Below are 57,671 nucleotides of genomic sequence, written 5' to 3'. Positions count from 1 at the left end.
CTTCAATAATGATACGAGTTTGACTTAAACCAACACCCGCTTGAGCAACAAATGAAAATGTTAATAAGATAAAAAGTAGAGATTTTAATTTTTGCATTTTCTTTTCTCTTATATCGCAGGCAGTAATTAATTACTGCCTGCATTGCTAGCTAAACTAACGGGTGACTGTTATTAGTCGTAAGCAACACTGAAGGTTACTGGCACGTTTAAGTTTTGAGCTACTGCATCAGTTGCTGTCGCATAAAGACCTGCAACCATTGGGATGATGTAGTCGCTTTGACCGGTAACTTTCAAGTCTGCAATTTCAGTTGTTGTGTTAGGTTTAACTGCAGTTTTATCTTTACCAGCTGCTAACTTAACACCGATTTGTGATGCTTGAGCATCCGCAAACATGTCTGAATGACCTGTTAATGCTTCACCTGTTGCTAAGATAGAAACAGAAGTTGCATTTGCAGCTTCGTTATCGCTACCAACATCACCGTTATAAACTTTAGTACAGTTATTTAAAACTAAGTTAAAGTTTGCTTCTGATAATGCTTTAGTAGTATCAAGTTTCTCGTTTGAGTGTGTTCCTAAGCTGATTAAGTCTTTAGAAGCACTGATATCACAAGTTGCAGCAACTAAACGAGCATTGAAGTTAACTGTTGCATCTTGAGCAGCAAAAGCTTGAGAAGAAAGAGTTGCAACAGTGAATGCGCCAATCAGAGCAAGTTTATTTAATTTCATAATCATCATTCCTAAGTATGTGGGAAAAGTTTAATTTGGTTTTTAAATTAATATATATTTAAAGTTTCATATTTCAGATTAAGTTTTTATTCTATTAATAAAAATCAATAACCCGAGCATTATTATTTAAATATCCATTAATAAAATTAATTTACTAATTTTAGATATTTAATAAATAATCAGCTTCTTCGTAAAAACTTAATTTTAAATGTCTTAGTCTTTATTTGGTGAATACTGTCTCACCGGAGTACGTGGATAATATTAATTATACTCATATAAGTTGTCAAACTAGCGAAAAATGCATTTCTCTGTTTTTCCAATAGATTTCAAATTGTTATTTCTCATTAGTTTCATGCAGTTACATGGATTTTTTCTATCTGAGCTAATATTTGCCCCCTCAATTCAGTTCAATCAACTAGAAATACCTCAAAAACAGAATAGATTAAGTGTAAAATGCTGAAATTAATATTTGTACATAATTTGTCGCTAAACTTAACACCACGAATGCTCAAAAAAGGAAAATGTTACGAACAACTACGAGGTGTTATAAAAATACTGACTAAGTAGATTTTATTAATACTTAAATTAACCTTGATCATTTTTTTAATCTATAGACATATTCCCCCTGAATAGTCTTCTATTTAACTCATAAGAATATTCTGATGCATTCGTTCTTAAATAATAGTCACAACCAACAAAGAAACATCGGCTCAGCCAGAGCAATTCGAACATAAATGGAAGTTAGGTGAATAGAAAAGATAAACAAGAAAGCATCATCTTTGTAGGTATTGTGAAATACGAGAAGAAGGGAATAAAGGGAATAGAAGGAAGAATAACATGATAAGCAAGTAAACAGCACCCATAGACGGTACTGTTTACTTTGCAAATAATCATTTAAATTTGAGTTGCTTCACAGCCTCATCGATATCAATTTCGTCTTCCGAAAATGTTAACGATGTCCCGTGTAATGTACTAATTTCTAATTTTTTTAATGAGCGCATTTGGCCCACTTTATCTGATTTTGGTTTGATACTATTCATCAATGCACCAATTGATAAAACGGTATTCTCTTTATCAATACGCGTATCTGCTGGCACCTCCACCGAATAAACACGGTAAGATTTGATTGATGCAATCTTAATCCGCTCACCAGCAATATAAATGTATTTGCTTTCTGGTATGATCTTGACCGCAAATGCGGACAACCCTTTATTGTTTGTCGTTGGTTCGAAAGTCACTACAGCATTTTTTTTAATCAACTCAGGGTTGGCAACCTTAACCACATGAAAATAACGGTTATCGCCATTCTCATCTTTGATAAATCCAAAACCTTTATCTTCGAACCACGTTGTGATCGTTCCATTCATCGCCATTACCACCTAATTAATCTTATATTGACTCAGCTTTTACAACGCGCAGTATAGAGCACAATGCATGTGCAAACCACGGCTTTGATTTTAGCTTGAACAATAAATTTCCCGGTACTAGTGGCAAGTGTTCGCCAGCCGACAAAAAATTGGTTATTATCAGCGCCCATTGTTGCTGGAAAAGCTAATGACTGAAATCATCGACACCTTTATTGCCCCACCCTGTCACGATAAGATAGAAATTATCTATCAAGATGAGTACCTCGTTCTTATTAACAAGCCAAGTGGCCTACTCAGCCTTTCTGGAAAAAATCCTCAAAACGTAGATTCCGTCCATCACCGATTAGTACAAATATTCCCTGAATGTACTCTTGTTCACCGCCTCGATTTTGGCACATCTGGATTGATGGTAGTGGCTCGTAATAAAGCAATCAATGCCGCGCTGAGCCAACAATTTAGCCAGCGCACTGTCATTAAAATATATCAAGCCCTACTTTGTGGTCATTTAACAGATGATGAGGGCATCATTGATGCGGCAATAGCAAGAGACCCAGCGTTGTTTCCTCGCATGTCTCTTTGCGAAATTAATGGCAAACCTGCCCGCTCCCACTACCAAGTGATTGAGCGTCTGCATCACCCATTAGATAATGGCACATTGCTCCCAGTAACCCGAGTCCAATTAATGCCTGAAACAGGGCGTACCCACCAGCTACGCATCCATTGCCAAAAATTAGGTTACCCTATATTAGGCTGTGACTTATATGGGGGCCAAATACCAGAGCATGTATCTCGCCTCATGTTACATGCCAGCGAACTACATTTTGTTCATCCCATTAGCCAAGAAAGAGTTAATACTCGCTGTGCGAGCCCGTTTTAACGCCAAAGCTACGACTTAAAATTTGCCGAGTATTACCACATCAGGTCGTCAGGGATCTTAAAGTCCGCGTACGGGTCATCTTCATCTTGTTCTTCTTGGCTGAGCGCATTATTGAGTACGATACTATCCGCATCCCTTTGGGTTATTTTATCCGCTACACTTGCAGGGATAATCACATACTCATTAACATCACTGTTATCAATCGATAAACGCGCAATCGCCAGGCGCCCACTGATCAACTGTGTTTGCGTTATCTTGTCCACTACCACTTGCTTGATCACATTATTATCGGTGAAATTAAAACTAATATCTCCCTTTGAAATATCAACTTTATTCATCTCAATAAGTTGTTTAACTTGCGCTTTAAACTCTTTGGATTGCACTATTTGTTTATGTTGCTCACTCAATTGTTTGTCTCGCTCAAGTTGCGCTTTTTTATTCTCTTCTACGGCTTCTCTTGCTTCACGCGCTTGAACCCGTGATTTTTTAGCCGTTCTTTGCACTTTCGCCATTTTCTTACTAGTGACTAATCCTGCTTTTAGCATTTGCTCTTGTAAGGTGAGTTTTGCCATCTTCGCCTCTAAATCTATCAGATAATTATGTGATTATACCTGTAGCCACTGAGGCCGGATAGGCCTTCATCCACATAAAAGCCTTTCAATGCCAATGGCCATAAAACTAAACTGGTCTTCTATCGATCTATTTAGCGGTAGTTTAATTTTCTAAAAAATATAAGTATTCATTTATCTCTACCATAGCCACTGTCTATTTTGGAATGGAAACAGCCATTCATAGGGTAACATCCCTTTACACTCTCTTGTGCAGAATCGTGTATACTTGCCAACAAGAATTTATCCACGGTTAATGAATAATGAAAGAAATCGAAAAAACACAAATTAAACTCCTTAGTGACCGTTTAGACCTTATTCGCCATCAGATGGCAAGTATGCAGCTGACTAATGAAGCAGAAAAGTATGCAGAGCTGGAGAAAGAAAAAGCGGTATTGGAAACTGAGATTGTTCGTCTAAAAGCGTTACGTAACAAAAAACTCAGCAAAGAAGCGCAGAAATTGGAGGACATGCCGTTCAAGCGCCCCATTACGAAAAAAGAACAAGCCGACCTTGGCAAGCTGAAGAAGTCCGTGCGAGGTTTAATAATTGTCCACCCAATGACGGCATTAGGCCGCGAAATGGAATTGGATATTATGACTGGTTTTGCTAAACATGATTTCTAGTTAAAAATTAATCCAATTAAGATCTGTAATATCTAACGAATACTGGAAGGTTCCTAATACACTTTTCGTGATTAAGAACCGCTAGTCAGTCATTTCCTGCTAAAAAGCCCACCTCCGCATTTTGAACACAAACAGTATTCGCTAAACACCACAGTATGAGTCAAACTTTCTAACGGTAAGTAAATAAGACATTCACAGTGTTACTGAACTGCCCTGATTTAATGGCTTCATCATCTTTCTTTGATAACTCGACACTATAAGGGAAATAGCCTGGCTTTTGTTTACTGATACTTCCTTTATAGTAATATTGGTCAAACATAACCTGCTGATTACTAGTTCTATCTGTGATTGTCGCCTGTAGGCCATTGTTAAAGAGCATATATTTTTTATTTACCACACCACTGTTGCTTTGGAACGCGACACTGATTTCTAATGCAGCTTCACATGTTGAATCCGGTACTAAATCTAAAGAAAAATTTTCTTTAACTGTTTTACCATTTTCAAAGCTCTCAACCGTTAATTCTTTAAAATCAACCACTTTATTGCTCATACGAACAATCGGCGTTGGACAGTAGTTCACCAGTTTCCCGATGATCCTAGCCTGATACATATCCCCAAAATTTCTTCTCTGGTAATCACTGTGATAGCCCACATTAAAAACACCAGTATCAAAAGATTTTAATTCACCCGTACCTCGGATAACTCGATATGTATAACCAAACACCACACTTTTAGCACCCGCCTCCCAAGAACCTACTTCTAAAGATGGTGTATTGTCCGCTGTTATTTCAACAGACTTACCATACATACTATCCTGATAAAGCCTGATGCCGCTATTTTTGAGTAAGTTTTTTGTATTCGTCGAGGTTTGGTTGTTAAACCAAATTGTACGCTCTGCTTTTGAGCCTGAAAATACACAAGCCCATACAAACCAACCACTACTCGCAGAGCCCAATAATGTCCCTGGAGCAACCACACCGGGTGTTGTATTCATATCGATATAGACTTCAGGCAGCGGATTCCACGGATTTCCCGTTCCCGGCGTACTGGAGTTTGGTCTACATGTCACTCCTGCATAAGCTGCTGTACCGGACATAAGAAGGAGAAAAAATACCCCTCCTTGCCATAGCTGCTGTTTTATTTTCATCTTAGTAAGATTCAGCTTTTGCATTTTTTATTTCGCCTGTGGCAGTAATTGGCAAGACGGTGCCGCTGCACATTGATATTTATTAAATTTCAATCCACCAAAATCATCAATATAGGCAACTTCAAAACTGTTCCATGCAGGGTTTTTCAATGTCACTGTAGAATCACTAAACGGAGCTACAAGCACTTCAGGAAAATTTTTATCCTTGCTTTGATCGACATTGATATTTGTTATCACAATATTAAACGGTGTTGGGTTTGACAATGTAATACTTCCACCTTGTTTTGTGACTTTTAAATCCCGCTGAAAATCTTTATCTGCTGATATTTTGTAGTCAATGCCTTTTGGACGGTAAAACAGTTTTAAGCGTGATTGGATAGTAAATTGAACTGTATTCGCTTCTTTCCCTTGAGGTGGAATGCCTAATACATTGAAATAAAGCAGGCTTTCTCTATCCGTCGGTAATGTATTTTGCCCATCCATGTACGTAATTTTGATTTGTTTTTTCTGCTTAGGGCCAATTTTTTGCAAGAAAGGCAAAGCCACTAACGAGTTCGTCAGCTTCTCACCTTTTTGGTTCTCTATCCAAGTTTGGGCTAAAAAAGAGGACCCCGCATCTTGGTTTTCAACAACGACACTGGTTCCGCCATCGGCTTCATTAAAAATAATACGGGTTCTATCTAACCCAAGTACTGCATATGCTTGACCCATTACGCTTGACAGTAAAACAACGGAAAGCACTTTTTTAAATAATGTCATTTTTTCACCCATTTAAATCACATTAGTGACTACAAGTCATTGAATCGCTACTTTTAGCAAGCAGACTGTCAGCAAGGAATGTACACGTTTGAGCATCCCCCCAATTGACGCTAAGTTGGTCGCCCATATTCAAGCCGGTTAAGTATACGATGCCAGATTCAGCAATAATGCCTGAAACTTTACCCGTTACGTTATTTTTCACCACTGAGCCTAATGGTGGATATTGGCCATTAGATAATTTAACTCTTGTTATCAATGACTTACCTATATCCGCATCCATTTTAGCATAGCCTATTGCCCCATCCGTGAGTGTAGACGCTAAAACGTTATCATCAATATTCACGGTATCTGGAAGATTATTCACGTCAACCTTATATTCCATATTATAGTAGGTTGGTACATTACTGATAGTCGCTAATCCACGACTGTTTGTTGTTGCACTACCATTTTCAATAATAACGCCTTTAGCATTTGGTACATCAACCACTAATCGAGATTGGTCACGATACGTGAGGCGGTGAGCTGAAATACCGTGTTGTGTCGCAGTGACTGAACCACTCATTGTCATACTGAGTGAGCTCATTGAGTCTGATAATGCGCCTGTCACTTGTACTTGCCCTGCATCAGCGCTGTGTGACACATAAGTGCTGACCATACCTTCCGATAAACCATCTTGGGTTGATGCCGTTAAATTATAATTCGTGTTTTTATCAACATGTCGGCTGTAATTAACGTTATTAGTATAGCGTTTGGTATTGTCGCTATAAGATGCAAAATAAGATATTGATGCATTTTTGTCTTCAGAACTTAATGGCTTACTGACAGACAAATAAATTTGGTTATCCGTTTTATTATTAGAGCCACGAACTTGGTTTAAAGACAGTGATATATTCCCGCCTTTCATGACACCTTCATCAAAGAACTTATTTAAACCTACACTAAAATAGTTATTTTGCTTGCCATTCCAATATGTCTTACGTGATGCCGTGATATTTGCACTTGCATTGATGCCGCGTAATTGCTGAGCGTAAGACAATGAAAAAACATGCTTATCTTTATTTGTATCGATTTCTTGTCTGTCTACAAAGTTTTGCTCAACAAAATTGGATAATGAGTTAAATGTTCTATCTGCGAAACGGTAGCCTGTTAACGTCAGCTGTCCATCAATACTGGGTAAGTCTTTTGCATAGTTAATACGATAGCTTTTTCCTTTCTCACGCCCTAACAAGGTATCTGCGTAAGATTGGGTGATATCCACCGAGAAAGCACCTAAAAAACCGAGGTTTTGACCAATACCTATATTAACGGCTTGATATTTATTCCCTGAAGTCGCTACTAACCCACCAAAAACAGAGGTGTTGTTAAATACCCCAACTGAGCTTTCAACCGTCATGAAATTATCGTCAGCATAGGTTCCATTTTTAGGGGATAACTGGCCTAAATTCATGGTATAGCGAACTTGACCTTTACGAGTCAAAAACGGGATATTGGTTGTTGTAAACTGAAACTTTGTTTCTTTACCGTTATCCTCTGTCACTGTAACATCAATGGTTCCCATGACGGATTGGCTTAAATCCTTAATAACAAAAGGACCTGCGGGGACTTTTACTTGGCTAATAATACGGCCATTTTGTGATAATGTGACTGTTGCATTTGAGGCAGCAATCCCCGTAACTTGAGGTGCGTAACCTCTAAGATTAGGTGGCATCATGCTTTCGTCTGTAAAAATGCTCACGCCCTTGAAACGCACGCTATCAAATAAGTCAGATTTAACAAAGATTTCCCCAGCAAACAGCTTTGCCGATAAACTAGCAATGTCCCTAAAAGCATAGACTTGGTCCCAGTCTAAGCTTTGTTTCTTACCGCTACGCCCATCCTCGCCTACTAACTTGTTTTCATATTGGTAATTTGCACGTAAACGCCATTGCGCTAAGTTTGCTCCCACATTACCGAAAGCATATAACTGGTTACGTGTTGCTTCATTTTTGCGAACTAAATGATTATCACTAATTGTGTAATCTAAAATTAAGCCTGCAATGCCGTAATCGCGCATTTCCGGGCTAACCCACGAAGAATAAGTGGATTCCATATATTTTTGTGGAATAGAAATAACAAGAACTTGTTCACTATCATTAAAATCGATAGCTACATTTTCATCGAGAGATGATAAATTAATACAGTTATCTTCTTGAGACGAAATTAATTTTTCTTTCGCTTCTTTATTTAAAGGAAAACGTTTTATTAACTGTGCTGTAATACACGGCTCAATAATACCGTTATTGCTAATAAATTTAATTTTTTCGCCACGGATAATTTTTTTGTCATTTAAAATAATATCCGATTCATACAGACCTTCATTTAAACTATTTTTCTCAAAATAGCTTAAATCAATATTATCTTCGACAGATAAATTAAGTGCATTAATATTAAAGGTTTCAGCATTAGCATACCCACCACATATAATGAGTGAGATCATATAACCTATATTTTTTTTCTTAAAATACATGTTGGCACTCTTATTATTGTAGTGGGGGAATACAAAGCTTTACGCTAATTAGCGTAAAGCTTTTGGGCTAGACATAATGGCTATCTTATTCGTAGCTTAATACATAGTTTGCAACAGAGCTGATGCTACCTGAAGTTGCTGTACCAGTTGATTCTGCTTGAGCAGATAAAATAATAGTGGTTTCAGATGCTTTCAGTGTTTGTTCTAAAGTATCACCTGGCTTAATTGTTTTACCTGCATTATCAAAGAATGCCACAGCAACGTTATCTGCACTGCCTGAGTTTGACCATAATGTTGCTTTCGCTGTATCAGGTTGACCATTAAATGCAATTTTTACTTTAGAATAAGGTGAGCCTGCAGTACCTGAATCGAGTTGGCAATCTTGTAATTTTAATTCAAATGTATTTAATGGACCTGTTTTACCCGCAGTAGCTAAATTAGCCGCTGAAATACTTCCTAATTGAACTTCTTTATTAACATCAGAAGGAGCAATTGTACAAGCACCGCTATTTACAGTTCCTTTAAATGTAATTTTACCAGAACCAGCATCCGCAGCCATTGCAGAAATAGAAGTCGTAGTTAACGCTAAGCATAATGCGATTAAAGTCTTATTCATTTTGTATACCTTATATATTAAAGAGTAATTAAATTAAAAATTATTTACCTGCTGTGAGGAACGAAATGAATAATATCCGTAAAATGCGTACGCAGATATCGCTAAAGTATGTATTTACCTTGTAGAATGTAACGAAAAATATCAAATTAACTCATTGATATTAAATGAAAATTAAAAACTTAAGATTTATCATTATTTTCATCAATAACCTCTCAGATCATCAAAATTAGAATTTTAATCTTAAAATAATAAATAAGTCAGAACTAAGAATTAACATAACTAACAAAAACAAAAAAAACACACAGAAAGCGTATTTCGTTAGTTAAATATATTTTATGTACTCCGAAATGGAGTTTTTGAGATATTTACTTACAACCATTCACTGATTTGTAATGAGTTTATAACGTTAAAGTAATTTCTTTATGCAAATATTAATCTTAACACCTTGTTTTTATTAGCATAATCTTATTGTGTTAAATAAATTGCGATATACTGTTATATTACGCCTTATTTATAAGATATAATTCATAAAATAAAATACGTAATAAAACAATGCGTTACATGACCACTTATACATAACAAATAATCAGCTCTTCCACCTTATCCCTACCTATGCAAGCAAATACAGTTCTTTGGATCGTTTTAAAATGATTGGTTTACTTGATAGAAAGTTCATAGTCCACAGTCACAATCAATATTTTTTACTCCCGTAAATGTACTCGTGACTCACTCGCCTGAATATTATGGGCGCATCAGCGAGTGAAACTAGTGGGTACATTCCAAAAGAAAGTCGTTTCTCTTTTCCTCCAAAACGATATTTCATTCTCCAAGCCTTCGATCCATTGGTGTTAACCTCGAGATATAACCCCCCTCCATCGGTCATTTTATAGGGGGTTACCATTGGCCTTGAGGCCGCTACCTGACTGGCTTTGAGCTTCATCGTGGGGGCATCCAAAAAATAAGGAAAAATTATGCCCCCAATTTTGCCCCCAAACAGGGGTATAAACCAGTAAACATGGGGAGAATCAGACAGACTTCGAAGTGATTAATCTTGTTGATTTAAAAGGAAAATATAGACTTTGAGAGAAATTCAGAAACTGCGTTTGGCGGAAGATCACAGGAGTCGAACCTGCCCGGGACTGCTGGCAGCCCCAACTGGATTTGAAATCCAGCCGCCTCACCGGAGACGACGATCTTCCTCTATAGATTGGAAAGTGATTATAGACTGAATTCATTATTTTCCAAAGCATTGAAACTACAACTATTGCCTTTATTGATAAAAGCCAATAAAAATCCCATTTATTGATAAGCGTTAATAAGAAAAAACGTTAGATTGATATTGAGGTTTGTACATTTGCCCCCATATACTTTCTTATATTCGCAATGGCGTGCTGGTTCTATCACCCATAATATTGACCATCTTTGGGTCTAAGTTCGCCATTAAACTTTTATTGTCAACACAGTAAGCCTTGGCCTACGAGCGCAAGCCTGCAATCACAGGATGTTTTATGACAAATTCATTATTAGCCGATTCCGCACTACCCCGCTTTTCTACTATAGAGCCCGCGGATATTTTTCCCGCAGTCCAACACGTACTCAATGAATATCGCCAAACAGTAGAAAACCTGCTGAGTGCAACAGATCAATACACTTGGGATAACCTGTGCCAACCTTTAGAAGAAGCTAGTGATAAGCTTTCTCGTGTTTGGTCACCAGTGGGTCATTTACACTCCGTGAAAAACAGCCCTGAATTACGTGAAGCCTACGAACAATGTTTGCCATTACTGTCTGAATTCAGTACTTGGATGGGGCAACATGAGCCTTTATACCAAGCATATAAATCATTAAAAGAAGGGGATGAATTTAATTCCCTTACCCAAGCTCAACGTAAATCTATCGAAAATACTTTACGTGATTTTGAATTATCCGGCATTGGCTTACCTGCTGAAAAACAGCAACGTTATGGTGAAATTGTTGCACGTTTGTCGGAGATAGCCTCTAAGTTTAGCAATAACGTCCTTGATGCGACCATGGGTTGGAGTAAGCTCATTAAAGACGAAAAAGAATTAGCAGGCATGCCGGAAAGTGCTATTGCCGCAGCAAAAGCCATGGCTGAGTCAAAAGGTGAAGAAGGCTACTTACTTACCCTCGATATGCCAAGCTACTTACCTGTTATGACCTATGCTGACAACGCAGAATTACGACGTGAGATGAGCCATGCATATAGCACCCGTGCGTCTGACCAAGGCCCAAATGCGGGTAAATGGGATAACAGCGAATTAATTGATGAACTGATGGCTTTACGCCACGAACTAGCGCAATTATTAGGTTTTAAAAACTACGCAGAAAAATCCCTTGCCACCAAAATGGCCGAGTCGCCAGAGCAAGTGCTAAATTTCCTCAATGATTTAGCCGATCGTGCTCATCAACAAGGGGAAAATGAACTAGCTGAACTAACGGCTTTTGCTAAAGAACATTATGGTGTCGATACACTTGAGTCTTGGGATTTAGCTTATTACAGCGAAAAACAAAAACAGCATAAATTCTCATTAAATGATGAACAATTACGTCCATATTTCCCTGAACAACGCGTACTGAATGGGTTGTTCGAAGTTGTTCATCGTATCTATGGTTTAACGGCCAAAGAACGCAATGATGTAGAAACATGGCATAAAGATGTGCGTTTCTTTGAACTCTATGATGAAACCAATACCTTACGCGGCAGCTTCTACCTAGACCTCTATGCTCGCGAACATAAACGAGGCGGAGCTTGGATGGATGACTGTGTTGGCCGCATGGTGCATAAAGACGGCTCATTACAAAATCCTGTAGCCTATTTAACCTGTAACTTCAACAAACCACTTGGCGATAAACCCGCACTGTTTACGCATAATGAAGTCACGACCTTATTCCACGAATTTGGTCACGGCTTGCACCATATGTTAACGCAAATTGATGTGGCCGATGTCGCTGGGATCAATGGTGTACCATGGGATGCTGTCGAACTGCCAAGTCAGTTTATGGAAAATTGGTGCTGGGAGCCTGAAGCCCTCGAATTTATTTCTGGCCATTATGAGACAGGCGAACCATTACCAACAGAAATGCTCAATAGCATGTTAGCGGCGAAGAATTACCAGTCAGCCATGTTTGTTCTGCGCCAGTTGGAATTTGGCCTGTTTGATTTCACCTTACATGCTGAGTATGACCCAGCAAAAGGTGCGCAAGTCATGCCCACGTTATATGCAATTAAAGATAAAGTCGCCGTGGTCCCTTCACCAACATGGTCGCGCTTCCCACATGCTTTTAGCCATATTTTCGCAGGTGGCTATGCAGCAGGCTATTACAGCTACTTATGGGCAGATGTGCTTGCGGCTGATGCATATTCACGTTTCAGTGAAGAAGGTATCTTTAACCGCCAAACGGGTCAGTCTTTCCTCGACAATATCTTAAGTCGTGGTGGTTCAGAAGAACCAATGACGCTGTTTGAACGCTTTCGTGGTCGCAAACCAGAACTCGATGCCATGTTGAAGAGCTATGGTATTCATGGCTAATCGTATTGAGATCCAATTGATCTGCGAAGAGGGTGCCGATCCCGGCACTCTTTCTCAACTTTCTGAAAAATGGCAACTTTCTCACACCCCTGATGCCGTTATGGCGGTTGTACTTACGCCTGAAAACTTACAACTGCGCAAACTAGATGAGCCTAAGTTAGGGGGTATTTTTGTTGATTTCGTCTCGGGCGCGATGGCCCATCGTCGCAAATTTGGTGGAGGTCGCGGTGAAGCTGTTGCCAAAGCCGTCGGGATCAAAAAAGATTATCTTCCCGATGTGATTGATGCCACTGCTGGTTTAGGGCGTGATGCCTTTGTTCTAGCCGCTCTCGGTTGCCATGTCCGCATGTTAGAGCGCCACCCTGTAGTTGCTGCTCTATTGGATGATGGTTTACAACGAGGCTATCAAGATGCAGAAATTGGCCCATGGTTACAAGAGCGAATGTCATTGATTCATGCATCCAGTATTACAGCACTGAGTGAGATAACCCATGCCCCTGATGTTATCTATCTTGACCCAATGTATCCTCATCGGCAAAAAAGTGCTTTGGTGAAAAAAGAAATGCGGGTATTTCAGTCATTGGTGGGAGCAGATAATGACGCAGATTCCTTATTAGCCCCTGCGCTTGCTTTGGCTAAACGTAGAGTGGTTGTTAAGCGCCCTGACTACGCAGAACCCCTAGCGGGACAAAAAGCGCCATCAGCGGTTACCACTAAAAACCATCGGTTTGATATCTATCCATGCATTAAAAGTAACGAATAAACGTAACGGCGAAGGGCGTATGTACAGGTGAATTTATCAGTATGATACAGCCGCCCTTTCGCGTACGTTTTGAGGTCAGAGAATTACAACACACCCTGCCCAAGCATTGCATCAGCGACTTTTACGAAGCCCGCGATATTAGCGCCTTGAACATAGTTTGTTTGTTTCTCTTCACCACCGAATTCCACACAATGCTGGTGGATATCCAACATGATGTGGTGCAGACGAGCGTCAACTTTCTCTGCTTTCCAACCTAGGCGAGCCGCATTCTGTGCCATTTCTAGACCGGAAGTCGCAACACCACCTGCGTTAGCCGCTTTGCCTGGTGCAAACAGCACCCCTGCTTCAAGGAACAGCTCAGTTGCAGGAATAGTTGTTGGCATATTAGCCCCTTCTGCGACCGCTTTAACGCCATTTTTAATTAACACTTTTGCTGCATCAACATCCAGCTCATTTTGTGTTGCACATGGCAGAGCGATATCAACAGGCACATTCCATGGTTGCTGACCCGCTAAGTAAGTTAAGCCAAACTCTTTTGCATATTCTTCAATACGACCATAGTTGTTTTTGATTTCTTCTAAACGAGCTAATTTCTCTGTTGTAAAGCCGGCTTCATCAACAACTGTGCCACTTGAATCAGATGCAGTAACGACTTTCGCGCCCAATTCCATACATTTTTCAATGGTGTACTGCGCAACGTTACCTGAACCGGAAACCGCAACACGCATTCCTTCAAAACCTAGGCCATGGCGTTTTAGCATCGCATTGGTGAAATAAACCAAACCGTAACCGGTTGCTTCTGGACGAATTAAACTGCCACCAAAAGACAATCCTTTACCCGTGAATACACAAGAAGTGTCATTAGACAGTTTTTTCATCATCCCTGTCATAAAGCCCACTTCACGACCACCCACACCAATATCCCCTGCTGGGACGTCAGTATTAGAACCGATATGGCGATACAATTCTGTCATCAATGCTTGGCAAAAACGCATCACTTCACCATGACTTTTACCTTTAGGATCAAAGTCAGAGCCACCTTTACCACCACCCATTGGTAATGTGGTCAAAGCATTTTTCAGTGTTTGTTCGAAGCCTAAGAATTTCAGGATAGATAAATTCACAGATGGATGAAAACGCATACCACCTTTGAATGGGCCGATTGCAGAGCTAAATTGCACACGCCATGCACGATTGACTTGAACTTTACCTTGGTCGTCCACCCAACACACTCGAAATTGAATTACACGCTCAGGTTCAACAAAACGTTCCAGTAAAGCTTGGTCACGATACTTAGCATTTTGCTCTAAAAACGGCCAAAGGGAAGTGAATACTTCACGCACTGCTTGTAGAAATTCAGGTTGAGAAGGGTCTCTTTTTTGGACAGACTCCAAGAACGAAGATAGTGATTGTGTCATCTATGTCTTCCTTTTTAACATTGTAGTTGTTGTGATGTGCCTCACTCTTTCTTTTCATTATTTTTAGGAAATGTGAGGTTGATTTGCGTTTGCCTATTGAATATATCATTAGTTTGTATTCTAAATTCAAGGTTTTTTTTCACTCAATAGCAAAATAAATTGCTTGACCTGCCAATAACTCCCTCAAGATACATATTTTGAAACAAAAAAAACGCCTGCATAAGCAAGCGTTTTTAGTGAATAATATTTCAAATATAGAGATATGGATTATTCTTCATCATCATTCAGTGGAACAATCAACATATCCACATGGACGGTATTGATTAACTGACGAGCAGACGACATCAGCTTGCTCCAGAAATCTTGGTGATGCCCACAGACCACTAAATCCATATTGTATTTTTTAATGGCATCGACCAGTACTTGACCTAGGTCACCGCTGCCACTGAGTGTTTCTTGAATTTCATAACCTGCACCCGCAGACAAGTCCTTCAGAGCATTACGCGTTTCATCAGTAATACGTTGCTGCATGTCTCCAAGATTGACATCAATAAGACCGGTATAGAGGTCTGAATAGTTAACATCAACATGGATCATAGATACTTTGGCCCCGTAAGGTTTTGCCATAGAGACAGCCTTATCCAGTAATACTTTACTTTCAGGTGATAAATCTACCGCAACGAGAATATGTTTGTAAGCCATAAGTAAACTCCTTCGGAATGCTGATTATCTGGTGGTTATGCCTTCACCACATTTTTATGAATACTATACCCGCTAATTGTGATTATTAAGTGTCGCTTTGATCACATCTAAGCAGATTAACCTTAAAATCATCACTGCATATAACATTTTATAAAACAATAACATCATTCATTCAATATTAATATATAGCCCTAAAAAATTCGAGTTATGGGAAATACTTTAGCTTAGAGAAACAACAAGGTTGTACAGCAAACTGTGATATCAAAGTTCAGTAACCCAAGTTTAATTTCTTCAATATAAACAAAAGGTCATCACAAATTTGCGCTAACTGCACTTTTTTTAAACAGTAATTTATCCTACAATAAAATAACTGAGTATAAGTACAATTTTTCTGCTGTATTTCCTTTGCGACAATTGCTGTGAGCTTGAGCTAGGTTCTAAGGAGAGGATTATGTTCAGTATGATTGCATTGTTTTGGGCATTATGCATTTTGTGCATCTTAAATATGATGCGGTATTTTTCTTCCATTCGTGCTTTATTATCTATTCTAAGGGACTCAGACCCTCTGCTTTATCAATCCGTTGATGGTAATGGTTTTTTTACTACACACGGTCAACTGAACAAGCAACTACGGTTAGTTCGATATATAAATAACAAACAATACCTTGAACATTATGACCCTGAGGTTATTTTGCGTTGTGAGCGGATCCGCAAGCAATTCATGATGATAAGCAGGCTCAGCATTCTTGTTGTCGTGAGCTTAGTCTATTTATTGATAACGGGTTAATTGTAATTAGTGACTGACTAATAAAAAAATAGTGATGACCTTACGATCATCACTATTTTGTATATGTAGATTACTGTGTTCATGTAACGGTTAAAGGCCCCATACTTATGCATGAAGCCAAAATTAGTGCGACTAGATAAACAGCAGCGATAGCCAGTACAACCCACCCGATAACACAATGGACACCGGTAAAGTTAATAACCATGCTAACGCGATGCTTTTAATGGTTTTTGTTTGTACGCCACCACCATCGACAACCATTGTCCCCGCAACGGCAGAAGATAAAACCTGCGTTGTTGAAACGGGCATACCAGTATAACTTGCCACGCCGATAGACACCGCTGCAGTCACCTGAGCAGAGACACCTTGCGCATAAGTCATGCCTTTCTTACCAATTTTCTCACCAATGGTCACAGCAACACGCTGCCAACCGAACATGGTGCCTAATGATAATGCTAAAGCAACCGCAATAATGATCCACAGAGGCGCATATTCAACGGTATACAGCAAATCATTACTGAGTTTTTTCAGCAAGCTGGCATCTTTCGAGCTTGTTTCTGGTAATTTCGCAACCGCATTCGCAGTATCAGAGATACACATCAGTAAACGGCGTGCGTGGTTACGTTGGTCTGGCGTCAACTCTTCGTAGCTTTGAATGCCATTTAGCATCGTTTGAGCTTGATTTAAAATAGCGGCAGTACGCGTGCTATCACAATGGAATTCGCCACCTGGTTCATCACTACTTTCTGCAACGGCAGGCGCATTTTCTATTGCATGGTTTAACGCTGGTTTATGTGTTTCATAGTATTGTTGCAGGTGGACAACCGCATCATGCGTTTTTGCGATGTCATAACCGTTAGAATTCATATTCATAACGAAACCTGCTGGGGCAACACCAATTAGCACTAGCATGATAAGACCGATGCCTTTCTGGCCATCGTTCGCACCATGGGAGAAACTTACCCCAACTGCTGACAAAATCAATGCAGTTCGGGTCCAGAATGGTGGCTTACGCTTACCATCTTTTTTCTCACGTTCCGCTGGTGTTAAGTGAATACGTCGACGTTTCTTTGTGCCACTCCAATAACGGCGCAAAAAGAAAATCATCAAACCGGCAATCACAAAACCGATAGCTGGAGACAAAATTAATGACATGAAAATACTGATCATTTTCGGTATATTCAAGGCATCAACGACAGACGAATCAGTCACAATCGCGTTGGTTAAACCCACCCCGATTATCGCGCCAATCAGCGTGTGCGAACTGGAAGCAGGGATACCTAAGTACCAAGTTCCAAGGTTCCAAATAATTGCAGCCAAGAGCAATGAAAAAACCATTGCAAGGCCGTGAGCTGAGCTCACATTGAGTAGGAGGTCTGTTGGTAAGAGGTGGACAATTGCATATGCGACGCTCAACCCTCCCAGCAAGACACCAAAAAAGTTAAAAACCCCTGCCATGACAACTGCGAACTGAGCCCGCATTGCTCTGGTATAAATAACCGTAGCTACCGCGTTAGCGGTGTCATGGAAGCCATTTATAGCCTCATAGACCAGCACAAATAACAGTGCCAGAACTAATAATAGACCTGTATGAAATTCTAAACCTGTAAAAAGATGTAGCATAGACGTTAAGCCATTATATGTTGGACATGAACGCGGCGCATTATCAGTGACAAACGCTGGCGGTGGAAGCAAAATCTAACCTTTTTTTGATTTAACTACTCATCAAAAAAGTACCCCATAGCAATTACCCCATATTTTTCAATAAATTAAAGCAATCAAACTTATTCTGAATTTTTGAAACTTTTTAACGATATTTCCAGAAAATAATCGTTGTTTGCTTTTTTTAGACGAATTTCTCTAATTATAATACGTCCTGTATAGTTTTCATCAGTTCTTCCTCGAAGCTTTACATTACAATCATGATGAGATGACGTAAAATATCCGTGTTGCTAATGTAATTATGCTTAAAATCAAACATATATAGAGACACTTACTGTGAAAAATTTCGACGTTATTATTTTAGGTGCTGGCGCAGCGGGTTTATTTTGTGCCTCACACTCTGGCAAACGCGGTTTAAAGACGCTAGTGGTTGATAACGGAAAAAAATTAGGCAGAAAAATATTGATGTCCGGTGGTGGTCGCTGCAATTTCACTAATATGTACGCAGAGCATAGCAATTACATTTCAACAAACCCGCATTTTTGTAAGTCAGCACTTGCTCGCTATACACAGTGGGATTTTATCGCTTTAGTTGATAAATATAATATTCCATACCATGAAAAAACCCTAGGGCAGCTTTTTTGTGATAATAGCGCACAAGATATCGTCGATATGCTGCAAAATGAGTGTAACTTACCGAATATAACGATAAAACTTCGCAGCGAAGTCACTGGTGTCGAAAAAATACCAGAGGGCTTTCTGGTCACGGTAAATGGGAGTCAAGTAAGTGCTCGCTCACTGGTTGTCGCAACGGGTGGGTTATCGATGCCAGGTCTTGGCGCCACACCATTTGGCTACCGCATCGCAGAACAATTTGGCCACTCGATTATTCCAACTCGTGCTGGCCTTGTGCCATTTACACTGCATAAGCCACTTTTAGAAGCGCTGCAAGTCCTTTCAGGGATCTCAGTCGCAGCAACCGTGACAGCTGCGGATGGGACGTTGTTTAAAGAAAATATTCTCTTTACCCATCGAGGCCTCTCCGGCCCTGCTATCTTGCAGATTTCTAGTTATTGGAACCCCGGAGAGTATGTGAGTATTAACTTACTTCCTAACCTTTCACTGAGCGACTTTTTAGCGGCAGAAAAGCAAGAGCACCCAAATCAATCCTTAAAAAATACCCTTGCAAAATTATTGCCTAAGCGGCTAATTGAAATCATGCAAGCCCAAGGGCAAATCCCTGAGTGCACCCTAAAGCAATTGAACCATCCGCAAATTGAAGTGCTGCATAACACGTTACATGCCTGGCAGGTTCAACCCAACGGGACAGAAGGTTACCGCACCGCAGAGGTGACCCTAGGAGGTGTTGATACCCATGAGATATCATCGAAAACAATGGGTTCACTGAAAACTGAGGGGCTATATTTTATTGGTGAAGTCGTCGATGTCACTGGCTGGTTAGGTGGTTATAACTTCCAATGGGCTTGGAGTTCTGCGGCAGCCTGTGCAGAAAGCCTGCCCATTCCCCCTAATTAATTTAAAGGGAACAATATCCGCGATGCCTTCTTGTTTGCATCCTTTTAACCGAATATATCTTAATCCATTGAAAAATAATGGTTAATATTTAACTCTATAGAAATCATATAATTGCAGTTTTAATTATAAGATATATTATTTTGGTTAAAAATAATGCTTCACAAACGATAGTGATAACTATTATCATTATCATTACTTCCTCGATACGGTTACTTAGTCACCTATTGTAAGAAGTACGACATTGCTCACATTGCTTCCAGTGTTTACTTTAGCCAGCCTTGCGCTGGCTATTTTTTTACCTACATCAATGGCTTAATTGGTTAAAATTCCCACATCATCATTTCCTATCCATTTTCTTCACTTATCTCAAACCTACTTGTTCAAATTTTTTGGATCCTATGGTTAACGGCAGCTACTTTTCTCTTTTCGCAAAATGGTTAAACTGTCATCAATACATTTAGAGCGAGTTCAACCAAGGTTGAAATCCGTACAGGAGAAAACACGATGATCTATTTACGCAAAGCAAACGAACGTGGTCATGCAAACCATGGATGGCTCGACAGTTGGCATACCTTTTCATTCTCTAGCTACTATGATGAGCAATTTATGGGCTTCTCTGCGCTAAGAGTGATTAACGAAGACTTTATTGCGGCTGGCCAAGGGTTTGGAACACATCCCCATAACGATATGGAGATATTGACCTATGTGCTCAATGGGACTGTCGAACATAAAGACAGCATGGGCAATATGGAGCAAATCCCTGCGGGTGAATTCCAAATTATGAGTGCGGGTACGGGTATTCGTCATTCTGAATACAACCCAAGCAATGAAGAAGAGCTACATCTGTACCAAATTTGGATCATTCCTGAAAAAACAGGGATTGAGCCGCGTTATGAGCAAAAACGGTTCGATTCCAAAGATGGCAAGCAATTGGTGCTATCACCGGATGCGCGTGATGGCTCATTAAAAGTTTATCAGGATATGGAACTGTGGCGCTGGGCATTGCCAGCTAATAAAACACACACTCATGCGATCGCAGATAAACGTGTTGTCTGGATCCAAGTCGTTAAAGGGAATGTTGAAGTCAATGGCCAAAAAGCAACCACCAGCGATGGTTTAGCCATTTGGCAGGAAACAGAGCTCACCATCAAAGCGAGTGAAGATAGTGAAATTCTGTTGTTTGACTTACCCGCCGCAGAATAATCATTTTCACAACAAAAAGGCTCTACCTAGGTAGAGCCTTTTTCTATTTATTGACTCACAAAGCCAATTACTGTTTTGGCCCTGCTTTCACCAGTGCAGCACCTGCTGGAGTATCCGTGTACTTATCAAAGTTATTCACGAAACGTTCCGCTAAGTCTTTCGCTTTTTCATCCCACTGCGCTTTGTCTGCATAAGTATTACGTGGGTCTAGGATATTGGTATCCACACCCGGTAATGCTGTTGGGACTTCTAAATCGAATACCGGCAGTTTAATCATGTCTGCTTTTTCGATATCGCCACTTAAAATAGCATCGATAATGGCACGTGTATCTTTGATGGAAATACGTTTACCTGTACCATTCCAACCTGTATTCACTAAGTAAGCTTTCGCGCCTACTGCTTCCATACGCTTAACTAATACTTCAGCGTATTGTGTTGGGTGCAGTGATAAGAATGCAGCACCAAAACATGCAGAGAATGTCGGGGTCGGTTCCGTCACACCACGCTCTGTACCTGCTAGTTTCGCCGTGAAGCCCGACAAGAAGTGGTACTGCGTTTGCTCAGGCGTCAAACGAGAAACCGGCGGTAATACACCAAATGCATCTGCGGTTAAGAAGATAACTTTTGTTGCATGACCTGCTTTAGAAACAGGTTTTACAATGTTTTCAATGTGGTAGATTGGGTAAGAAACACGGGTGTTTTCAGTTTTCGAACCATCATTGAAATCGACTGAACCATCTGCCAATACTACGACGTTTTCTAATAACGCATCACGTTTGATAGCGCCATAGATATCTGGCTCAGCTTCTTTAGACAGGTTGATCGTTTTTGCGTAGCAACCGCCTTCAAAGTTGAATACGCCGTCATCATCCCAACCGTGTTCATCGTCACCAATTAACTTGCGTTTTGGGTCCGTAGAAAGTGTTGTTTTACCTGTTCCAGATAAGCCAAAGAAAATGGCTACATCGCCTTTTTCACCGACGTTAGCGGAACAGTGCATAGATGCAATGCCTTTTAATGGCAACAGGTAGTTCATCATAGAGAACATACCTTTCTTCATTTCGCCACCGTACCAAGAGCCACCGATCAGTTGCATGCGTTCTGTTAAGTTGAACGCAACAAAGTTTTCTGAATTCAAACCTTGTGCTTTCCAATTCGGGTTAGTACATTTCGCACCATTCATAACGATAAAGTCAGGTTCAAAACCGACTAACTCTTCATCTGATGGGCGAATGAACATGTTTTTAACGAAATGCGCCTGCCATGCAACTTCAGTGATAAAGCGTACTTTTAGACGCGTATCAGCGTTCGCACCACAGAATGCATCAACGATAAATAAACGTTTACCTGACAGTTGTTCCGTCACTAAATGTTTGAGATCCGCCCAAACTTCTTGTGACATAGGTTTGTTATCATTTTTACCTTTACCTTGGTCTGCCCACCAAACTGTATCGCGAGTCACATCATCACGTACAATATATTTATCTTTTGGGGAACGGCCAGTAAAGATACCTGTATCAACCGCAACAGCACCTAAAGTAGTTACTGTTCCGCGCTCATAACCTTCAAGTTCTGGCTTAGTTTCTTCCGTGAATAATAGCTCGTAACTTGGGTTATAAACCACTTCAGTTACATCATGAATACCGTACTTTTCAAGTTCCTTCAGGGTAATGCTTTTAGCGCTCATTATATTGCTCCTGGTAAACATAACTAATCTGCGGATGATCATAATTCTTTACGACTAATTAACAGCGATTGCTATCAAAGAATTGAAAATGTATAATTTTTTTTAATTCATAATGAGACTTAGAGCACGTAATAATGCTTTAAAATTATAAAAAAAAGGTGCAGAATTGCACCCTTGTCACATAATTAGGTTGCTAAATCGTATCAGTGAAGTTGCTGATTTAGCTCATTATTTAACCCTTGAAGATCAGATTCAATAAATACATAGTGTGAGCCACAAAATTCACATTCCATATCAATTTTTCCATCTTTGTGCAAAATCTCGATAACATCTTCCTTCGGCAAGGTGGCTAACGTACCTTCACAACGCTCCCTTGAACAAGTACAACGAAACTCGACAGATTGTGGGTCATATAGCGTGACATCTTCTTCATGATAAAGACGATGTAAAATCTCTTTCACATCTAATGTGCTCAGCTCTTGGCCTTTAATTGTGGCCGTCAGTTGCACTAAATGGTCAAAGAAATCATGGCTAGTTTCATTTGCTGCAGGCAAAACTTGCAACAGCATGCCACCTGCACTTGGTTTCCCATCCACTTCACCCACGCGGATGAATAAACGGGTTGGTAATTGCTCGGATTGGCGAAAATAGGCATCAATGCTTTCTTCGATAGAATCCCCTTCGATCGCCACAATCCCTTGATAACGTTCACCTTGATTCGGTGTAATGGTAATCACCATAAAACCGTTACCAACCATCTGTTTCAGGGTGCTACCTGCTACAACGGGACCATCTACACGGGCAACGCCACGCATCTGTTGTAAATTATTGCCGTTGATAACCGCCAAATTGACAGGACCATCGCCTTGGATTTGAACAGTAATATCGCCATCGAACTTCAACGTTGCCGTCAATAAACTGGTTGCAACAAGTAGCTCTCCTAGCAAACCTTTTACCGCAGTTGGGTAGTCATGGTTTTCTAAAATGTGTTCAAAGGTTTCATCCACACTAATCATTTCTCCGCGAACAGAATGTTGTTCAAATAAAAAACGGTGGAGTGAGTCTTGGTTTGCCATAATATCTCTCTATTGCTTTGACTGTTGCTCAGGCCGTCATTAAGACGACTCATGAGAATTTGTTTGTTTAAACTTTAACAGAGTACGCCGTTCTTTCTTATCTGGACGTCGCTCTGGATGTGGCATCGTCAGTGCGTTCATCTTACGCGCTTGTGCCATTTTCTCTCGTTGTTCAATACTTTCTACGGTTTCACAGTACAATAACTGTGCTTCCGGTGCACCTTTGCGCTGGCTGCTGATCTGCATGATTTCAACCGTACGTTCATCATTACCTTGTCGAAGTTTAACGATTCCATGCAGCTCAACAATTTTTCCAGGCTTAGTTCTTTGTCCATTGTAATGGACTTTACCGCCTTCAATCATTTCACGAGCGACTGCACGCGTTTTATAGAATCGCGCAGCCCACAGCCATTTATCAAGGCGAACAGGTTCTATAGTGGATTGATTCATGGGGCCTCCTCGACATAAGTCTGAATCAAACTAAGAAGAGGCTCCCTCGATTTTCGGGATGATACTATCGACGATAGGGAGGGGGATTAGCCTCAAAACACTTATCATAATATTCTGTGATATTACGCAAACGCTTCTTATTATTCAAAACACGTAGCACAATCAACGAACCATTTAACAGTGCACACACCAACAAAAACAGCATAAAAAGCGTACTACATATATACTGAGATACCACTTTTGCATTGGGTTCTTCATGCAACACAATCTGCAGTGTGCCATTGGCATCTACGGATAAATGAGTAATAACCCCTTCAATATTGAACGGTGTATTGATCAGAAGATTTGATAACCGTTGCAACTCTTGCCAGCGCTGTAGTGGCGATTGCTCATTAAAAGAAGTTCCCGGTATCGAATCAACTAAAGGCTTATTTTCATCACTAATTAATAAAACACCACCAGGGGGAGGGCTATTAATTTTACGCACTTCTCTGTCTATTTCTGTACTGATAAAATCATATATGGTGTCTTCCACGATGTTTTCCAAGGCCTCGGCACTACCTGCACGTAATAAAACATGAGCCCCTGTTAATTTTCCCGCAGCCGCTTTTTTTACTAAAGTAGGCCAATCCTCTGTACTTCCTAGATTTGTCAGTGCATTTTTTAATTTTAGGCAATTATCAGAATTATGACACAGCTGCTCTGTTCCCAAAATAATAGCTGAAAAATCAAAGATAATATTCATCCCTGATTTCATAATATCGCGCTGTAGTCTTGGGTTAACACCTACCGAATTTTTATCTGGATGCAACTGGCTTTTGACAGTATCAAGCAATGTTATTGAGCGCTCAACAACTTCTGATTGGGGTTCGGTCAGTAAACTAACATCATTCCAATAAATACCTGAGCAATCAAACGGCACAAATTGCGCTTGGTTTTCTTTATTCAAATTTGGAGGGCGGTAACACATCCCTTTACCTTGGGCAACTAAGGTATCCCCAATTTTTATCTGCCGAGAAACGAGATCATTAGGGTCATCAACCTTAATTTTCTCTGTGCCACCTAGCCAAGCAAAACCAAGTTTTATCGGTAACCCCATCGGTTGATAGGCAAATATCAGCATCATCGTTAATAATGCCCCAACTAACATCAACACATTCTTTTTGAACCGTTTGTATGGATAATAATGTTCTTCTTCATGCAAAGAAAGGTATTTGCCGTGTCTAACCACCTCACCTGTCGTATAAAAATCAATATTAACAGCTTGGTTTTCTTCGTATTTTAAATAATTTGCCCAATGGCTGGGATAGTGCAAGTCAATACCTGCAATAGACGTATTCGTGGAATATTTTTTATCAAGCTCGCCATAAAGTTCCCAGCGCTTTGGTTGACCGCGAATACATTGAATATCTTGATATTTTCGAGGAAACATCCTAGAACGAAAGAGAATAAGTAACCCAACAATAAACGTAATCATGGTAATCACTAACCCCGATTCCTGTAATAACGGAATTGAAACGAGGGTTAAATAACCAAATAAAAAACTCAAGCAAATAGTTGCAGCGCCAAGCCAACCTGTAGAATGGTGTAACCGATACTCTTCAATCGTCTCTTTACGAACTTTCAATCGCTCAATACTATGTTCACCGCGTTCTTGAATTGCTGCATCAGACCATGTTGAGTCACTGGGTACACTGGTTTGCCATTCACCGCTGAAATCCTTCAATGAGTGGCTGTTCATTGAAATGATCAAGGGTAAATGGTCTGTTTCTACAATCTCCATGACATTTTGGCGTTGTAAGAAAGGTTCAAGCTGCGAAGGGAGCTGAACCTCAATAGTATCGATAAAATAGCGCCAGCTATTCCCTTGCTCTTGGCGTAAGTTAAAACGCGTTAATGAATGACAAACCGTGGCAATGATTGAATTTTTTTTGATCTGCCATGGATGCTGAGACGTATTTATTGAGATAGCAGAGCAATAATTTAAATACTGAGAGAGGGTTTGGTAATCTGAATCAATCATTTTTCTAAATGATGGTGACGCGACAGAAGGTATTTGATAGACGCCAGAACGCCGCCCCCGCCTAAAAAATAGGAAGGAAGCCATTATAGTTAGGCTAATAACAATTATAGCCGTTATAATGACATGGTTCAGCATTGTTTCCCCAATGAAAAATGAATAAGAAAAGCATATCAGCCCTCACACTTCCTAAAAATAAGCCGATTCCTATTCTATTTGTAGTTTTTATTTTAAATTACAACATCTTGTAAAAAATGTTTTATTTGTTTACCCATATTATTTGTTTGAGCCAATTATACTAACAGCATTTTATCTACTCGATAATATCTATCATTTTATTTTGATATAGGTCATAGTTGTATGATGATTTCAAAATACAGACCGGGCTAGATAAACTGTGTCCTGTAAATCAATGAAATAGGCTTTTAGCAATAGATTTTACTCATCCTGTTCGGAAATCGTTATGACAGAGTTAAAAAAACCTAAAATCTTGAATATTCAAGATGTTGCTCAATCAAAATTATTCAGCATTCAATCAGTTGACCTCGAATTTAGCAATGGTGAAAAACGAGTCTATGAAAGAATGCGGCCCGCAAAACGCGAAGCAGTTCTTATCGTTCCTATCATGGGTGATGACCTCATTCTCATTCGCGAATACGCTGTCGGGATTGAAAGCTATGAATTAGGCTTTCCCAAAGGTGCTATCGACCCCGGTGAGATCGCCATTGAAGCAGCCCAGCGTGAACTCAAAGAAGAAATTGGTTATGGCGCTAATCATATTATTCAGCTTGCCAAACTGACAATGTCACCCTCATACTTTTCGAGTAAAATGAATATTCTTCTCGCTCAAGATTTATACAGCGAAAAACTCGAAGGAGATGAACCGGAGCCTCTACAACAAGAACGATGGCCAATATCACGAATGATGGAATTACTCGAACACCCAGATTTCAACGAAGCTCGGAATATTAGCGCACTTTTCTATCTAGAACGTTACTTAAAAAGTATTAAGTAAAAATACGTTTTATTGTATCAGCGGAATGTTATTTCCATAACCCATCATGAATGTGGCTATGTAACCCACTGATATATTAGTTTTCTCTATAGAAAACACCCCATGTTTAAAATCAACAACGGGGTGCTAATTGTGAGAATTTAGCCAACAATTACGTTAAAATAACTCTTGGCTCCCCCCTCCTTCCGTAGAAATTGTCGTACCAACCTCTTGTACTGCATGTTCTTTCGGTTCCGTTCCTTCAATAAAATACTCACGGCGGGAAGAACCTAATTGGCCTGTTCGGCTATCAATAGATACAGAAATAACCCCTTTAGGCGGCTTCATTGTTTTGACAGGTACCCCGGCCAAAATTGACTTCATAAAGTCATTCCACATTGGCTGTGCGCTTTTGGCGCCAGCTTCACCGCGGCCTAATGTTCGCCTATTATCATCAAAACCTATCCATGCAGATGCAACAACATCTGGACCATAACCAGAAAACCACGCATCTTTCGAGCTATTCGTTGTTCCTGTTTTCCCACCAATATCACGTCGACCACCTAAGTCTCTCGCTGCACGCCAACCGGTACCAGACCAACCAGGCTCGCCATAGATATTGGTCATCATCGCATCCCTAATTAAGAATGCGAGTGGGGTATTAATCACATGAGGTGCATATTTATCAGCGGAGTTCCCATCTAAGTCAGCTGCCGTTGTTAGCGCCATTGTTGGCTCTTGTATCACCGAATTATCGCCCGATTGTGTCACTTCCTCGGTAGACTCATCATCAATACCTTTACTCGCAATAGTGCGTTCGGTATCCCCATAAATTACCGGAATATCCGTGCAATCAGGGCATGCTATTTTGGGATTGGCTTCGAAAATAACCTCATCATTATGATTTTCGATCTTCGAAATGTAGTATGGATCAATCAAATACCCGCCATTGGCCATGACGGCATACCCACGAACCATTTGCATTGGTGTAAATGACGGCGCACCTAACGCTAACGCCTCAGTACGGTTAATATTTTCCGCTGGAAAACCAAAGCGAGTCAGATAATCAGCCGCATAATCCACCCCCATGGCTCTCATCGCACGAACCATCACAACGTTTTTTGATTGGCCTAAACCTTGACGTAACCGTATAGGGCCATCATATCGAGGTGGGGAGTTTTTAGGGCGCCAATCAGAGCCCGCGCCTGCATCCCAACGGCTAATCGGCACATCATTCAGTAGTGATGACAATGTTAGGCCTTTATCCATTGCCGCTGTATATAGGAAAGGTTTAATATTCGAACCTACTTGGCGTAATGATTGGGTGACTCGGTTAAATTCACTCATATTGAAGTCAAACCCACCAACTAGCGCAATAATCGCCCCATCATTTGGATTTAAAGCAACAAATGCCGCATTCGCATCAGGTATTTGCCCTAACCACCAATTATCTTTAACTTTTCGAACCCAAATTTGCTCACCCACTTGCATGACTGCATTTACAGCTCTTGGCGCAGCACCTTGTTGGGTATCTGAAATAAATTTACGCGCCCAACGCACACCGGTCATTGTAATAGGAATTTGCGAACCATCAGCTAACGTCACTTGCGCTTCTGAAGCAGTCGCAGATGTCACAACTGCAGGCATTAAAGGCCCATAAACCGGCATTTTTTTCAATTTTTCGACAATCTGCTCTGCTGTCCAAGCCGTTTCATTCTGTTTCCATAAAACCTCAGCAGGGCCACGATAACCATGACGCGTATCGTAGTCGATCAAATTATTACGAACTGCCGTTGTGGCAGCTTCTTGATCTTTACGGATCACCGTAGTGTAGACTTTATATCCATCGGTATACGCATCTTCGCCATATTTATCAAATAAGGTTTGGCGCGCCATTTCGGCTAAATACGGCGCAGAAAAATCAATTTTCGGCGCATGATACGAAGCCACTATTTTTTCATTTTTTGCTTGTTCATACTGGTCTTGAGTAATGTATTTTTCCTCAAACATACGAGAAAGAACCACATTACGACGGCTGACCGCACGGTCATATGAATACAACGGGTTAAATGTAGAAGGAGCTTTTGGTAAACCCGCAATCATTGCAATTTCACTGAGGGTCAATTCATCCACTGTCTTACCAAAATAAACGTATGCAGCTGCCCCGACACCATAAGCACGGTTACCTAAATAAATTTTATTCAGGTACAGCTCCATAATTTCATCTTTAGTAAAAAGCTGCTCAATACGAATAGCCAAAAATGCCTCTTTAGCTTTACGCATCAAGGTTTTTTCAGGACTTAAATAAAAGTTTCTCGCGAGCTGCTGGGTGATCGTACTGGCCCCCTGGGAAGCGTGACCGGATGATGCCATGACGGTAACTGCACGGAAAATACCAATGGGGTCAATTCCATGGTGGTCATAAAAACGGCTATCTTCAGTAGCGATAAACGCTTTTATCATTAAAGGAGGAATTTCTGCCAGCGGTAAAGGAATACGACGTTTTTCCCCATATTGGGCAATCAATTCGTTATCTGCGCTGTATACCTGCATTGGAATTTGCAGACGAATGTCTTTCATTGTTGCTACATCAGGTAGCTCACCTTCAACATATTTATACATGCCATAAATCGAGGCGGTTCCCAAAAAAATGCAACAAAAAACAAGAATAAAAAAATATTTTACGAACTTCACCGGAAAATTCCCATGCTCGACTAACAAGAGGGTTTAGATATCACTAACACACAGTATAAAGCTTATACAGCACAATAGAAAACGTAATTTATTTGTTAATGATAAGGAAATTAATTATGTATACATCAAAGTGGAACATTGGAATCGACCTATATCAAGATAAAATACAGCTAGTCGCTGCAAAGCGGCGCAGACAATACTGGCACTTATGTGAATGTTGGCAACAACAATTACCATTCGAGCTGACGGATAGTTCGAGCCATGAACAGTATAAAATTTTACTGAATATTTTATTACAATGGCGTCAGAAATTACCTAAAAAGTGTTCTGTTTCCTTCGCATTACCTGCTGTTCGCACAATAAAACAACAAATTTCATTACCGAGTGAAATTAATTTGCCACAACCAGAACTCGGTTGGTATTTACAATCTCAAGCTGAAAAACGTTTTGCAATGCACGCCCAAGAGCTAGTTATCGACTATCGCGTCATCAAGCAACAAGTTTATTTTAATGGGGCTCGCCAGTCAGATATTACTTTTTGGCAAAACCTACTTACTGAAAGTGGGTTCAACCTGCTAGCTATTGATGTCGCCCCCATCGCTTTACGCTATGTGGCAAGAAATGCGGGTTTACCCGATGAATGCTGGGTTGTTCATTACCGACAAGGTGAATGGCTTTGGTCTGGGCCAATTAGCCAGCCAGCGAATTACAACCATTTGCAAGACACTGACATCCCAACAATTTCCCATTTACTGCCTTTTCTTGATCAAGAAAATACCGCACCCACTTCGCCTATCTACCTCATTACAGACCATCAACATACTCATCGTACTGCTGAGGTAGCTCATCTCTGGGAATTACGCCAAGCGTTTCAACAACATAATATTAAGTTACCCCAATTGCTGGGAGACTTTGTAATTGCAGCTGGTCTTGCTTTACGTCATGGGGATATCTAACTGATGGAACTATACCAAGTTAATTTTCTCCCTTGGCGCCAACAGCAAATAAAAAAGAAGATCCGAGCGTTTTTACTCTTTTGTTCTGTGATTTGCTGCTCGGTGATTACAACATGTATATTTTTATTTGTTTTTCAACAAATTGAGATAAACGAACTAAAAAACAGAAAGCAGAATAATCAACTGCAATACGAACAGATACGACAATTAACATTGCAAATCACAGATCAACAAACACAAATTAATCATTTAATGAGCCAAAAAAGAAAGGTAGATAACATCATGGTAAATAACCAATTTTTACTTGGCCTCTTACAAAATCTTTCAACAATAACGCCCCCCAAAAGCTGGCTAACAAATCTACAGTTAATGGATAACAAAATAGAAATCAAAGCTAACAGCTATGATTTTCAAGATATCAATTCGCTCGGCTTACAACTTAAAAATCACCCTGGTTTGAGTGACATTCAATTAAAAAAAATTAGCCGGGTGAATCAATTAAACCGTTTACACCTAACGGCCAAATATCAAGGAGAGCCCAATGAGTGAATCAACACATTCTTTTTGGTATCGCCCATTTTGGCAACAGACTCTACCTCTTTGGTTCTTAATTGCACTTTGTCTCACAACGGGATATTTTTTACACTGGAAGGAAAATCAAAACCAAATTATGGAATTAGCCACTGAAAACCTGAATTTAATTGAAGCTATCACAAAAGAAACCAAAATTATCCACCACTCACCCTCATTGCAACAGCTCGAAAAACAGACTCAATTATTAAAACAATCCGTTAATATTAAAGACGCGCCTCTTGAATCTCTTACACAGTTAAATACCTTACTTTCACATTCATCTGTCACACTTAACCAATTACAACCAACTGATATCAATACCTATTTCATGGAGTTCCAAGGCAATTTCATTCCTATTTATCACGTTATAGAACAGCTTCTTACCCTTCCTCAAACCCAAAAATGGCATTTTCATGATATAAAAATATATCTAAAACAAGGGATTATCGTAACTGCCATCTCATTTTCATTATTCAACGACTCTCTCGCTATCAAGGATGATAACCACAATGAATAGTTCGTTAATTAAAATTCCCATGGTGATTATTATGGGGCTCTTCTTTCTATCTTCATTTTTAGTCTCTGCCGAAGAGATCCGAGATCCTTTTGCACCGCTAGCACCACCTCTAGCAACAGAAAATCACCTTGGCTCAGAAGCCGTAATCACACCGATAGCGCCAAATAAAACGTCAATAACCGAAAAAATATTTAAATTAATCTCAATCAATGCCGAAGAAGTTCGTCATCTATTAGAACGTTCAGGGACGTCGTTATTATCAAAAAATGCATCTATCCATCACGATGTCACGACAAACAGCCTCATTATTAAAGATAGCCCAGAGCGATTAGCACTAATTGATGAATGGATAAAACATAAAGATAAGCCAAATAAACAAGTACAAATCACCGCACATATCATTAGTAGCAGCCGAACTGCATTACAAGAATTGGGGTTAGAGTGGGGAATGATGGCAGGAGGAAACATGAGTGCCAATCATTTACATCGCTACAACCGTTATTCTTCAACATCAGGGCAATTTTCCTTCAATGTGCTTAGCCTTAGTGATGGGTTACTTGAAATGAAACTAAAAGCATTAGAAAAAGAGAATCTGCTTTCTATTATTGCAAGCCCCCGCTTAGTTGCTTCACATCAACAAGCTGCAAGTATTCAGCAAGGTACAGAGATCCCCTATGTCACCAGCAGTGAAAAAAAAACACACGTACAATTTAAAGACGCTGTACTGGGGATGGAGGTCACCCCCGCTATTGCACGCGATGAAAAAATTGAGTTAATCCTTAAAATTAGCCATAACTCGCCTGATACTGCACTTACGAGCAGTCAACATCATCACTTGGCCATCAATAAGCAAGAAATCGCAACGACCGTCACCATTAAAAATAACGAAACCCTTATTCTTGGGGGAATTTTTCAGCAAAAACAAGAAAAAACAGAGATGGGGTTGCCTTTTTTATCCCACATCCCTTTCCTAGGAGCATTATTTACAAATACAGCAGAGCATACAGATAAGCGTGTCCTTATTGTTTTTGTAACACCAAAACTTATCAATATTTAATATTGAAGAAATAACACATATACTTCAAGTAGTTGAATACGCAATAAGTCAAAGATGACAAAAAAAAATATTTTTTATGCTATAAACCTACCGGATAAATTTGACGCTGGCGTCGTTTTAGCATACAAGGTTATCCATTGAGTGTTCTAACTATCCGTAGATTAAAGAACAAGCTGTCAGTCGCTTATAAAACAGCCACAATTAATGTTGCTCTACACTTAGCAGAAATAGCTTGATAATATCAATAGCTAAAAACTGTTAAAAACCATGATATACAATGCATTAGACAACATAGACGGCTCAAATATCGAAACCTGTAATTTGAAATATGGCACTTTGCATGCTTAGTGCCATATTTATATAGTTGCAATTCAGGTTGATGTATTGAGATAATTTTCTTATCTGATCTCACATCATCACTTATGAGGTTTCAGTTTAGGTCCCGCCGCTAATCTGATTGGCGGGGCGGGTAATCATTAACGAATAATCGTAGTAATACCAAAAAACATGGCAGAGAAACGCAATATCTTTCTGGTTGGACCAATGGGTGCTGGAAAAAGTACTATTGGCCGTCAGTTGGCTCAACAGCTTAATATGGAGTTTTTCGACTCTGATCACGAGATAGAAAAACGCACTGGCGCGGATGTAGGCTGGGTATTCGACCTTGAAGGCGAAGAAGGCTTTCGCGATCGCGAAGAAAAAATCATCAATGAGCTTACAGAGAAACAAGGCATTGTATTAGCAACTGGCGGTGGCTCTGTTAAGTCCAAAGAGACCCGTAACCGCTTATCCGCTCGCGGTGTCGTTGTTTATCTTGAGACCACAATTGAGAAACAACTATCTCGTACACAACGTGACAAAAAGCGTCCGCTGCTACAAGTTGACGAACCCGCACGTGAAGTACTTGAGAAACTGGCTGACGAACGTAATCCTATGTATGAAGAAATTGCTGATATTACTATTCATACTGATGAGCAAAGTGCAAAAGTTGTTGCCAGCCAAATCATTGAACTATTAGAAAAAAACTAATTATTCAAGGTGTTATTTTCAAAAATGAACTCAAGGTGGTAAAGCAAGATGGAAAAAGTCACCGTCACTCTAGGCGAACGTAGTTATCCAATCAATATCGCACCCGGCTTATATCAGCAAACAGGGGCGTTTTGGCCATTAACTGCGGGCCAACGAGCAATGGTTGTGACAAATGAAACTCTTGCCCCTATTTATCTCGATAAGATAAAGAATGCCCTTGAATCTTCAGGCGTAAAAGTTGATACCATCATTTTACCCGATGGTGAACAATACAAATCATTATTCATTATGAATGATGTATTTACCGCATTACTTGAAAAACACCATAACCGTGACACCACCCTCATCGCTCTTGGTGGGGGCGTCATTGGCGACCTAACAGGCTTTGCAGCAGCAAGCTATCAGCGTGGCGTGCGTTTTATTCAGGTCCCGACAACCTTATTATCTCAAGTGGATTCTTCTGTCGGTGGTAAAACCGCCGTCAATCACCCACTAGGGAAAAATATGATCGGCGCATTTTATCAACCAGCTTCTGTTGTGGTTGATCTCAACTGCTTGAAAACACTTCCACCAAGAGAACTCGCCTCAGGTTTAGCCGAAGTTATTAAATACGGCATTATCCTCGATAGTGCGTTTTTTAGCTGGCTAGAAGAGAATATCGATGCGCTCGCCTCTCTTGATGACCAAGCAATGGCCTACTGCATTCGCCGTTGTTGTGAACTAAAAGCACAAGTTGTTGCTGCGGATGAAAAAGAAACTAGTGGGTTACGTGCACTATTGAACTTAGGTCATACCTTTGGTCATGCTATCGAGGCACATATGGGTTATGGCGTCTGGTTACATGGTGAAGCTGTAGCCGCTGGTATGGTAATGGCAGCAAAAACAGCAGAATTACTTGGTCAATTTACTCCTGAACAAACTCAGCGAGTGGTCACACTTTTAAAACGAGCATCACTTCCCGTCAAAGGCCCTTCACAAATGAAGCCCGATGATTATCTCCCACATATGATGCGGGATAAAAAAGTGATAGGCGGAAAACTGCATTTAATTTTGCCTACCACTATTGGCCATTCGGAAATGCGTTCAGATGTTGATACGCAAACTGTTATTGCGGCAATCTCATCCTGTATGCCATAAAACGAAAAAAAAGCCGAATTTTCACTGGCATTTTAAAATGTTACTGGTAGATGTTCGCTAAAGTCGTTAAATTATACGGTATGCCTACACCTATAAACGAAATTCTAAAAAGCATATTATCAATACCACTTTGGCTAGCATGGTGTTACGAAAGAATATATGCTTTAAAAATAAGCAGCAATGTCCTGCTTGGTCGTTAAGAGGTTGTACTGATAAGAGACATTTTATCTCTACTATAGGCAAATTTTATTCGGGAGAGGAAAATGGACGAATTTAAACCAGATAACCAGCCTCAAGGTCAAAATGACCTTAGGCCAGATACATCAGATAGACCGACAGGGCGTTCACGCCAATCATCTGCTGCAAAACCTAAAATTGCACTCTCACGCCAACACATCATGATTGGTGTGGGTGTCTTAGTTTTATTGCTGCTCATTATTGCTATCAGTTCAGCGCTGAAAGCTCCTACAGAGCATGAAAAGCAACAAACAACGGGTGCCAATAATTCACAGAATATCGACTTATCGGGTTCCTCATCGTTGACTAACTCACAAAGTCAAACGCTATCAGGGCAACCACAAGAAATCACGGGTTCACAAATTGCGCCGACGCCAACCCAAGGCGAATCTCAAACTCAACCAAATGGTCTGGGAGAGCGAATCGAAATACCTGGCGATGTGGTTGATGCCTTAAATCAAGGCCAAGTTTCGGTGCCAGGCACTAGCCAGCCACAAAATACGACACCGTTAACGCCACCAACAGTGAAACCGGTCGAACAACAACCTGCCGTTAAACCAGTGGCGCCAGAAAAAACACCTGTAAAACCCGTTGAGCCAAAACACCCTGTGCAAACTAAACAGCCAGCGAAATCGACATCAACGGCGAGTAGCCAAGGTAGTAATATCATGTCTGCGCCAGCGGGTAGCTACACATTGCAGCTTAGCAGCGCAAGCCGCTCTGATACACTGGAAGCTTTTGCAAAAGAAAACAAACTGACCAATTACAAAGTCTATAAAACGATACGTAACGGGCAAACCTGGTATGTTCTTATTCACGGAAATTATAGTTCAGTAACCGCCGCAAAAAATGCAATAGGAACCTTACCTGCTGCAGTGCAAGCGAAAAAACCGTGGGTTAGAAATATGAAACAAGTCAAACAGGATCAAAAATAACAACGTTTTTCCCCGGGCGCATTATGTTGTCCTGACAGAGTACAATTTATTACTCTAAACGATTGTAATAATAAAGACGGCATGAAAAAAAAACGCGCTTTTTTAAAATGGGCTGGGGGTAAATACCCCCTTGTGGAAGAAATCAAAAAACATCTTCCACAAGGTGATTGCTTAATTGAGCCTTTTGTTGGTGCTGGGTCAGTGTTTTTAAACACCAGTTATGATTCCTACATACTGGCAGATATCAACAGTGACCTCATCAACCTCTACAATACAGTTAAAGACCGCGCTGATGCTTTTATCGAAGAAGCCCAGCAAATCTTCACACCTGAATATAATACTTCCGAACAATATTATTTAATGCGTGAAGCCTTTAACCAATCGACCGATACTGAGAAACGCAGTGTCCTTTTCTTATACTTAAACCGCCACTGTTATAATGGGCTATGCCGCTATAATTCTCGTGGTGAATTCAACGTTCCTTTCGGCCGCTATAAAAAGCCCTATTTCCCGAAAGAAGAATTACTGTGGTTTGCTGAAAAATCACAAAATGCGACATTTATAACTCAGCATTATGGTGATACGTTGCTCAATGCAAAAGAGGGAGCGGTTGTCTACTGTGACCCTCCCTATGCGCCTTTATCAGATACCGCCAATTTTACGGCATATCACACGAATTCCTTTAATTCGCTTGAACAACAAAACTTAGCTATTTTGGCGCAAAAGTTATCAACAGAAAGCAAAATCCCGGTACTGATCTCAAATCATGATACCCCGATGACAAGAGAGTGGTATTATCAGGCTCAATTACATATTGTAAAAGTACGTCGCACCATTAGTAGAAATATATTAAACCGGGCAAAAGTCAATGAGTTACTGGCGTTATATCCGGGTATACCTAATAGCCTTTCTCCTAGAAAAACGGATAAGAAAAAAATGCAGCGCTCTGTACCTAGTGCTGAATGGCTCTCAGATAACGATTAATAATCGGAGACAATTATGAAAAACTTTCTCATTGCCCCATCTATTTTATCTGCTGACTTTGCCCGTTTAGGCGAAGATACTGCCAACGTTCTGGCTGCTGGTGCCGATATCGTGCATTTTGACGTTATGGACAACCATTACGTGCCCAACTTGACGTTTGGCGCGCCTATCTGTAAAGCACTGCGAGACTATGGAATTACTGCTCCTATCGATGTTCATTTAATGGTCAAACCGGTTGATAGGATCATTCCAGACTTCGCTAAAGCAGGGGCAACGCATATCAGTTTCCACCCTGAGGCCAGTGAGCATGTTGATCGTTCATTACAGTTAATTCGCGAGAATGGTTGTACCGCAGGGCTAGTCTTTAACCCAGCAACCCCGCTGAGCTACCTTGATTATGTCATGGATAAAGTTGACATGATCCTACTAATGTCCGTCAATCCAGGCTTTGGTGGCCAATCCTTTATCCCACAAACCCTCAATAAGTTGCGCCAAGTCCGTAAACTCATTGATGAAAGTGGTTATGATATCCGTTTGGAAGTCGATGGCGGGGTTAAAGTTAATAATATTGCAGAAATTGCAGCAGCAGGCGCCGATACTTTTGTTGCAGGTTCCGCAATCTTCGATCAACCAGACTATAAAACCGTCATTGATGCAATGCGTAGCGAATTACAAAAGGTATCTCAATGACTGACATGGTATTAGAGAATATCAAAGCAATAGCTTTCGATTTAGACGGCACTCTTGTAGACAGCGCCGGTGGCTTAGCTGAAGCCATCGACAATATGCTAACAGAACTTGGCTTTTCACCCGCAGGTAAAGAGCGAGTCTCAATTTGGGTTGGTAATGGCGTGGATGTTTTAGTTGAACGCGCGCTTTCTTGGGCTGGCGCCCAAATAACCCCCGAGTTACAAAAAGCAGCGCGAGCCAGCTTCGATAAATTCTATGCCGTTTCTGTCACAACTGGCAGCGAACTATTCCCTGAAGTGAAAGAAACCTTAGAGCAACTAGCAAAACATGGCCTCCCTATGGGGATTGTTACTAATAAAGCGACGCCATTTATTGCACCGCTATTAAAGAAATTAGGTATTGAACACTACTTTTCTCTTGTGTTGGGTAGCGATGATGTTAAAGCGTTAAAACCGCATCCTGCCCCTCTTTACTTAACGATGGGAACATTCGGTTTACGTAAAGAAGAATTGCTTTTTGTCGGTGATTCTCGTAATGATATTATTGCAGCGAAAAGCGCTGAATGCCCGTGTGTCGGTCTGACCTACGGTTATAACTATGGTGAATCTATTGCACTAAGTGAACCGAACTGTGTATTAACACATTTTTCTGATTTATTACCTACAATCGGGTTATCTGAAATAAAATAAGCAAGGACATAACTAAATGAGCACTCCCACTGAAAATTTAAAGCAACCCCAAAAACCAATCGTATTCAGCGGCGCACAGCCTTCCGGTGAATTAACCATCGGTAACTATATGGGTGCATTACGTCAGTGGGTACAAATGCAAGATGACTACGATTGCATTTACTGTATCGTTGACCAGCACGCCATCACCGTTCGCCAAGACCCTGTTGAATTGCGTAAAAGAACCCTCGATACACTCGCGCTCTATTTAGCCTGTGGCATTGACCCGAAAAAAAGTACCATTTTTGTACAGTCACATGTGCCACAACATGCCCAATTGAGCTGGGCGCTTAACTGCTACACCTATTTCGGTGAATTGAGCCGTATGACTCAATTTAAAGATAAATCAGCGCGCCATGCAGAAAATATCAATGCGGGACTCTTTGATTACCCAGTATTAATGGCTGCGGATATTTTAATTTATCAAACAAATCAAGTGCCTGTAGGTATTGACCAGAAACAGCATCTTGAATTGAGCCGTGATATTGCCCAACGCTTCAATGCCATTTACGGTGATATTTTCACTGTCCCCGATCCATTCATTCCGACTGGTGGTGGTGCTCGTGTTATGGCATTACAAGATCCGACCAAGAAAATGTCTAAATCCGATGATAACCGTAACAACGTTATCGCTTTATTAGAAGACCCGAAATCTGTCGTAAAAAAAATCAAACGCGCAATGACTGACTCCGAAGAGCCACCGCGTATTCGTTATGATTTAGAAAATAAGCCGGGTGTTTCTAATTTATTAGATATTATGTCGGGCGTGACGGGTAAGAAAATCGCAGAACTTGAAGCTGAATTTGAAGGACAAATGTACGGTCATCTTAAAGGTGCTGTGGCTGAAGCCGTTTCCGGTATGTTGACCACACTGCAAACTCGTTACCATGAATTCCGTAATGATGAAGCGTTGCTCAACCAAATTATGGATGAAGGCGCAACAAAAGCAGCTGCACGTGCACAAGAAACCCTAGATAAAGTTTACGAAGCTATTGGTTTTGTTAAGCGCCCTCAGCGCTAACCAAATAAAAAGCGCTTACTCATCAATGGGTGAGCGCTTCCATTAATACATAGTCAATTTTTTTCACAAACTCCTTCTGGTTTTCTATCTGGAGTCCAGATACCTTTATCTATTAAATACCTTATCCGTTGATTTTAAATTATTTAATTAACAATAAGGTCATTCCATGTTATTCAAAAACAAACATGCTATTGTTCAAGGTGGCTCACGTGGTATTGGTGCGGCTATTGTAAAAAAACTCGCCAAAGACGGTGCGAATGTTACTTTCACCTATGCCTCATCAGATGAAAATGCAAAATCATTGATAACTGAAACCGCCCAATTTTCCGGGAAAGTCATGGCTATCAAAGCCAACAGTGCTAATGAACATGAAATTACAGCGGCAATCAAACAATCATTTGATAAGTTTGGCTCTATTGATATTTTAATTAACAGTATTGGTATTCTTGAATTTGGTTCAGTAGAAACCCTCTCTCTAGAGTCATTTGATCGTTCCTATTCCCTAAATGTACGCAGCTTATTTATTGCCAGCCAATCCGCATTAGCGGTTATGAATGATAATGGGCGAATAATTCACATTGGCAGTGTCAACTCAGAGCGAGTACCATTTGAAGGCGGAGCCGCCTATGCGATGAGTAAATCAGCCATCATTGGCTTAACAAAAGGCATGGCTAGAGATGTCGCTTCAAGAGGGATAACGGTCAATAACGTTCAGCCAGGCCCCGTAAATACAGACATGAATCCAGAACAAGGCGAGTTTGCAGAGAGTCTGAAACAAATAATGGCCTTAAAACGCTATGCTAGTGCTGATGAAATTGCTGATTTTGTCTTGTACTTAGCTAGCCCTGCTGCTGCTTATATCACGGGAGCAAGTTTAAATATTGATGGTGGATTCACCGCTTAATCTTGGTTTTTACTTATAACAAAAAAAACGGGAAATTTTTCCCGTTTTTCATTAACCAATGAGTATAACTTTCATTATTGAAAATCTTTGTCGGTATATAACTGAGTTGCTTTTACACTTTCAATATTTTTCGCGCCACCTAACATCATATTGATAGATAGCTCTTTATTTAATTGCTGGATGACAGAATTAACCCCTTCCGCACCACCACGGATGTAGCCAAAAGCGCCTTTTTCCATATTTTTCGCCACTTGGCTTTCTAGCTCATCCAAGTTGACGATTTTAATCGGGCCTTCTTTATCGCTCGCTTTATATTCCGCAGCTTGAGCCGACCCTAATGTTAAAGCAACAGCTAGTAGTGTTGATGTCACAACGGTATTTTTTTGAAATTCAACATGATTAATCCTTTCTTACTTGTACTTATTACCATAAATTACTGTTTAATGGCTTCTGCTTGGATCTTGATAGTGACATTTTGAGTCATACCCTCTTTCACTAAGAAATCGACCCCCCACTGTGTACGGTCAATCGTTGCTTCAAAATCACCACCACAAACGTCCGCTTTAAAAATTGGGCTAAAGTAACAACCGAACTTCGTTGTTTTTAATTGAATAGGGTGTGATTCGCCTTTCATTGTCAGTACGCCGTCAATAGAAACCGGCTTGTTATTAACGAAATTCCATTTAGACGACTTAAATTCAATCGTTGGGTACTTGGCAACATCTAACATATCTGCACTTTTGATATGGTTGTCGAATACAGGTAAACCGGTATTTAATGTCTCCGCAGGGATGATAACGTTCACGCTACCCGTTTGTTTTTCCGCGGAATACGTCATATCGCCAGTAATATTATGAAATCCACCGCTATTGGTTGAAGTATTAAAGTGGTCAATATAAAACACCGCTTTCGTATGCGTTGGGTCTAATTTATAGTCAGCCGCCTGAGCGGTTCCAAAAACAAATAAAGAGGCCAATAAAGGTAAAGCTAACTTTTTCATGTACGTTCCTTAAACTTTAAGTACAAATAAACTGCCCTTATTCGTGATAAAGGCAGCCTTATTTCATTTCGTGAGTTAAATATCGTAAGTATTTCTTTAATTAGCGCTCTGAATCTAATTGTTCATTATTTTTCAGAACTTCTTGTGCTTTGCTGTAGCTTTCAATTAATAATTGATAAGCAGGGAAAATTTGCGTGTAAGCCATTGCCCACTCAGCGGCATCTTCGCGGTTCCAAGTCCCTTGTAGTTCTGAAGCAACCGCAGCAGTATCCATTGGTACTACACCCGCTTGAACAACTCGAGCCAAGGTAATTTCTTGCGCCATTTTGCTGTAAGTCCCTGATGCATCAATCACCACAAATACTTGATAACCATCCATTACGGCACTAATCGCAGGGAAAGCCATACAAACACTGGTAATGGTTCCAGCGATAATTAATTGCTTTTTACCTGTTGCTTTCACGGCAGCCACAAACTCTGGGTTATCCCACGCGTTAATTTCACCACGTCGTGCAATATATTGTGCATGTGGTGCATTTTGATGAATTTCTGGGATCAACGGACCATTTGGGCCTTGAGGTACAGAAGCCGTTGTTATTACGGGGATTTTTGCAAGAGATGCCATTTTAGCCAGAACAGCGGCGCGAGCACGCAGTTCCGTCATTGGCATATCACCTACGGTTTGAAATAAACCACTTTGGTGATCGATTAATAACATCACCGCATCTTCTGGGTTAATAGCAGGACGTTGACCATTAAAATTAGCTGGGCTACTCATGATGAAACCTCTCAATCGATAAAACATGAAATTTTTTGATTTAAAAATAGAACGATAGTCGCTCCATTTTTCTGTTATTTAGATTAATTCATCGATTTAAGGCTGAGTAGTCCAGTTTTTGATAAACACTGTCCTATAAATAGAATTATCAGAGCTTATTCTATTGTTCTATTACTGCAACAATGAAACCTATTTTTGCCACTACCCCCTCATTATTAGCTCCTTTATTATTCAGCCATCAAAACAATTTTGGAGTAAACCCATGAAAAAAATTATTGGTATCTATCAATCTCCTCGCAGCCATTGGGTAGGAGACGGCTTTCCTGTCCGTTCAATGTTTAGCTATAACGATCATGGGAAATACCTTAATCCGTTTCTTTTACTCGACAGAGCGGGGCCTTTTGATTTCCCAAGCTCAAACTCAGCTAACAGAGGCGTTGGTGAGCACCCACACCGTGGGTTTGAAACAGTCACAATAGTGTATGATGGCGAAGTCGCTCACCATGACTCTACGGGTGAAGGCGGTGTGATAGGCCCAGGCGATGTTCAGTGGATGACTGCGGCATCCGGTATTTTGCATCAAGAATATCAATCTGACGCCTTCATGAAAAATGGTGGTACCCTTGATATGGTGCAACTGTGGGTTAATTTACCTGCAAAAGACAAATCAGCGACCCCTGGCTACCAGCTGTTAGAAAGCCAAAGCATGCCAAAAGTTGCATTACCCAATGATGCGGGTACATTGCGAGTGATCGCGGGTGACTATTTGGGCAATAACGGTGCAGCAAAAACCTTTAGCCCATTGGATGTATGGGATTTACAGCTGAACAAAGGGAAAACGGTAGGTATCCCAACCAAAGCGGGGCGCCATGTTGGTTTGGTCATGTTACGTGGCTCAATGTTTGTTGATGGTCGTTCCGCTTTAAACGAGGGCGAATTGATGATCCTCGACGATACAGACAGCAATATTCTGTTGGAAGCCACAGAAGATGCTTTAGTGCTGCTGCTCAGTGGTGATCCCATTGACGAGCCCGTTGTTGGCTACGGCCCTTTTGTTATGAACAGCATGGAAGAAATTAACCAAGCTATTCATGATTTCAATAATGGAAAGTTTGGCCGTATTCCTGAAACACAATAAATGACGAATATTTCCCTGATAGCCTAATGTGCTATCGGGGAAATTTATTTCACTGACGGTGAAATATTATCCGCCAAATAATTCAAGAGTAATTGAATTGATGGCAACAACCCTTTTCGAGATGGATATACGGCATGAATGATATCTTCAGGAAACTGCCATTTCGGTAATACCTCCACCAAGCTCCCTGATCCAATGTCTTTTTCTACCACACCATAAGGCAGCCTTGCGATCCCGACCCCTTTCAGTGCCGCATGGTATAACGTTAAGATATCTGTTGTCGCTAACTTGGGGGTAAAATGCTGCGTAAAACTAAGATCATCACTATTTTTAAGGGTTAACGTGTAATTTTGTGAGTGCTCCGTATTCGCTAACATTGGGTAATCCACCAGCTTTTCTGGTTCCGTAAGTTCACCCCGCTCTGTGAATAATTGTGGGCTAGCCACTAATATACGTCGCGAATATCCAAGTACCTTCATCATTAAGCCTGAATCATCCAATGGCAATGAGCGCACGCGAATAGCTAAATCCAGCCCTTCACTGATCACATCAACAGGTCGGTTAACCGCTAAAATTTGGATGTCGATATCGGGATATTGCACCATAAAATCAACAAGTAATTCATTGAGATAAACTTGCAATAGCGCAACTGGGCACGATAATTTAATTATCCCTTTAGGGTGAGATTGAACAGAACATATCAATTCATGAGCAATTTCAGCTTCATCAACCACATTTTTACACTGCTGATAAAAAACCTGCCCTACCTCTGTAACATGAAACTGCCTAGTAGAACGATAAATCAATGAAACATTTAACTTTTGTTCTAATTCTGCGATGCGACGACTTAATTTAGACTTAGGGATCCCTAGCGCCAGACCCGCTTGTGAAAAACCACCATATTCGACAACTTTCACAAAATAGTAGAGATCGTTTAAATCATATTGCATCTCACGCCCCTTAACATTCCCAATCGCAATATCACCATCTTACTAAAAACCCCAAAAAAGCGCTTTAAAAATGAATACGGCCAATTAAAGCCTGCAAACAAAACAAATAGTCTGGCAAGCAAAACAACTAATTCACGATAACAAAGCGAAATAAATTAAAGTGACGAATTAACAATGGAGGGCTCGCATGTACCGCGCACTTTGGGAACTACTTTGTCCCTATCGCTTCACATTATTATTTGCACTTATTTTACAAGCTATAGCAGGCCTCTGTTCACTCATTCCATTAATAGCAATTAGCCAAGTTGCTGCCACTCCCGTTCATCAATATTATGAATGGGTCGTTATTGCGTCCACCGGTGGTATAAGTTGGCTAATTTGCCAAACTCTTGCTTTGTATTTAACGCATCAAACGGATAGCCATCTCTGCTACCACGTTAGACTACAACTTCTTGATAAAATAGAAAAACTCCCACTAAATCACTTTGCCCAACACGGTAGAGACGGTTTTTTGCAAATTGTGGATCGTGATGTTCGTGGGCTGCATCAATTAACCGCTCATGCCCCCGCAGATATCACAAAACTGATTATCGTCCCCACAGCAGCAACTCTCATTCTATTATGGCAAAATGTACTGCTCACCCTTTTTTGCTTAATGCCATTAATTGCCTCTATTTTTTTATTTAGACAAATGCGCTCTGTACGCTATCAGGCGCTCTACACCTCACGTAACCAGGCAATGGGCTTTCTATATGAACAATACGCGGAACTCGCAGATAACCCGCTACAAGCTAGGCAATACCCCAACCAATCAATTCAAAAAAAAACATCACACGCTTTATCTCAATTTGAAATCGCCTTTCATCGATGGATAAGAAAAATAGGTGCTTTGAGCTCATTGACCCAAGTCGGTATCAGCAGCACATTGCTTTCATTGTGGGTTATTGTTGGGGTTTCATTACTCCCTGAGCCCGTACCTCTTGCTCAAGTGATTTTATTCATTTTATTAATTAGCAGTATCGCTGCACCTGTTGCAGCAATGGGGCATGGCACAGACACCTTAAACCTTGCTGTCAGTGCATCAGAACGTATTCGCCAACTTCTCGCTGAACCGGATATGCATTACGGAGAAAAAGATGTCAGCCCATCTTTAGGTGAGCTCAAACTTGTTCAAGTTGATGTGAAAATAGGTCATAGCCCAATACTATCGAATATTAATATCACCGTGGCTCCCAACGAATTTATAGCTATTGTCGGGGCATCAGGTGCGGGGAAGAGTACTTTATTACAGCTTATGGCACGCTTTTTAGACCCAACAGCAGGAAATGTGCTCTTTAACTCGGTTCCATTACCACAACTATCATTTACCAGTTTGAACCATACTGTTTCCATCGTCATGCAAAACACCCCGCCCTTACCTTGTTCTGTACGTGAAAATCTACAGTTGTTTGCCCCAAATGCCACTGAAGATGAAATGTATCGTTATCTTGATGCTCTCAACTTATTACCACTTGTGAAACAACAACCTAAAGGACTGGATGCCGTAATAGGACAAGATATGCAGCTGTCCGGTGGGGAGGCTCAACGCCTTGCCATTGCACGCGCACTACTATCACCAGCACCTTTATTACTGCTTGATGAGCCAACATCCGCGCTTGACCCACAAAATGCACAACGGGTGCTGAATTTATTGCACTCCGAGCCGCGAACCTGTGTATTAATTACCCATGACTTAAACGGCTTGGGCCTAGCAGATCGCGTACTGCTGTTAGACAACGGGAAATTAATTGCACAAGGCTCCCATCAACAACTTTCAATACAGTCAGAACCCTATCAGCAACTTTTACGCGCCCTGGAGGATGATTGTGCTTAGGAACTTATTGTACACCGTACGTAGTGCCATATTTTGGATGACGTTAAGTGCTGTTTTAGAGGGGGTTAGCGGGTTATTCTTATTTGTTGTGATTTTAGATTGGCACCTTGATACCACAATGCCATTAACGTTTTTCGCTCTTTCGAGTTTAACTGCATTAACCGTCACATTTATCGCCACTCAAAAAGGCTATTTTGCTGGGGGATCGGTGATGCGCTATCTTGCTACGGCGCTTATTCGCCATCTGCCGCTTTCATTACACCCCATATCAAACAGTAATCAGCTAATTTCAGGGCCTGTTTCACAGGTTATGTCTGTGCCCGCACATTTATTACACCCAATTATCAGTGGGTTAGTCACACCCTGCACTATCGTGATTGGTGCTTTAATCTATCAAAGTATTTTTGGAGTCATTTTACTATTTATAATTAGTATATTATTAATATCCTTACGTTTTTCTGCCACAAAAGTGGCCTCTTTTGAGCAAGCCGTTCATGAATCAGAACAACAAGCAGTAAGTGCGCTCAATCAATATGCCCTCCACCAACCATTAATTCGTCGCTCAAGTGCTCACCATGAGCAGCTGCATCCTAAACTTGCCTTAATGTCCCAATATCAAACTCAAAGACAGCGACAACGAAGAAGTTTGCCATTTCACTTATTATTTTCATTGATGGTGCAAACCGTATTTATTACGCTCTTTGGGTACGGTATTTATTTAGTTGAACATGCAGAAATGCCATTAAACCTGTGCCTAGCAGGGTTAGTTTTATTAGCTCGCTTAATTGAACCTATATGGTTGCTTTCTCATTTAGACCAATCTATTAGGCAGATGAAAAAAGCAGTTCAACAAATCGAGAAAGCCTTACAGACTTCAGTGCTGGTGTTTCCTTATCGTACATCCCCCCCCAAAATCGATAGCGTTAGCTGTGAACAGCTATCATTTTACAGTGATAATAAAAAATGCATTTTAAAAAATATAAATCTGACTTTTAAAAAACATGCACTTACTGTCATTGTGGGCCCATCAGGCGCAGGGAAAAGTACATTATTAGGCTTACTTGCTCGCTTACAAGACCCAACACAAGGCTGTGTGAATTATGGTAATCAAAATATTAAAACCCTATCACAAGCAGTGTTGTGCGCTAGCCGGGGAGTCTTATTACAAGACAGTCGTTTATTTTACGGTAGCGTACGCCAAAATTTGATACTTGATGATAATAATATTGATGACAAGGCAATCAGCACGTTACTAACACAACTTAATTTCACCGCCAATCATGAGTTCTTGGAAAAAGAGGTCGGTGCCGGTGGTATGCAACTTTCTGGCGGTCAAAGGCAACGACTGTGTATTGCGAGGCTAATGTTACAGCATCCTGACATCATTTTAATGGATGAACCAACGGCAAGCCTTGATAACGTCAATACCGCTTCAGTGATAGACCTTATAATTCAAGCCAAACAGCAAACACGGGTCATCGTCACCCACCAGCCCAATCTTGCACGCCAAGCAGACTCTATTGTGTATATGGAAAAAGGAAAAATTATCGCTCAGGGGACACACCCCGAATTAATGGCGAATATCCCGTGGTACCAACAGTTTGTACAACAAATACCTAAGACTTAGGCGTCATATTGTTAGCAAGTGCTTATGGCCAAATACTCTCTTTGCCAGAAGCACATCGCTTTATATTAACGCTTACCAAACAACCGGTGCTTAAATTCTTCAATGCGGTGGTTATCTAAACGGTTTTGCATAGTTAAGCTCCAACTTGCAGATAACCCTGCAGAACTTAAAAGGCGCTGATATAACTCTTCATCATAAGGGGCGTGAAATGCAATCATAATGGCTTCTTGTACGGAGATATCACTATTGCGGCTCAATAGCGTTAATGGCGCATTTTGACTAACATTACCGGCTTTTATCACACGATACAGCCAACCACATCGCCCATTGTCTTGCATCATTTGTGCAAAATTTTCAATTCCTGTTAACCCATTGAGCTTATAACAAGGGGAACGAGGTTGCGTGACCTGAATGCGCGCATCACCCCAAGCAAAAATATCCCCAATAAATACGTTTTCTTCTGTCATACCCAGCGTTGATATATTTTCTCCAAATGCGGAGGCAACAAATAGATCCGCTAAACCCGGATACGCATTAATCCAAAAATCATAATGGTCACGTGGATAATGGCAAAGAGCTCTATCAGGACCGCCATGAAAGCGTTTTTCAGCTTGTTCATCCCCCTCAAGCCCCAATTGCCCTAACATCAATAGCCCATCGGCCGCCTGCTTATGAATAGCACTGTGCCCACAAGACTGGGTTGCTTGGATTTTACCGATAAAGACTTGGGGAATATATGACATGAACAGTGCTCTCCACTTAGCAAAGTAACAGAGACTTCATCATAAAGAATGCCAACAGAGATAACAATCCGGTGAGGTATAAATAAAAAAGCGCAGCATTAACACTGCTGCGCTTTACGAATAAATTATCTTATAAAATTATTTAGCTTTTGCTGCAAAACGTGCCGCTGCTTCATCCCAGTTCACAACTGACCAGAATGCTTTAATATAATCAGGGCGACGGTTTTGGAATTTCAGATAATAAGCGTGTTCCCATACGTCTAAACCGATGATTGGGTAACCAGATGTGCCTGAAATAGCCTCACCCATTAATGGGTTGTCTTGGTTCGCTGTTGAAACGACAGCTAATTTACCGTCATCTTTCAGAACCAGCCACGCCCAGCCAGAACCGAAACGGGTTGCAGCGGCTTTTTCAAACAGTTCTTTAAATGCATCAACGCTACCGAAATCACGTTCAATCGCAGCTTTCAGTTCGCCTTTTAATTCAGTATTTAATTTCAAACCTTTCCAGAACATGCTGTGATTTGAATGTCCACCTGCGTTATTACGGACAAACGTGCGTTGATCAGCCGGGATTTGGTCTAATTTTTGGATCAGAACATCGATATCTAAACCCGCTAATTCAGGCAGTTTTTCTAACGCTGTATTGGTGTTAGTCACATAGGTTTGATGATGCTTGGTATGGTGGATTTCCATGGTTTGCTTGTCAAAATGTGGTTCCAATGCATCATAAGCATAAGGTAAAGCAGGTAATGTATAACTCATATTATTGTCTCCAGTGACGTAAATACCGCTATGTTTCTCATTTTTACCACAAGGCTCATAGGGTAAACACTTGCGTAACTTCGCACCTTGTGAATAACGATCTATTATAGTTATTTTACTGTTAATGAAAATCATTATCAAACCCATGATAAATGTATGGATATTTATATTCGCTATGAGAACTTGTTTATTCAGTAACTAATACCAACAACCCCGCCATTTATTTTTCTTTAAATCTATCTTTTATTATATTTTTAGTTTTATATTTTAATTTGACATTTAGCATCAAATGATAATCCTGCAAATCTCATTACAATTAATACGTGATCTTCCGCGCAAAAGAAAAACAAATTTAAAATTCGTGCTTTAGTTAACCATTTTTTGACATAGTATTAACATCTGCAAGGAGATAATAATATGACTCAAATAACTAAACATCCCGTTCCTGCTGAAATTGCAAAAAATGCCCTGATAAACGAACAACAGTATAACGATGAGTACCAACGCTCGATTCAAGACCCTGAAGGATTTTGGGGCGAAAAAGGAAAAATCGTTGATTGGATTAAACCTTACACTCGTGTCAAAAACACCTCTTTTGACCCCGGACATATTGATATCCGCTGGTTCGAAGACGGTACATTAAATTTAAGTGCTAACTGTTTAGATCGCCATCTGGCTGAAAAAGGTGACCAAACAGCGATTATTTGGGAAGGCGATGACCCTTTATCGTCAAAAAATGTCACTTACCGCGAACTGCACCATGATGTTTGTCAGTTTGCTAATGTCCTGAAACAACAAGGTATTCGTAAAGGCGATGTTGTCGCCATTTACATGCCTATGGTTGTTGAAGCTGCTGTCGCGATGCTAGCCTGTGCCCGTATTGGCGCGATACATACGGTCATTTTTGCTGGTTTCTCCCCTGAAGCCGTCTCTGGTCGCGTTATTGACTGTAAAGCGAAGCTCATCATCACCGCAGATGAAGGCTTACGAGCTGGCCGTGCAATTCCATTAAAGAAAAATGTGGATGACGCACTCGCTAGTCCGCAAGTTACTACGGTTTCTCATGTCATTGTTTACCAACGCACAGGCAACGCACCGAGCTGGGTCGAAGGCCGTGACCTCTGGTGGCACGACGTCATCAAAGGGGTCAGTGCAGACTGCCCTCCAGAAGAAATCAACGCAGAAGACCCGCTCTTTATCCTGTACACCTCGGGTTCTACAGGCAAACCTAAAGGTGTTTTGCATACCACTGGTGGTTATTTGGTTTATGCCACACTGACATTCAAGTACACCTTCGACTACCATCCAGATGAAGTCTATTGGTGTACTGCTGATGTCGGCTGGGTAACAGGCCATAGCTATTTGCTATATGGGCCATTATCCAATGGCGCTAAAACATTGATGTTCGAAGGGGTACCTAATTACCCATCAGTTAACCGAATGAGCCAGGTGGTTGATAAACACCAAGTCAATATCCTTTATACTGCGCCAACCGCCATCCGCGCATTAATGGCTGAAGGCGATAAAGCTATTGAAGGTACTGACCGCAGCTCATTACGAATTCTCGGCTCCGTGGGGGAACCCATTAACCCTGAAGCTTGGGAATGGTTCTACAAAAAAATTGGTAATAGCCGCTGTCCAGTGGTTGATACATGGTGGCAAACCGAAACAGGTGGTTTCATGATCACACCACTTCCGGGGGCAACCATGTTAAAACCGGGGTCTGCAACATTGCCATTCTTCGGCGTTCGCCCTGCGTTAGTTGATAACCTTGGTGAACCTATCGAAGGCGCCACAGAAGGCAATTTAGTTATTGTCGATTCATGGCCGGGTCAAGCCCGAACCTTATTTGGCGATCACGAACGCTTCGAGCAAACCTATTTCTCAACCTTTAAAGGCATGTACTTTAGCGGTGATGGTGCTCGTCGTGATGAGGATGGTTATTACTGGATCACTGGCCGTGTTGACGATGTACTGAATATTTCGGGCCACCGTTTAGGTACCGCAGAAATAGAATCAGCGCTCGTTGCACATCCGAAAGTGGCTGAAGCTGCCGTGGTCGGTATACCTCACAATATTAAAGGGCAAGCTATTTACGCCTATGTCACGCTAATATCAGGGGTTGAGCCTTCACCTGAGCTATATACTGAAGTTCGCAACTGGGTGCGTAAAGAAATTGGCCCAATTGCCACACCAGATGTTCTTCACTGGACGGACTCTTTACCAAAAACCCGTTCCGGTAAAATCATGCGTCGTATCCTACGTAAAATTGCATCAGGAGACACCAGTAACTTTGGAGATACCTCCACTCTGGCCGATCCAGGTGTTGTCGAAAAACTACTCGAAGAAAAACAGTCTATGAGTATGTCATAACGCTAAAAGGCCAACTCATAGAGGCGGCCTTACATACATCCCAACAAGATAGTTTACTCTAAATAATTCGAGGTGCAGTCAACAATGCTGCAGCTTGAAGTATGACGAGTATAACAGAGGAGAACTCTGATGAATGCTACTGCTTACGAAAAGGTAGAGGATAACACTCGCTTTAAAGAACTGGTTAGGAAACGTAGTCGCTTTTCATGGTTATTATCAATAATAACGCTCGTGCTATATGTTGGATTTATTTTTCTTATCGCTTTTGACCCAAGCTGGCTAGGAACACCGATATCCGAAGGTTCATACATCACAAGAGGGATCCCTGTTGGTATCGGCCTAATTGTCATTTCATTTGTACTCACTGGGCTTTACGTTATCCGAGCCAACGGTGAATACGACCGTTTAACAGCAGAAATTTTAAAAGAGGTAGAAAAATGAAAATATTGCTCCCACTCATTCTCTTTTTTACCTCATCAATGGCGTTTTCTGATGCATTGACAGGGGATGTTGAACGCCAGCCTGTGAATATTCAGGCGATTGTGATGTTCTTACTGTTTGTCGGCTTCACTTTGTATATTACCTACTGGGCGTCAAAAAGAACGCGTTCTCGCTCTGATTACTACACTGCGGGCGGGAAAATTACCGGTTTCCAAAACGGGATGGCTATTGCGGGCGACTTTATGTCTGCGGCTTCCTTCTTAGGGATCTCTGCTCTGGTTTATACTTCTGGCTATGATGGCCTGATTTATTCAATTGGCTTCTTAATTGGCTGGCCGATCATTCTATTCTTAATTGCCGAGCGCTTACGTAATTTAGGTCGTTATACCTTCGCTGATGTCGCTTCTTATCGATTAAAACAAAGACCCATTCGTATTCTATCTGCGGTTGGATCTCTGGTTGTTGTTGCACTGTACCTTATCGCTCAAATGGTTGGCGCGGGTAAATTGATTGAATTGTTATTTGGTCTCAATTACCACGTCGCGGTTGTTATCGTGGGTATCTTGATGGTGCTATATGTCCTATTTGGTGGCATGTTAGCCACAACTTGGGTGCAAATTATTAAAGCCATCTTGTTATTAGCGGGTGCAACATTCATGGCTGTTATGGTTATGAAACACGTAGGCTTTAATTTTAACACCCTGTTTAAAGAAGCGGTTGAAGTTCATAAAAATGGTATTGCCATCATGAGTCCGGGAGGACTGGTTTCCGACCCAATATCCGCCCTATCACTGGGTCTTGCATTGATGTTTGGTACTGCAGGCCTTCCTCATATTATTATGCGATTCTTTACCGTAAGCGATGCAAAAGAAGCGCGTAAAAGCGTGTTCTATGCAACTGGCTTTATTGGTTATTTTTACATATTAACCTTTATTATTGGCTTTGGTGCCATCGTTCTAGTCAGTTCCAATCCTGCCTTTAAAGATGCGGCCGGAGCACTTATTGGCGGAACAAATATGGCGGCTGTTCACCTTGCAGATGCCGTTGGTGGTAACTTCTTCTTAGGGTTTATTTCTGCAGTTGCATTCGCCACCATTCTTGCTGTTGTTGCCGGTTTAACCTTAGCAGGCGCCTCTGCGGTTTCCCATGACCTATATGCAATGGCAATGAAAAATGGTAAAGCGGATGAAAAAGATGAATTACGCGTCTCTAAAATTACCGTTGTTATCTTAGGTTTTGTTGCTATCGGGTTAGGCATTCTGTTTGAAAAACAAAATATTGCCTTCATGGTTGGTTTAGCTTTCTCAATTGCAGCAAGTTGTAATTTTCCAATCATTCTACTCTCAATGTACTGGCGCAAACTGACCACTCGTGGAGCATTGGCAGGTGGTTGGTTCGGTTTAATTACCGCCGTTGTCTTAATGATTTTAGGGCCAACTATCTGGGTTAGTATTCTTCATCATGAAAAACCAATCTATCCTTATGAATATCCAGCACTCTTTTCCATGGCGGTGGCATTTATTGCTTCATGGTTATTCTCTGTAACAGATAATTCAGAACAAGGGAAAATGGAAAGAGAACGTTTTAAAGAACAATTTATTCGTTCACAAATCGGCCTTGGTATTGAGCAGGGTAAATCACATTAACACTCAACTGTAATAATCAAATAGAATAAAAAACGGCCATTTGGGCCGTTTTTTTCTGGATTTATAGCGTGAACATTAAATAACAATATACAATCATTAATATTATCAAACATTAATATTATCAAACATTAATAATTGATAGGCCCATCTATTATTTATCCTTGACCTTACTAAGGTTTATATCTATTAATTAAAAAGCTAATAAGCCTTCCTCTAGCTAAACAAGGAAAATTTATGTTTTACAATCCCGATATAAAAAAACTCGAAAAGATAAAAAGTTTAAAAATAAGCACATCTACAATTATTGATATTTTAGATGGATTAAAATCAGGTAGTGTTTTATCTCATGAACTACACTCTCTTAATATTAACGATTTTTATATTGTCGGACATGCATATACCGTTCAATGGAAATTAGTTAAAAAAGGAAAATGTATCATAGAGAAACAATCATCAACATGGGAACAAGTCCAACAATTTCTCGTACCTGAATTAGATAACGCAAGTGGGCTTATTTATGTCGCTGGCTATGGTGATTTAATGAAACATGCCGCTCTAGCCGGAGGAATGAGTTGCACCTATTTTCAGCAACTCGGCTTCAACGGTATTATTTTAGGTGGCGCCGTTAGGGACATTCAAGAATTACGAGATCTGAATATCCCTGTCATCGCGAGTAATATAATACCCTCAGATACTCAAGGTGCCTACTGTGTCAGTGAAACAGGCACTTCATGCAGAATTGAAGACAATATCATCCAGACTGGAGATCTCATCATTTCAGACACAAACGGGAGTGTCGTTGTTCCATTAGATCTGATTGATAAAGTCTTTGAAGAAGCTGTAAAAATTAATAACGCTGAAAATACTATGCTGGCTCAAATAAGATCAGGAAAAAGACTCCCCGATTTAATAAACGAAACAGGAAGAATATGATTTATATGAGGTAATACCATGCTTACTATCCATACTTTAGGCCCTAAAGGAACAAATTGTGAGAAAGCTGCACATTACTATTTAGAAAAAAATAACTTAGATGGCAATGTTATATTACATGAAACACTTGAAGTCGCTGTAGAAGAAATAAAAAAGGATAATAACTGTATATTACTCGGTTGTATTGTTTATCCTTATTTACACAACATCGTATTTCAAAATTTAACTTTTTTAAAGATCACCGATTGCTTTGTATTGGATACTCATAATATGTTATTTGCAAGCCGCTATACTGACCTGAGTAAAATTAAAAAAATCGGTTCACATCCTGCACCCAAAGATTTATTTTCAGAGGTTAATGGTTTAAATAAACCAATTGAGCCTCTATTGTTTAATTCAAATAGTGAAGCAGCTTTACAATGTGCTAATGGAACTGTTGATGCATGTATTACTACTCTAAAAACAGCCAAAAGCCATAACCTCAATATATTACATGACTTTGGCTCCGTTCCTATGGGTTTCTCGATTCACTCAAAAATTAATTAGTCATTTATCCCTATTTTTATATAAGGTAACAATATGAGCCTTTTTTTGTCTAAAGAAATGATCTCCTATGATATGGACCTAAACCGTAATGAAGGAGAGGAAAGCAAAATACAAGCCAAGTTCATTCATGGTACGGGTTTTACCATCGCGTTTTGGACATTCAAGCCAAAAGCGATTATCCCAGAACATACTCATGAACATGAAACTGCAACAACGATATTGAAAGGTTCCTTAAGACTAACTGTTGATGGCCGAACTGTTTTCTTGCATGCAGGCGACTCTTTTATCATCCCTTCGTGGGCCGTTCATGATGCAGAGGCACTCGAATCTTCAGAAGTCATTGATGTGTATACACCTGTGCGTGAAGATTACCTTGCAAGACAAAATGGCGCACTCACAACATACTTAAATATATCTCAGTCAAAATAATCTTTTCTCATCATAAAAAGGGAGCTTATAACCAGTCAACATTGTGGAGCCCTTCTTCATGGAAGGATTTCCCTATAGAACAAAATCCGCATTATCCAGATAAATGTGCATTAGAGTATTTCCAAACTAACATATATAACCCCCCTCCCTTAGTATTTGTTTCGAAAAAAGTGTGGGCCAAATATCACTTCAGATACATTAGTTAGCTTAATAAGTAAATTAAACCCAAGTAGAGAGAAAGGGAAAATCGTCCTTATCATTAGAATGGGGGCTAATATTATCAAGCAAAAACTCCCAGCTCTCATAAAATCAATTCAATCCTGTGGTAAACCTGTCATTTGCATGATTAACCCAATGCATAGTAATACCAAAAATGCCAAAGAAGAATATAAAACACGCTATTTTACGGATATTACTGATTAAATGATTCAGTTCATTCATATATTAAAGGAAGCAGGAATACATTCAGGAGGTGTCCACTTAGAAATGACAGGACTAGATGTTACTGAGTGCGCAGGGGGTACTCCTGAAATCAGTGAAGAAGATATTAGTTATAAATATCAGTCATTATGTGACCCTAGACTCAACAGAATGCAATCTGTCGAAATTGCATATCTTCTAGGTAAAAACTGGAATTATTTCTTTTTATTAACCTAATCTTCAATGTAGGGCTAGCCTTTGCAATAGATAAAAATCCCCCGACTAAAAATAGCCGAGGGATATGCAAACATTTATTAGATTATTAGTGTGTGCTAATTTGCATAGTGCAGTCTTTCTCTATTAGCCCAATCTTCAACAAGTGAATAAGTACTTGATGGGTTTGCCTTTCTCTCTTCTTGAAGGCTCTTAAACTCTGTTGTATTTTTTGGCGTATAACGCATCAATAATTGGTCTAACACTATATGCTTCTCAGCAAATTCAGAATCAATTTTTAGACGCTTATACAATGTGTATGTGATGATGGCACTAACCGCCAACATGGCGATCACAGCGACAAAACTGTAATCTATTCCAAAAAAAATTCTTGCTGCATTTAATAGTAAAAATGGTACAAAAAACATCACAAGTATAGAAAGAATAATTGCACCATCTTGCCCATTGTTAAATTCGTTTTCTTTCTGCTTATTAACAGAAAGAATTTGATCAAAAATCTTATGATTAGCGCTTTTTGCCTTTTTCATGTGATCCACCTTTGGCACATAAAACAATATTTATATGAAATACAGTCAGTTAATGATTACAGCTTGTGTTATTGACAACACCTTGGACTGATTTTTTTCCATTGAAAATTCTATTTATAAACAAATTTAATATCTAATGTAATACCTTAAGTCAATTTACTCATTATAAGCACAATAAAATAAAACATCAATTTAACAATTTTTATATATAAAAATAACCATTTGAATGAATTTTAGACGAAGATTTAAAATGATGATGAACGGTTTTTTTACAAAAAAAAATGGCTTATAATATTTTATCTATTGATATTATTCATATTTAAATAATAAACACATACCGTTTTTACAGACCAATTAACACCATAAAAACCATAAAACAAAAAAAATCCAAACAAGCAAAATAGAGTAAATTGATGAACTAATCTTACTAATTCATTATTTATTTTAATAGATTATAATTTATCTATCGGTAGGGTATATAAATGAATGCATTTCATACCTATTTAAGAGATGATGGTTCAAGCTTACTTTCACTGCTCCACTTTGTTTTTAAGTGAACTGTTACCTATTTACCAAACAATTCTATTCAGCTCGGTGATATGTACACCATCAATCCACTATATTATATTCATTGGATTTTATTAAAACTCCACTATCCACCAACAACTTGTGAGCTGTTACTCACTACTTTGGTTCCAGAGCTTC

At 40.2% G+C, this 57,671-nt stretch carries 51 protein-coding genes, 1 tRNA gene and 3 pseudogenes (1 of these 55 running past the window's edge); 30 read left to right on the top strand and 25 right to left on the bottom strand.

The window, feature by feature from the left end; genetic code table 11:
• The 3 genes from PSF42_RS18175 to PSF42_RS18165 all read right to left on the bottom strand — a co-directional run.
• Positions 1–97, bottom strand: the 5' portion of a protein-coding gene (locus PSF42_RS18175) for a fimbrial biogenesis chaperone (RefSeq protein ID WP_125894676.1). The gene continues 578 nt to the left of window position 1, outside the view; the window shows 97 of its 675 coding nt (coding positions 1–97); its start codon is at positions 95–97; its stop codon lies off the left edge, out of view.
• A 74-nt stretch (positions 98–171) separates the two neighbouring features.
• Positions 172–726, bottom strand: coding sequence for a fimbrial protein (locus tag PSF42_RS18170; protein WP_125894674.1), 555 nt, complete (start codon positions 724–726; stop codon positions 172–174).
• Positions 727–1,616: 890 nt separating this feature from the next.
• Positions 1,617–2,093: a cold-shock protein gene (locus tag PSF42_RS18165; protein ID WP_185746955.1), complete on the bottom strand. Its 477-nt coding sequence runs from the start codon at positions 2,091–2,093 to the stop codon at positions 1,617–1,619.
• Positions 2,094–2,280: 187 nt separating this feature from the next.
• Here PSF42_RS18165 and PSF42_RS18160 point away from each other — a divergent pair, with 187 nt between their 5' ends.
• Complete coding sequence (locus tag PSF42_RS18160) at positions 2,281–2,970, top strand: RluA family pseudouridine synthase (protein WP_272680488.1); 690 nt, start codon at positions 2,281–2,283, stop codon at positions 2,968–2,970.
• Positions 2,971–3,002: 32 nt separating this feature from the next.
• On the opposite strand, the gene PSF42_RS18155 is transcribed toward PSF42_RS18160, so the two are convergent.
• The gene (locus PSF42_RS18155) at positions 3,003–3,542 is read right to left on the bottom strand and encodes a DUF2058 domain-containing protein (RefSeq protein WP_125894668.1); all 540 of its coding nucleotides are present in this window, start codon (positions 3,540–3,542) and stop codon (positions 3,003–3,005) included.
• 299 nt (positions 3,543–3,841) lie between these two features.
• Between PSF42_RS18155 and PSF42_RS18150 the strand changes: the two genes are divergently transcribed.
• Positions 3,842–4,204, top strand: coding sequence for a YibL family ribosome-associated protein (locus PSF42_RS18150; RefSeq protein WP_125894666.1), 363 nt, complete (start codon positions 3,842–3,844; stop codon positions 4,202–4,204).
• Positions 4,205–4,373: 169 nt separating this feature from the next.
• Here the strand turns inward: PSF42_RS18150 and PSF42_RS18145 are convergent, their stop codons facing one another.
• From PSF42_RS18145 to PSF42_RS18120, 6 genes and pseudogenes are all read right to left on the bottom strand, one after another.
• Positions 4,374–5,375, bottom strand: coding sequence for a fimbrial protein (locus tag PSF42_RS18145; protein ID WP_125894664.1), 1,002 nt, complete (start codon positions 5,373–5,375; stop codon positions 4,374–4,376).
• A gap of 3 nt (positions 5,376–5,378) precedes the next feature.
• Positions 5,379–6,110, bottom strand: coding sequence for a fimbrial biogenesis chaperone (locus tag PSF42_RS18140; protein WP_213914367.1), 732 nt, complete (start codon positions 6,108–6,110; stop codon positions 5,379–5,381).
• 22 nt (positions 6,111–6,132) lie between these two features.
• Positions 6,133–8,616: a fimbria/pilus outer membrane usher protein gene (locus tag PSF42_RS18135; RefSeq protein ID WP_272680487.1), complete on the bottom strand. Its 2,484-nt coding sequence runs from the start codon at positions 8,614–8,616 to the stop codon at positions 6,133–6,135.
• A gap of 85 nt (positions 8,617–8,701) precedes the next feature.
• Complete coding sequence (locus tag PSF42_RS18130) at positions 8,702–9,232, bottom strand: fimbrial protein (RefSeq protein ID WP_213914369.1); 531 nt, start codon at positions 9,230–9,232, stop codon at positions 8,702–8,704.
• Between the two features lie 748 nt (positions 9,233–9,980).
• Positions 9,981–10,172: pseudogene (locus tag PSF42_RS18125) on the bottom strand (Arm DNA-binding domain-containing protein); the annotation flags it as partial.
• A 164-nt stretch (positions 10,173–10,336) separates the two neighbouring features.
• A tRNA-Sec gene (locus tag PSF42_RS18120) sits at positions 10,337–10,431 on the bottom strand.
• 309 nt (positions 10,432–10,740) lie between these two features.
• On the opposite strand from PSF42_RS18120, the gene prlC reads away from it, so the two are divergent.
• Together prlC and rsmJ are read left to right on the top strand one after the other, a co-directional pair.
• Complete coding sequence (prlC, locus tag PSF42_RS18115; protein WP_213914371.1) at positions 10,741–12,783, top strand: oligopeptidase A; 2,043 nt, start codon at positions 10,741–10,743, stop codon at positions 12,781–12,783.
• Positions 12,776–13,546, top strand: coding sequence for a 16S rRNA (guanine(1516)-N(2))-methyltransferase RsmJ (gene rsmJ, locus PSF42_RS18110; protein ID WP_125894651.1), 771 nt, complete (start codon positions 12,776–12,778; stop codon positions 13,544–13,546). Before prlC ends, rsmJ begins: the two co-directional genes overlap by 8 nt.
• Before the next feature lie 83 nt (positions 13,547–13,629).
• Here rsmJ and gdhA read toward each other — a convergent pair whose 3' ends face one another.
• Positions 13,630–14,964, bottom strand: coding sequence for an NADP-specific glutamate dehydrogenase (gdhA, locus tag PSF42_RS18105; RefSeq protein ID WP_125894649.1), 1,335 nt, complete (start codon positions 14,962–14,964; stop codon positions 13,630–13,632).
• Between the two features lie 267 nt (positions 14,965–15,231).
• Positions 15,232–15,666: a universal stress protein UspA gene (uspA, locus tag PSF42_RS18100; RefSeq protein WP_004263149.1), complete on the bottom strand. Its 435-nt coding sequence runs from the start codon at positions 15,664–15,666 to the stop codon at positions 15,232–15,234.
• A gap of 451 nt (positions 15,667–16,117) precedes the next feature.
• Between uspA and uspB the strand changes: the two genes are divergently transcribed.
• Positions 16,118–16,453, top strand: coding sequence for a universal stress protein UspB (uspB, locus tag PSF42_RS18095; RefSeq protein WP_125894647.1), 336 nt, complete (start codon positions 16,118–16,120; stop codon positions 16,451–16,453).
• Between the two features lie 132 nt (positions 16,454–16,585).
• On the opposite strand, the gene pitA is transcribed toward uspB, so the two are convergent.
• Positions 16,586–18,076: an inorganic phosphate transporter PitA gene (gene pitA, locus PSF42_RS18090; RefSeq protein ID WP_125894687.1), complete on the bottom strand. Its 1,491-nt coding sequence runs from the start codon at positions 18,074–18,076 to the stop codon at positions 16,586–16,588.
• 375 nt (positions 18,077–18,451) lie between these two features.
• Here pitA and PSF42_RS18085 point away from each other — a divergent pair, with 375 nt between their 5' ends.
• Both PSF42_RS18085 and PSF42_RS18080 read left to right on the top strand, forming a co-directional pair.
• A complete protein-coding gene (locus tag PSF42_RS18085) occupies positions 18,452–19,651 on the top strand; it encodes an NAD(P)/FAD-dependent oxidoreductase (RefSeq protein WP_272680486.1) in 1,200 nt (399 codons plus the stop codon).
• 504 nt (positions 19,652–20,155) lie between these two features.
• Positions 20,156–20,854: a pirin family protein gene (locus PSF42_RS18080; RefSeq protein ID WP_248467333.1), complete on the top strand. Its 699-nt coding sequence runs from the start codon at positions 20,156–20,158 to the stop codon at positions 20,852–20,854.
• A gap of 67 nt (positions 20,855–20,921) precedes the next feature.
• On the opposite strand, the gene pckA is transcribed toward PSF42_RS18080, so the two are convergent.
• The 4 genes from pckA to PSF42_RS18060 all read right to left on the bottom strand — a co-directional run bounded on the left by pckA (position 20,922) and on the right by PSF42_RS18060 (position 26,225).
• Positions 20,922–22,541 carry a phosphoenolpyruvate carboxykinase (ATP) gene (pckA, locus tag PSF42_RS18075; RefSeq protein ID WP_125894640.1) on the bottom strand — a complete coding sequence of 540 codons (1,620 nt, stop codon included), beginning with the start codon at positions 22,539–22,541 and terminating at the stop codon, positions 20,922–20,924.
• Positions 22,542–22,744: 203 nt separating this feature from the next.
• On the bottom strand, positions 22,745–23,617 hold the full coding sequence (gene hslO / locus PSF42_RS18070; RefSeq protein WP_125894638.1) for an Hsp33 family molecular chaperone HslO: 873 nt from the start codon (positions 23,615–23,617) through the stop codon (positions 22,745–22,747).
• 39 nt (positions 23,618–23,656) lie between these two features.
• Complete coding sequence (gene hslR, locus PSF42_RS18065) at positions 23,657–24,067, bottom strand: ribosome-associated heat shock protein Hsp15 (RefSeq protein ID WP_004906574.1); 411 nt, start codon at positions 24,065–24,067, stop codon at positions 23,657–23,659.
• Between the two features lie 64 nt (positions 24,068–24,131).
• The gene (locus tag PSF42_RS18060) at positions 24,132–26,225 is read right to left on the bottom strand and encodes an IgaA/UmoB family intracellular growth attenuator (protein WP_125894634.1); all 2,094 of its coding nucleotides are present in this window, start codon (positions 26,223–26,225) and stop codon (positions 24,132–24,134) included.
• A gap of 325 nt (positions 26,226–26,550) precedes the next feature.
• On the opposite strand from PSF42_RS18060, the gene nudE reads away from it, so the two are divergent.
• Positions 26,551–27,102, top strand: a complete 552-nt coding sequence (nudE, locus tag PSF42_RS18055) for an ADP compounds hydrolase NudE (protein WP_125894632.1) — start codon at positions 26,551–26,553, stop codon at positions 27,100–27,102.
• A gap of 156 nt (positions 27,103–27,258) precedes the next feature.
• Here nudE and mrcA read toward each other — a convergent pair whose 3' ends face one another.
• Positions 27,259–29,775, bottom strand: coding sequence for a peptidoglycan glycosyltransferase/peptidoglycan DD-transpeptidase MrcA (mrcA, locus tag PSF42_RS18050; RefSeq protein ID WP_272680485.1), 2,517 nt, complete (start codon positions 29,773–29,775; stop codon positions 27,259–27,261).
• Between the two features lie 116 nt (positions 29,776–29,891).
• Between mrcA and PSF42_RS18045 the strand changes: the two genes are divergently transcribed.
• The 12 genes from PSF42_RS18045 (at position 29,892) to PSF42_RS17990 (ending at position 40,543) form a co-directional block, all read left to right on the top strand.
• On the top strand, positions 29,892–30,731 hold the full coding sequence (locus tag PSF42_RS18045; RefSeq protein WP_125894628.1) for a pilus assembly protein PilM: 840 nt from the start codon (positions 29,892–29,894) through the stop codon (positions 30,729–30,731).
• Between the two features lie 282 nt (positions 30,732–31,013).
• A complete protein-coding gene (locus PSF42_RS18040) occupies positions 31,014–31,280 on the top strand; it encodes a PilN domain-containing protein (RefSeq protein WP_185746952.1) in 267 nt (88 codons plus the stop codon).
• Positions 31,273–31,821 (top strand): hypothetical protein, encoded by a 549-nt coding sequence (locus tag PSF42_RS18035; protein WP_272680484.1) that lies wholly within the window; start codon positions 31,273–31,275, stop codon positions 31,819–31,821. The genes PSF42_RS18040 and PSF42_RS18035 overlap by 8 nt, the downstream gene beginning before the upstream one ends.
• Complete coding sequence (locus PSF42_RS18030) at positions 31,814–32,878, top strand: secretin N-terminal domain-containing protein (protein WP_272680483.1); 1,065 nt, start codon at positions 31,814–31,816, stop codon at positions 32,876–32,878. Before PSF42_RS18035 ends, PSF42_RS18030 begins: the two co-directional genes overlap by 8 nt.
• A 507-nt stretch (positions 32,879–33,385) precedes the next feature.
• The gene (gene aroK, locus PSF42_RS18025; RefSeq protein WP_004906592.1) at positions 33,386–33,907 is read left to right on the top strand and encodes a shikimate kinase AroK; all 522 of its coding nucleotides are present in this window, start codon (positions 33,386–33,388) and stop codon (positions 33,905–33,907) included.
• 48 nt (positions 33,908–33,955) lie between these two features.
• Positions 33,956–35,044, top strand: a complete 1,089-nt coding sequence (gene aroB, locus PSF42_RS18020; protein WP_125894620.1) for a 3-dehydroquinate synthase — start codon at positions 33,956–33,958, stop codon at positions 35,042–35,044.
• Between the two features lie 263 nt (positions 35,045–35,307).
• Positions 35,308–36,216, top strand: coding sequence for an SPOR domain-containing protein (locus PSF42_RS18015; RefSeq protein WP_125894618.1), 909 nt, complete (start codon positions 35,308–35,310; stop codon positions 36,214–36,216).
• An 81-nt stretch (positions 36,217–36,297) separates the two neighbouring features.
• The gene (dam, locus tag PSF42_RS18010) at positions 36,298–37,200 is read left to right on the top strand and encodes an adenine-specific DNA-methyltransferase (protein ID WP_272680482.1); all 903 of its coding nucleotides are present in this window, start codon (positions 36,298–36,300) and stop codon (positions 37,198–37,200) included.
• Positions 37,201–37,215: 15 nt separating this feature from the next.
• A complete protein-coding gene (rpe, locus tag PSF42_RS18005) occupies positions 37,216–37,890 on the top strand; it encodes a ribulose-phosphate 3-epimerase (protein WP_125894614.1) in 675 nt (224 codons plus the stop codon).
• A complete protein-coding gene (locus PSF42_RS18000; protein WP_125894612.1) occupies positions 37,887–38,579 on the top strand; it encodes a phosphoglycolate phosphatase in 693 nt (230 codons plus the stop codon). Before rpe ends, PSF42_RS18000 begins: the two co-directional genes overlap by 4 nt.
• Before the next feature lie 16 nt (positions 38,580–38,595).
• On the top strand, positions 38,596–39,639 hold the full coding sequence (gene trpS / locus PSF42_RS17995; protein WP_125894610.1) for a tryptophan--tRNA ligase: 1,044 nt from the start codon (positions 38,596–38,598) through the stop codon (positions 39,637–39,639).
• A 166-nt stretch (positions 39,640–39,805) separates the two neighbouring features.
• A complete protein-coding gene (locus PSF42_RS17990) occupies positions 39,806–40,543 on the top strand; it encodes a 3-oxoacyl-ACP reductase family protein (RefSeq protein WP_125894608.1) in 738 nt (245 codons plus the stop codon).
• 74 nt (positions 40,544–40,617) lie between these two features.
• Here PSF42_RS17990 and PSF42_RS17985 read toward each other — a convergent pair.
• From PSF42_RS17985 to PSF42_RS17975, 3 genes and pseudogenes are all read right to left on the bottom strand, one after another.
• Positions 40,618–40,767 (bottom strand): annotated as a pseudogene (locus PSF42_RS17985) (alpha-hydroxy-acid oxidizing protein); the annotation flags it as partial.
• Between the two features lie 209 nt (positions 40,768–40,976).
• Positions 40,977–41,543 carry a YceI family protein gene (locus PSF42_RS17980; RefSeq protein ID WP_272680481.1) on the bottom strand — a complete coding sequence of 189 codons (567 nt, stop codon included), beginning with the start codon at positions 41,541–41,543 and terminating at the stop codon, positions 40,977–40,979.
• A 100-nt stretch (positions 41,544–41,643) separates the two neighbouring features.
• A complete protein-coding gene (locus tag PSF42_RS17975; protein WP_102140131.1) occupies positions 41,644–42,321 on the bottom strand; it encodes a hydrolase in 678 nt (225 codons plus the stop codon).
• 262 nt (positions 42,322–42,583) lie between these two features.
• Here PSF42_RS17975 and PSF42_RS17970 point away from each other — a divergent pair, with 262 nt between their 5' ends.
• Positions 42,584–43,459 carry a pirin family protein gene (locus PSF42_RS17970; protein ID WP_125894602.1) on the top strand — a complete coding sequence of 292 codons (876 nt, stop codon included), beginning with the start codon at positions 42,584–42,586 and terminating at the stop codon, positions 43,457–43,459.
• Positions 43,460–43,503: 44 nt separating this feature from the next.
• Here PSF42_RS17970 and PSF42_RS17965 read toward each other — a convergent pair whose 3' ends face one another.
• The gene (locus PSF42_RS17965; protein WP_272680480.1) at positions 43,504–44,409 is read right to left on the bottom strand and encodes a LysR substrate-binding domain-containing protein; all 906 of its coding nucleotides are present in this window, start codon (positions 44,407–44,409) and stop codon (positions 43,504–43,506) included.
• 187 nt (positions 44,410–44,596) lie between these two features.
• Here PSF42_RS17965 and PSF42_RS17960 point away from each other — a divergent pair, with 187 nt between their 5' ends.
• Together PSF42_RS17960 and PSF42_RS17955 are read left to right on the top strand one after the other, a co-directional pair.
• Complete coding sequence (locus tag PSF42_RS17960) at positions 44,597–46,282, top strand: ABC transporter ATP-binding protein (RefSeq protein WP_272680479.1); 1,686 nt, start codon at positions 44,597–44,599, stop codon at positions 46,280–46,282.
• Complete coding sequence (locus PSF42_RS17955; RefSeq protein ID WP_272680478.1) at positions 46,275–47,909, top strand: ATP-binding cassette domain-containing protein; 1,635 nt, start codon at positions 46,275–46,277, stop codon at positions 47,907–47,909. The genes PSF42_RS17960 and PSF42_RS17955 overlap by 8 nt, the downstream gene beginning before the upstream one ends.
• 65 nt (positions 47,910–47,974) lie before the next feature.
• Here PSF42_RS17955 and yiiM read toward each other — a convergent pair whose 3' ends face one another.
• Both yiiM and sodA read right to left on the bottom strand, forming a co-directional pair.
• Complete coding sequence (yiiM, locus tag PSF42_RS17950; protein WP_125894594.1) at positions 47,975–48,652, bottom strand: 6-hydroxyaminopurine reductase; 678 nt, start codon at positions 48,650–48,652, stop codon at positions 47,975–47,977.
• A 138-nt stretch (positions 48,653–48,790) separates the two neighbouring features.
• Positions 48,791–49,417: a superoxide dismutase [Mn] gene (gene sodA, locus PSF42_RS17945; RefSeq protein WP_125894685.1), complete on the bottom strand. Its 627-nt coding sequence runs from the start codon at positions 49,415–49,417 to the stop codon at positions 48,791–48,793.
• A 417-nt stretch (positions 49,418–49,834) separates the two neighbouring features.
• On the opposite strand from sodA, the gene acs reads away from it, so the two are divergent.
• The 7 genes and pseudogenes from acs (at position 49,835) to PSF42_RS17910 (ending at position 56,442) form a co-directional block, all read left to right on the top strand.
• Positions 49,835–51,790: an acetate--CoA ligase gene (gene acs, locus PSF42_RS17940; RefSeq protein WP_272680477.1), complete on the top strand. Its 1,956-nt coding sequence runs from the start codon at positions 49,835–49,837 to the stop codon at positions 51,788–51,790.
• Between the two features lie 129 nt (positions 51,791–51,919).
• Positions 51,920–52,231, top strand: coding sequence for a DUF485 domain-containing protein (locus PSF42_RS17935; RefSeq protein WP_125894590.1), 312 nt, complete (start codon positions 51,920–51,922; stop codon positions 52,229–52,231).
• Positions 52,228–53,877 (top strand): cation/acetate symporter ActP, encoded by a 1,650-nt coding sequence (actP, locus tag PSF42_RS17930; RefSeq protein ID WP_125894588.1) that lies wholly within the window; start codon positions 52,228–52,230, stop codon positions 53,875–53,877. The genes PSF42_RS17935 and actP overlap by 4 nt, the downstream gene beginning before the upstream one ends.
• Positions 53,878–54,111: 234 nt before the next feature.
• A complete protein-coding gene (locus PSF42_RS17925) occupies positions 54,112–54,810 on the top strand; it encodes an RraA family protein (RefSeq protein ID WP_213914391.1) in 699 nt (232 codons plus the stop codon).
• A gap of 18 nt (positions 54,811–54,828) precedes the next feature.
• On the top strand, positions 54,829–55,356 hold the full coding sequence (locus PSF42_RS17920; RefSeq protein ID WP_272680476.1) for a prephenate dehydratase domain-containing protein: 528 nt from the start codon (positions 54,829–54,831) through the stop codon (positions 55,354–55,356).
• Between the two features lie 33 nt (positions 55,357–55,389).
• Positions 55,390–55,785 (top strand): cupin domain-containing protein, encoded by a 396-nt coding sequence (locus PSF42_RS17915; protein ID WP_125894582.1) that lies wholly within the window; start codon positions 55,390–55,392, stop codon positions 55,783–55,785.
• Between the two features lie 156 nt (positions 55,786–55,941).
• Positions 55,942–56,442: pseudogene (locus PSF42_RS17910) on the top strand (3-deoxy-7-phosphoheptulonate synthase).
• A gap of 95 nt (positions 56,443–56,537) precedes the next feature.
• On the opposite strand, the gene PSF42_RS17905 reads toward PSF42_RS17910, so the two are convergent.
• Positions 56,538–56,966, bottom strand: coding sequence for a hypothetical protein (locus tag PSF42_RS17905; protein ID WP_272680475.1), 429 nt, complete (start codon positions 56,964–56,966; stop codon positions 56,538–56,540).
• Positions 56,967–57,671 lie beyond the last annotated feature (705 nt).

Source organism: Providencia sp. PROV032 (genome assembly GCF_028484875.1).
Lineage (GTDB): Bacteria > Pseudomonadota > Gammaproteobacteria > Enterobacterales > Enterobacteriaceae > Providencia > Providencia rettgeri_E.
The sequence above is the reverse complement of the archived record's forward strand: the minus strand, read 5'-3'. Positions and strand labels throughout refer to the sequence as shown.

What these genes read in the sequence shown, in the direction of transcription:
- PSF42_RS18060 (WP_125894634.1), bottom strand. Translation starts at nt 26,225, where the DNA reads ATGCTGAACCATGTCATTATAACGGCTATAATTGTTATTAGCCTAACT.
- aroK (WP_004906592.1), top strand. Translation starts at nt 33,386, where the DNA reads ATGGCAGAGAAACGCAATATCTTTCTGGTTGGACCAATGGGTGCTGGA.
- PSF42_RS18080 (WP_248467333.1), top strand. Translation starts at nt 20,156, where the DNA reads ATGATCTATTTACGCAAAGCAAACGAACGTGGTCATGCAAACCATGGA.
- aroB (WP_125894620.1), top strand. Translation starts at nt 33,956, where the DNA reads ATGGAAAAAGTCACCGTCACTCTAGGCGAACGTAGTTATCCAATCAAT.
- PSF42_RS17935 (WP_125894590.1), top strand. Translation starts at nt 51,920, where the DNA reads ATGAATGCTACTGCTTACGAAAAGGTAGAGGATAACACTCGCTTTAAA.
- PSF42_RS17965 (WP_272680480.1), bottom strand. Translation starts at nt 44,409, where the DNA reads ATGCAATATGATTTAAACGATCTCTACTATTTTGTGAAAGTTGTCGAA.
- PSF42_RS18030 (WP_272680483.1), top strand. Translation starts at nt 31,814, where the DNA reads ATGAATAGTTCGTTAATTAAAATTCCCATGGTGATTATTATGGGGCTC.
- PSF42_RS17905 (WP_272680475.1), bottom strand. Translation starts at nt 56,966, where the DNA reads ATGAAAAAGGCAAAAAGCGCTAATCATAAGATTTTTGATCAAATTCTT.
- uspB (WP_125894647.1), top strand. Translation starts at nt 16,118, where the DNA reads ATGTTCAGTATGATTGCATTGTTTTGGGCATTATGCATTTTGTGCATC.
- sodA (WP_125894685.1), bottom strand. Translation starts at nt 49,417, where the DNA reads ATGAGTTATACATTACCTGCTTTACCTTATGCTTATGATGCATTGGAA.
- PSF42_RS17980 (WP_272680481.1), bottom strand. Translation starts at nt 41,543, where the DNA reads ATGAAAAAGTTAGCTTTACCTTTATTGGCCTCTTTATTTGTTTTTGGA.
- PSF42_RS18135 (WP_272680487.1), bottom strand. Translation starts at nt 8,616, where the DNA reads ATGTATTTTAAGAAAAAAAATATAGGTTATATGATCTCACTCATTATA.
- acs (WP_272680477.1), top strand. Translation starts at nt 49,835, where the DNA reads ATGACTCAAATAACTAAACATCCCGTTCCTGCTGAAATTGCAAAAAAT.
- PSF42_RS17915 (WP_125894582.1), top strand. Translation starts at nt 55,390, where the DNA reads ATGAGCCTTTTTTTGTCTAAAGAAATGATCTCCTATGATATGGACCTA.
- PSF42_RS17920 (WP_272680476.1), top strand. Translation starts at nt 54,829, where the DNA reads ATGCTTACTATCCATACTTTAGGCCCTAAAGGAACAAATTGTGAGAAA.
- PSF42_RS18145 (WP_125894664.1), bottom strand. Translation starts at nt 5,375, where the DNA reads ATGCAAAAGCTGAATCTTACTAAGATGAAAATAAAACAGCAGCTATGG.
- PSF42_RS17960 (WP_272680479.1), top strand. Translation starts at nt 44,597, where the DNA reads ATGTACCGCGCACTTTGGGAACTACTTTGTCCCTATCGCTTCACATTA.
- gdhA (WP_125894649.1), bottom strand. Translation starts at nt 14,964, where the DNA reads ATGACACAATCACTATCTTCGTTCTTGGAGTCTGTCCAAAAAAGAGAC.
- hslR (WP_004906574.1), bottom strand. Translation starts at nt 24,067, where the DNA reads ATGAATCAATCCACTATAGAACCTGTTCGCCTTGATAAATGGCTGTGG.
- PSF42_RS18150 (WP_125894666.1), top strand. Translation starts at nt 3,842, where the DNA reads ATGAAAGAAATCGAAAAAACACAAATTAAACTCCTTAGTGACCGTTTA.
- PSF42_RS18045 (WP_125894628.1), top strand. Translation starts at nt 29,892, where the DNA reads ATGTATACATCAAAGTGGAACATTGGAATCGACCTATATCAAGATAAA.
- trpS (WP_125894610.1), top strand. Translation starts at nt 38,596, where the DNA reads ATGAGCACTCCCACTGAAAATTTAAAGCAACCCCAAAAACCAATCGTA.
- PSF42_RS18165 (WP_185746955.1), bottom strand. Translation starts at nt 2,093, where the DNA reads ATGAATGGAACGATCACAACGTGGTTCGAAGATAAAGGTTTTGGATTT.
- PSF42_RS17990 (WP_125894608.1), top strand. Translation starts at nt 39,806, where the DNA reads ATGTTATTCAAAAACAAACATGCTATTGTTCAAGGTGGCTCACGTGGT.
- PSF42_RS18155 (WP_125894668.1), bottom strand. Translation starts at nt 3,542, where the DNA reads ATGGCAAAACTCACCTTACAAGAGCAAATGCTAAAAGCAGGATTAGTC.
- yiiM (WP_125894594.1), bottom strand. Translation starts at nt 48,652, where the DNA reads ATGTCATATATTCCCCAAGTCTTTATCGGTAAAATCCAAGCAACCCAG.
- PSF42_RS17925 (WP_213914391.1), top strand. Translation starts at nt 54,112, where the DNA reads ATGTTTTACAATCCCGATATAAAAAAACTCGAAAAGATAAAAAGTTTA.
- pckA (WP_125894640.1), bottom strand. Translation starts at nt 22,541, where the DNA reads ATGAGCGCTAAAAGCATTACCCTGAAGGAACTTGAAAAGTACGGTATT.
- PSF42_RS18140 (WP_213914367.1), bottom strand. Translation starts at nt 6,110, where the DNA reads ATGACATTATTTAAAAAAGTGCTTTCCGTTGTTTTACTGTCAAGCGTA.
- PSF42_RS18035 (WP_272680484.1), top strand. Translation starts at nt 31,273, where the DNA reads ATGAGTGAATCAACACATTCTTTTTGGTATCGCCCATTTTGGCAACAG.
- nudE (WP_125894632.1), top strand. Translation starts at nt 26,551, where the DNA reads ATGACAGAGTTAAAAAAACCTAAAATCTTGAATATTCAAGATGTTGCT.
- PSF42_RS18015 (WP_125894618.1), top strand. Translation starts at nt 35,308, where the DNA reads ATGGACGAATTTAAACCAGATAACCAGCCTCAAGGTCAAAATGACCTT.
- PSF42_RS18130 (WP_213914369.1), bottom strand. Translation starts at nt 9,232, where the DNA reads ATGAATAAGACTTTAATCGCATTATGCTTAGCGTTAACTACGACTTCT.
- rpe (WP_125894614.1), top strand. Translation starts at nt 37,216, where the DNA reads ATGAAAAACTTTCTCATTGCCCCATCTATTTTATCTGCTGACTTTGCC.
- pitA (WP_125894687.1), bottom strand. Translation starts at nt 18,076, where the DNA reads ATGCTACATCTTTTTACAGGTTTAGAATTTCATACAGGTCTATTATTA.
- uspA (WP_004263149.1), bottom strand. Translation starts at nt 15,666, where the DNA reads ATGGCTTACAAACATATTCTCGTTGCGGTAGATTTATCACCTGAAAGT.
- actP (WP_125894588.1), top strand. Translation starts at nt 52,228, where the DNA reads ATGAAAATATTGCTCCCACTCATTCTCTTTTTTACCTCATCAATGGCG.
- PSF42_RS17970 (WP_125894602.1), top strand. Translation starts at nt 42,584, where the DNA reads ATGAAAAAAATTATTGGTATCTATCAATCTCCTCGCAGCCATTGGGTA.
- PSF42_RS18170 (WP_125894674.1), bottom strand. Translation starts at nt 726, where the DNA reads ATGAAATTAAATAAACTTGCTCTGATTGGCGCATTCACTGTTGCAACT.
- PSF42_RS18040 (WP_185746952.1), top strand. Translation starts at nt 31,014, where the DNA reads ATGGTAAATAACCAATTTTTACTTGGCCTCTTACAAAATCTTTCAACA.
- dam (WP_272680482.1), top strand. Translation starts at nt 36,298, where the DNA reads ATGAAAAAAAAACGCGCTTTTTTAAAATGGGCTGGGGGTAAATACCCC.
- rsmJ (WP_125894651.1), top strand. Translation starts at nt 12,776, where the DNA reads ATGGCTAATCGTATTGAGATCCAATTGATCTGCGAAGAGGGTGCCGAT.
- prlC (WP_213914371.1), top strand. Translation starts at nt 10,741, where the DNA reads ATGACAAATTCATTATTAGCCGATTCCGCACTACCCCGCTTTTCTACT.
- PSF42_RS18160 (WP_272680488.1), top strand. Translation starts at nt 2,281, where the DNA reads ATGACTGAAATCATCGACACCTTTATTGCCCCACCCTGTCACGATAAG.
- PSF42_RS18000 (WP_125894612.1), top strand. Translation starts at nt 37,887, where the DNA reads ATGACTGACATGGTATTAGAGAATATCAAAGCAATAGCTTTCGATTTA.
- hslO (WP_125894638.1), bottom strand. Translation starts at nt 23,617, where the DNA reads ATGGCAAACCAAGACTCACTCCACCGTTTTTTATTTGAACAACATTCT.
- PSF42_RS17975 (WP_102140131.1), bottom strand. Translation starts at nt 42,321, where the DNA reads ATGAGTAGCCCAGCTAATTTTAATGGTCAACGTCCTGCTATTAACCCA.